Below are 46,974 nucleotides of genomic sequence, written 5' to 3' on the forward strand. Positions count from 1 at the left end.
TCCTGTACATGAGTTCTATGTCGGCTTCATAGCCAATATTTTCTGGCACTGCTGCTGGGCAGTGTCGGAGCAGTGCCGGCGATCCTAATCGAAAGCCATGAGATCAAGATGCTCAACCGCGGCGCCGAGGGCGTCAGAGATCGAGGGTGGCGCATGAGTGATTCTTCAATGCGCAAACGGTTCCGACGATTGTTGAGTAATTTGCGCGCAGGGTACTTCGACAGGATTCGTGAGCAAGCGCACTCAACGCTTGTTGACCGCTTAACAGACGATGTCTTGCGACCGTTACAGGAGTTGGTGAAAATGGCGGTGCCGCGCTCATTGCGCGAACGGCCAGTTGGACGCATTGAATGTCTACTGCGCGTAGGTGGCACCAGCGTGCGCTTCACCGCGCGTTTCACCGAAAGCATCATCGGGCTGGCAGCCGTTCCCTTTTTCAGGCTTGCCAGGGGGCGCCGTTTCACAGAGCAACGGTTGCATGACCCAGATACCCAGCAACTATTAGGCTTACTGTGCCTGCCTCGACGGCGGTACCGCATTATGCCCGTCGTAGTCTTACTTCCAGGTTCAGGTCCTCAGAATGCCGACTACACTATCGGATCCAGTCACATTTTTTCTGAGCTGGCCTGGGGGCTGGCGGGACGAGGCATCGGCTCGGTGCGCTTTGACAAAAGGATGCCAGCTAATGCGGTGACTAGCGGTACAGTCCATGAGGAATACGTCCTGCCCGTCATGGCGATCCTCCGCGTCTTGGCTCTAAATGTACCCGACAGTCCGGTTTTTCTCCTGGGGCATAGTCTGGGTGGCTATGTCGCGCCACTTATTGCTTGGCGGCAGACTCAAATAGGAGCACCACTCGCCGGCGTCTTTGCAATGGCAGCACCCTGGCGTACCTTGGAAGACCTTATCGCGGCACAAGCCAACGAACTGATGCCCTTGTTGAACGACAGCGAGGTGCAGGATCTGCAACAGGATCTTGAGCACTTGCGTGCAGTAGCCAGCGCAGCGCCTGGGTCAGACAGGCTTGCGTTTGGCATGTCTTCGACTTACTTGCAGAACTTACGCGAGCATCATCCTGTCGACTGGCTCAACATCGACACCCAGACGCCGCTGCTGCTGCTCCAGGGGCTGGCTGACGAGCAGATCTCTCCACGGCTCGACTTTGAGCAATGGGTGAGCGCCACCGGCCACCGCTCTGCTTGCCAATGGCGAGCGTACGAGGGCCTGGACCATCTGTTCAAACGTAGCCAGTCGGGGCGTCCCGTCCAGGATTACGTCCGCCGCAGGACCATCGCCGCTGCTGTCATTCGCGACCTGGCTCGCTGGCTACATGCGCCTCAAGTCGCGCTGACAGCAAAGCCAGCCAATCGCGGATGGAGCATTGACGGTAAGGCACCCAGACCGACTCCGTGCTGTTCTATCGCCCGGCAAGCGTGTCCGGCACCGGTGCGACCTCGCTGAGCCTGGGCGGAGAACTCTTCGTCAACGGTGGCCGTCTGACGCTTGGACAGGCCTCCGGCTCCATGGCGATCGGTAACGAGCGCACCCAGGCGGTCAGGGATGCTGCCGCTATCGGCCACGGTGCGCAGGCGTCTGGCGCCTTCGGCATGGCGGTTGGCTACGAAGCGAAAAACTCGGGAGTCAACAGCCATGCCTTCGCGGGTAAACCCGCTCCCACAGAGTTCGCGCCAGCCTGGGAAAAAGAGCAATGGCAGTGCTTTCGCAATGTCCGCTTTGGGTTGTTAGCAGCCATTCGCGACCGACCGCTATCGACCCAAAGCGGCCTGTCGCGAGGGGCAGCAATCGGCCAAAGCAGACGGTTGGGTAGCGCTTAGCAGGCCTCACTTGTGGCTTGGAGCCAAGCAAATCTTCTAAAAAGTAACTTGTACTGATAAAGCTACGTAACAGTAGATTTTATCATTTCAATGTAATTTCTTGGTATCAAGGAACCGGAGCGCAATTGCACTGACGCGTCCCATCAGGTGTCCACCGCCCATTACTTGGGGTGAAGTTCAGATGTTGTGCAGCCGTCTGGTATGGGGCTGTTTCTGCTGGTCGGCAGACAGTGCAAAAGCGGTTGGTTGTATTCAGGTAGGCGACCCCTGGACGCTGTCTATAACGTCCATCGCTGCGGGCCCAGACCAGAGATTGGGAATCCTGAAATGCCCGTGAAATGTGGCCGTACGCGCAATCGTTATCACTGGAGCCATGATGGGGGGCTGTGCAGATCGCGTTATTTAGCGCGATGGCGGAGAGGTCGATATCAGTCAGCTGGGAGTCTGCACAAAAAAGTACCCCAGGCATACTCTGGGCCGGTGGTGCCCACAGCACCAAGCTCTCCTTATTGACTACCGTCAACCCGATCACATCCATAACAGAGTTGTCCCGAGGTTTGTGAAATTGGATTTCACGTGCGTTTAGCGGAACCAGCACGTTCTCGATGCCACCACTGGGGTGAGTTGTGTCATATTCAAACCAACGTATTGGGATTTCGTGATATAGCGCCAATAATGCGACAAGCATGATGCGATCCAAGGCATCAATCAGCTCAATGAATAGCGTCGTTTGCTCTTCAGTCAGGGCTTGTATAAGATGTTTGAGGCTTGATCGCTTATTCGCGGAATAAATAGAGCGATACCGCATCTCTGGGGAATGGAGGTGACGATATGGAAGTTGGGCTTCATTTAAGTAGTCCTCAATCGTCATGTCAGCCAGTTGCTCTGGTGGCTGCTCCCTCTCCTGTGGTGGCACATGCGCCGCTTCGTACGTAGTCGCCTCTCCAGTTCGGAGATTTTCGATTTTTTCTAATGCACGCTTAATTGGAATCTCACGGATCTCCGTCAAGAGTTTTTCGGCTATTGACGGACCGCGCTTCAGCGCGTGACCTATAACTTCAATCCATTTGCCCGGCAGCCATATTTCATCGCAGGCACGCTCTTGACGCAGCAGGCCAATGATACCGTCCACATGATCAGCGTCATTATGTGTGCAGACGATAATATCAAGGGGCCGAGCGTCTATTTCGTTCAGCTTCTGCCGCATCCATCGTGTACTTCTGCCGCCATCCACAAGCACCGAAAAGTTATCACGCTCAAAATAGAACGCATCTCCTTGACCTACCGGAATTGCGGTAAAACGGGGCATCGAATAATCCTAAGCGTTGAGAGAGGCATTGATTTCGTGATGGCTCTAAGCCATGGCTAGTATACCTACTCTGATTTCTGGATCCAATGGAGGGCCGGTCCCGCAGATCACGTGGGCCACCGTCAATGGAGAAGGCTCTTGTAATGGCGTAGCATCTAGCACTTGGTTAAACCTACGGGCCTAGGTCGTGCGCGACAATGCGAGAACGACCATCAAGTAACGACTGACCGGCAGCTTCTGGCCGATCGCTGCCCTTCACGAGAGGCCGCTATGGGTCGAAAGCGGACGGTGCACATAGGAATGATGTCCTGGCTACATGAGTCTGTTTCTCCGAGCTGAACGACCAGGTTGCCCTGGTGGCTGATCCTAATGGGCGCGCAGCAGTCCTCAGCGAGAAGGCCTATGCCGCGCGCCGACGGCGGGAGGTTGATGATGGCGACTTGGTCAACATGCTGGAACTAATCGAGTCGGCTAGGCTGTGGGCGCTGATTGGGGATGAAGAGGCTGCCTGAATAGCAGTGGCTTGAGGGCAATCCTGCTTGCCATCGCGGTCTTGTTGATGGGAGCGATTTCCGATAACGTCCTGCGCCCGATCAACACATGGCAAGGACTGCATTGTGCAACAGAGATTTAAGATTGTATTTGTCGTCAGCGTATTGATGATGACGTCCTGCACTTCGTCCACCTCTACTACGACCACCACGGATCAGCCCCGCATTTCCTCACAAAGCGAGTCGGCCTATGACCTGGGCGTCGAGGCATACAAGCGCAAAGACTATCCTGAAGCGGTGCGGCAGTGGCGTCAGGCCGTGGCGCAAGGAAATCGGCTTGCGTTCAACAATCTGGGTTACCTGGCCTACCATGGTCTTGGCATGCAGGCCGCCCCCTCTTTAGCTGTCGATCTGTGGCGTAAAGGCGCAACGCTCGGGGTTTCGGAGGCTCAGTGGCATCTGGGGCTGGCCTACCAAGAGGGTAAAGGTGTTGCGCCAGACCTCGTTGAATCTTACTCGTGGGTGCGTTGCGCCATTGATACTGCTACACGCAATGCAGCGCACGCGCATGAGGAAACCGAGTTGATGATTGCGAGCGATGCCCGCGAGAGCCTGGTGGAGATCGTTGACAAAATTCCGCCAGAAAAGTTGGCAGATGCCCGGCAAAGCGCCTTGGCCTGTATACGCGCCTTTAAAACTCGTTGATTAGGTCCCTTGGGCTAGCCAATAAGGCGGGAACGTAGGCAGAGATGCTAACGATGGACAACCCAGGGAATTAAAAAATTGCGAACGCATACTGTTAACATGGCAATTAGGAGCGCTCTGAAAGTTGAGAGTTACCTTCAGATCGTTTTGTCTGATGGGCTGTTTTGTCTGTCTACAACCCGTTCCTGTGTGAAGGCGTGAGCTTTGCCGATCTCAAAGGTTGTACCCTCTGCGAAATCCGTGAAGATGAAGCGGCCAATGTGATCATATTGGTGTTGGACAAAGGCGCCCTCCGTGTCAATGTGCACCCTGACGCATGGACCGGACCTGAAGCAATGGCTCTTTACGAGCAAGGTCATTCGATTGTGATCCGGAGTGACCCTTACCAAGCTCCCATCAATAGCTGACTACTGCCCTTGTTTATAGTCGGTCTGATTGTGTCTAAACCCACAGCTCGTGATTGACCGCCGTCGACGCATAGCTGCCCTTCACCAAGCAAAGTTACTGGCCAGAAGCGGCCGGTCTACCTGATAAAAATCTGCCCCCATTTCGTCATTACTTGAATACGTTTAAGGCTGTGATGCCGAAATGGTTAAAAATGCTAGTTGTTATTGCAAAAACAAACAAAAACCAAGGTATCACATAGTCAGGGCTGTCCTCCTTCCCAAGAATAAATTTCACCAGCCTCCATGATTTAAAGCACAGCCAACGATACCGCTCGTAAAAAATTTTATAGTTTCTGAAGTATAGATCCCCATGCTGCCCTCTGTCATATTGAACTTGGTATTCAAGCCTCAATTGATTTCCTTCATACCCGAAACCTAACGGGGTAACGGAAAGGCACTCCTTATTGTAATTTTCTATTTTATGCTTTTGCGCGTAATCCTCACGTTCTTGCTGAAATGCTTCCCTATGTCGCATTGCGTAGTCGGCCTCAGCTTTTTTCTTTAACGCCTTGTATATACTGGAGGCCTGATTCGAAAAGTCACCAATGACTAAAGAGCTTATGAAACCATGTCTGATCTTGTTTTTTGAACTTAAATAGAATCGCCATGCAAAATAAGCTAAGGCGGCATGAGCTACCCAGAATAACGCTTTAGGATTTTGTATTTTATAGTTTATTATTGACAGCCTAATGGAATCATCTGCCGGACTTAAAGCTAGTACCCAGTACAAAACAAACATCAAGGATATTAGCTTTAGATTTCGCGAGTGATGGTTTGGCTCACTATACATATTTTTCCCACCTTGATTCAGCTTTCATTTTTACTGCGCGAACAAATTTAAGTCGTTTAACTATCGTCAGGACTGGGCGCTTCCAGTTAACGCTACCAACTTGCGTCCAGCATGTTCAGCGTCTGCTTCTGCTTCTGACCATTTGCTGCCGCCTGCCAGAGGCTGCTTGGGTCTAAGGCGGTTAGATGCGACCGTATGCTTCGACCCGACGAACTACCGGTAAAGGATGACATCTGTCAAAAGCGGGCCGTAATTTGCGCGCCAGTACGCAAACTTAACCTTTTACATTTTACGCGTTTCATTCGCCCTGTATTCCTAAATCCAAAACTCGCAGATCAAGAAACTAGTTCTTGCATCGTGAGGCCCATTACCCGCACCCCAAAAATGAATAGATGCTGGTCATGTCTGGTGCACAGTAAAATTTATGATGCTTCTGGCGCCTACAAGGCTTCGTCGTTACTATTGTTTTTATAGATTCTTTTTAGTACAGCATCAAACTCCGGCCATGGGATGTCGTGTTTTTTGTTTCCAGGCTTCTTATACCAGTCATCAAAACTCTTTCGCTCCTTTTTTGTCATGAGCTGATAAACTTCTTGCATTTCTGGAGTCATCGAAGCTGCTTGAATGGCCATTTTGGTTCTGACCGTGTCAATGAACTCACGAAACATTTCTGCTGTAATCGAAAGGACGCCAGGCGCTAATTCCCAAGCGAGCACCTCAAACTCATAACCATTCTCGGGTATTACGGACTTATTATGTAGGATGCAGTGCCTAATTTTACGCAGGTCCCCCATCAATGGTGCAATCAATGCGCCAGCATCAACCCCAGCTGCTTTGGCTATTCTATGTCTATATGTTTCATCCCATAAAGAATAAATAGTGCATAGTAACGATTTGCAAATCTCATTAACAAAATAACCATTTTTCTTTGATTTTTCGACAAACGTCGAAATATCCATTTTGGCATGGTACTTCGGGTCGGATTCCGTATCCGATGCTATCCAGAATTTCTGGCCAGGCTTCGCCTTTTCCTTGCCTACCAAGTCTCCAGTTGTTTCTATCCCCCTAGAGGCAAACATCAAGCAGAATAAATACTCTTCGCAAGTCGCCTGGAACTCTTCCACCACATCGTAAACTGCGTTTTTTTCTGGTTTTCTTTCCATTCCTGATCTCGGCTAACTATAATCATTTCTTCATCTAAGAGGGCATTAAGATATTGCGCAATCATGCATTGGTTAGGAAGGGCGATGGGTGTTGCAGGGCGCTATCTATCGCCTTCATACAATACTGACATCATCGGACAAAATTATAAAGCAACGAATGAAGAGCGTAGCTATGCCACGCTATGGGACGGATTGCAACCACGACGCACTGTGACAGAGCCACCCTTTTCCTCTCCCTCCATGGACCACAGCACATAACCCGTGTTGCCAGTCCGGCCTTATGCTTCGAAAAAATTAGTAGGCCCCAAGCCCTCGCCTCGTGCCAGAAAATCTGTGCCACCTTCAGTTAATGAGGAAGATACGGTTAGCCCGCTCTTCCCATCTTGGCTTTCGACTGCAAGCTACTTTCCTGTGACCTAACCGAGATTGCCTTATCGGGCGAAGCGCACTTAATGGTCGTTCGTAGGCGCCTTTGCGAACGGTAGATAATGAATGGTTGCTGCGGCAGCTAAGGATCGAGAGCGGACATCAGCAGGACGTACAATCCTCCACGCCCTTGCCTGTCAGTGAGTGGTTCCTCCACCACGGCCAAAGGCCCGCATTTGATAGTCAGTCACGGCTTGAAAGTGCGCCTCGGCAATCAGACGCAACCGTTCCACCTCAATTGCAGGCGCGCCGGTATCCAAACCTTCGTGGTACAGCCGCATTGCCTCTACTGCCTCGGTGTAGGCTTTGTGATCAGGTGGCAAAATCTTGGGTGGATTGGGCATCAGTGCCTCTACGTCAGTGAATCGATTCGGCCAGGCTGCCGGCTTCGAGTAGCTGAAAATCCGCCGCAGCCTGATACAGCGAGTCCGCCAGTAGTCTGAGGCGTTCCACCTCCTCGGGAGATGCCCCACCATCCTGAGCGTTACGATGCGCTCTTATCGCCTCAAGGGCTTCGCGCAACAGTGGCTCGCCAGCTTCGGCCATGCCTTCCAAGGTTCGTTTCATGCTCTACCCTCCGCACTGAGTAGAACGATTATAGGGCGCTAACGAAGGGAGGGATGACGCGAAGTACTGCCTGCAACGGCTGATATCGACCCATAGCGGGCAAGCGCGGCTCCCCCAGGTACAGCGCGGGCCTGAAGGATGGGGTTAGTCATGTGGTAGCCGGCCGGCGATGAGGCCGATACTGAATACAGATCCTTGGATCGGTTTCCACCATGTGTCGATTGCGGCCACGCGTGATGAGCGCCTCAATAGAACGAGGCCCGTCCAGTTACCAACCACCCGCAATAGCGCTGCACAGCTATAACGCTCGGATGTTGTAACAGCTAGGACTGTCCCCTTTAGACAAGCGCAAAATCACTCACGCAGCCCTTCCCATCGATCGCTACCGTGAGGATCTGCGGATCGCTCAATCCTAAGCCCGGCTCCGTGTATATGAACTGCCACAGTAGTAATTTCACATCACCTCGAGTCTCACATCGCTCGAATGGACCAAGAAGGCCTCGAGCAGCATCTTATGCTCGAGCGTGCTCATCAGCCGATCTGCATTCACTTGCATCTACTCAGTACTCCGCTTACCAGATCGTAGGTTTGTAGGACAATCGACATGCAGGCACGGATTTTACTGATGAAATGTACCAATTGGTACAAAAAGCCGATCAAGCGTCGTAGGGTTCATGAATCCCGTGTTTATCGGGCAAGGCGCCTAGTAACATCACCGGCCTTACTCGCTCGACTAGATAACCAGACGGCCCTTGTACCTGGGCCAGAGGTGTGCGTCACAGTCAATGCTCGCTCGCATAGATTCTGCGGTCCGTGTGCGCCCTATCCAGCATGCACAGATGCCAGCCCCAAAATGGCTACCTAAGATCCAGACCCCACCGCTATAGTGATGGCTAACAGGCATCACTCAATGGGATAGGCAGTGGAAGACCTAGCAACGAAGATTCTCCCTCTGGTACAGATGCTGATACCAGGCTTTATCACTACGATGATTTTTTACTGGCTGGCAGACGTAAAAAAGCCAGGTCAGTTCGAGCGCACGGTTCAGGCTCTGATTGGTACCGGCATCATCACCATCATCGTATCCGGAATCTCAAAAGTCCTTCTTTGGGTGGGTGAGCATTGGTTCGCGATAGGGTCATGGACTACCGACACAGAGGCCACCTGGGGGATCGCGCTCGCGGTATGCCTGGGCCTAGGTTTGTCGTACGCGTCCAATCATGACTATCTATACAGAATCGCAAGGAAGCTTGGATTCACGTCGCGAGCCTCGTATCCAGAATGGGTATTTGCGTTCCGCAGGGGGTCAGGGCAAACCGTGGTGTTGACATTGCTTGATGGACGTCGGCTGTTCGGGTATCCACAGGTGTGGCCAACAGATCCGGCATCAGGCCATTTCTTGATTACACAGCCTTGCTGGATAGATGAAGAGGGTCAGTGGGCCGAGATGCCGGGGGTTGAGAGCTATTTGATCTCAAATTCCGACGTTTTGATGGTTGAGTTCCTTGAGCAGCAGGAGACATCGAATGACCAATAAAAGTGACCAAAGCAAAAAGCATGTGGTGGTGCGCGTCGCCAACGATGGAATGAATGTCAGTCCTCCGGCGCCGGTAAACGTGCGCCCCGCTACTCCTCCGCCCTCCCCACCTAAACCGTCCAACAAGGATAGGTAACTGATGTACGAAGAAAGAGGGATATCGCCACAACCCCGCCGCCCCAGCGGTAGCGATTCACAACGGCCTGCCCCGGTTAGCCAACGGCCGCCGACGCCGCCAAAAGCTCCGCCGGCACCACCGCGCCGAAACGGATAGCCTCAGGGTGCAAAAATTGGCTTAGCCAAATAACCAGGGTTGTTCGCCAACCTCGCAACTTGAGGCAGGCCGCAGCCGACGACAGAATCAATCAAAGCAAGGAATTAGCATGTCCAATCCACCAAGAAGGCCACCTAACTCCGTCAACGGCGGAGGCAGCAAAGAAACAACAAGTCAGCGCCCTGCCACTCCGCCCAAGGCACCACCTCCGGCACCTAAAAAGAAGTAGGGATGCTTCTTAGGTCGCGTTGGTACAAAGCTGAGCGATGCGCGTGAATCAAGCAGTTTTGCTTGATTCCGCCACCTTGTCCTTACCAACCCTACCCTGACATCGCTCCTAACGTCGGTGTAGGCGGGAAGCCGTCCACTATTTTGACAATCCCATCAACGATAGTTTTAGCCAGCCGTTGAGACACAAACACGTCATCCCGAGAATGGACGATGCCGTTTCTGATATGAATCCACTCATGCAAGTCAGAGAGACATTCATCATCGATCACGCGCCGCTTGGCTGCGCTTTTGATCATCCCTAACAGGGACAAATGAGGCCTTGAGGCAACGTCCTCATCTCTGAATCGCATCACGCTTCGCAGCTCGCCTTCAAGATAGGTGACTGCCGAAACGATAGCTGCACGATACTCCTTCACCCTCAGAAGTCGTCGCGCCTCACCCAGCTGGGAATCACGGTCTGACGGGAGCACTTTTTCGAGGGTTGCGATCAGATCGATCGCAAAATCCTCTGATTGAGAAGTCAACAGATCTGGCCGATAAATCACCTTCACGCCTTCCAAGGCGGTGGGCAACTGCTGACCCTCTCGCATCACCACGATCAATTCGAGAGGCCTTCCCTCTCTTCTTCTTGACGCTGCACGGCTGATTGCCATTTTCAGTTCAACCATCGTCCAGTTGGACGACAGATCAATGACCATCGCGATGGAGCGGTCGATAAGCGCATCCAGCTTCGCAATTACCATATCCCCCGGGGAGATAATTCCATCAGCCGTAATCGGGACGAGGTTGATGTCCTCCAGGGCGGGAAAAACCTGGTCCTTATAGAACGGCAGAACCTCCAAGGGCAGCGAGAAGAAACAGAGCCGCGATGGCGCTGAACGCGGTAGCGACAGCTCTTGCATCGCCCGCTCTTCAGTCGGTTTCATCACAGTGAAGGCTTCGTCCCTCAGCAGCTCTCGAAGCTCATCGAACGCCGCAGCCAGGATCTCTCCGTACTTGTCCCGCGTACCTGGGAGGTTTATCACCTTCACTCCGCGACGCTCGAATCGGGAGATATCAGATTGATTAGCGCCGACGACGATGGTGTAGGCAAATCGTCTAGTACGTCCTAAGCGCTGCGAGACCACGTGCCAGATCTGCCGGAAATCCGGGTCATCTAGGCTGTAGCCGACCAATACCGCCGTCTTGGTGATCAGAAGATTGGCTAGGTAGGTTGCGAACAGCGGATAGTTCGCGAGGAAGCCATCATAGTCAGCCTCCGTGACCACCATCCTTCTTGGATGGTGAAGATCGCCATGTAGCTTGAGCAGGTTCACCCCGGCCTTGGATGAGTTCAGCGACAGCTGCTCCTCTTCAAGGATGGGATAAACGACGTTGGGCCCGAGCCGGTACTCCTGCTCCAGCAGAAAATCGAAGTTCGTTGTGCAGACGATATCGAACGGGATGGAGCAAAAGCTCTTGTGCGCCGCCCCAGGCTGGGCTTCGTGGATCAGCAGCACCTGCGTGAGCTTGTCCATCAACCTCGCGCGCCCTAGCTCATGCTCGTAAGCTGAGATCGCATCCAAAGCGCCACTGGAATTGAAGTCAATTAAGTCGTCTTCGAGGAGCTTACCAAGCTCTCCCCAGAGCGGTGGTCTCTGACCTGATGTGACGTGGGCATTCAGAGACATACCGGCGCCGATGATAGGCAGCCATCTGCCGTTGACGAGGTCGTCGAGGACAGGCTTGGGGAAGTATTTGAGGTAGGTTGTGGTCACTGCTAGATCCCTCTTGAGCAGCGCCGGACGATATCAGTAATGGCGTTTAGATGTCACGCCCCGACGCCTCCATAGGGTGCTTGAAACATGGCAGAGAAACTTGATCTCACAAGCCTTACATGAGCCTGAAATCCTGGCTGCGCTCAACGTCCGTACAGACGAAAGTGATGCACAAACGGAAGGGGTACAGATGTACTCTTACCTCACAACCATCGTTTAGATAAGGGCGCAGCACCAGCAGAATCGGAGCAAGCCCATGCTTATTGCACATAATGGCCGGGGCCTTTTCATAAAATCCACGGCCTGTGAAATCAGGCCCCGCACACATTAATTAGCGTTTGGTTTTCCGTAACCCAAGACACAAGCGACTATTCGCTCTTCCCAACGCCTCCGCAATTCGACACCCTGGAGTTTTTTCAAGAGTGCATCTACCTCAATGGGGCGAGGCTTGAGGCTGGGCTCAAGGTCGCGCAGTCGCATCATGGTAGTCCGCCGCCCTTTCTTCTGTAGGAGTTCAGCACTTCGAGGACGCACCAACTCAAGCCAAAGATCGGCCAAATGCCCCCAGTCAGGCGTGAGATCACCTGAACCCATCTCGAACATTTCCAGGAGCTGCTTGATCTGCTCGGCTTCATCCTCGGAGGATATCCAGTTCGGATCGCGTATCCACATCGCCACCGCCCAGTGGAACTGATCAATGGCGCGCTGCTTCTTTTTAGGCAGCAGCAGCTTTTCCATCTCGCTCAAGGTGGCTAGGAATTTTTGAAGCTCACCCATAGCTGCTCGGGTTGGGTTAAGGGTCTGAGCTTCGGCCGGCAGGCGCTCCCTAAGGTGCTTAACAATCTCGCGCAAATCCACAACCGGTTGCTCAGCTAAACCTGGAAGCAGAATCCATCTTGGTGCACGTGCGCGCTCGCCAGCCAAGCAAAGAAACACCCAAGGCTCTGCTGCACCAACAACACTCACCCTGGACAGCACCTTGCTTGTCTCACTCCGATACTGTTCATACAGGCTTGGGCTGATCAAAGCGTTTGGCCCGCTGACCAGACCCCGCACAGGCGCGAAGGCGTCTTCAATGCCGTCCCAATATCTCGACTCCCTAGCCCGCATCTCCTTTTCCAGTTCCTCCTGCGTAACAATCCGGTCCTCATGCGGGGTGCGCATGTCCTCAGGGAGCATCAAATTTCCCCCGATTAGACTGTCCACCTCATCTATGCGGCGGAAGAACGTCTCGTCTGACCTAAGGGCAAACTCAGGACTGTCTTTCGGCCACCAAGACTCGATCTCGATGTGACGACTATCCATCCGGTCAATACGCCCAACACGCTGCTCGGCTATGCGAACAACGCTCGGCATATCTAGGTGAACGAGGGTGGATGCCCGCTGGAGGTTGACGCCTTCAGATAGCGCATCGCTGCAAAGGACAATCAGGCGTCCTGCCGACTGGGCCTCAGGATCCAGAAGCGACTGAATGTGTTCATGACTTCGGCGGTCACCACCAATACCCAAGACCACCTCAAAAGCCCGAGAAACGGGAGTACGTTTGGTCAACAAGTGCTCGAAATATCTCAGCGTGAGCGGATAATGATCGAATGCCAAAATCTGCTCATGGCGTTCCAACATTTCTGCCAGCAGTTCAACCTTGCGCAACTCGCGATGACCGCTCATTCGTTTCAATCGTTCGAGAATCGCAGCATAGATCGAGCATTCTTCATCGCACACACGCGCATGCTCAAAAGCGTCGGTGAGCCATGAAGGCAACGCGATTCCAAGGTGGTTTTCCGGTATGGAACCCGACAGCCTTGCGGTACGGTCCAGCATATTGCCGGTTTCGTCATCCCCGACTTTCAAAGCGTCTTTATCCAAACCCATTCGACGCCAAGCTGCACGCTCTCCTTCGATATGTCGGTAAAGTGCCAGACTGGACGAGCGAAGGCTCGACATCACATGAAACAGGGCCAAGGACCGGGCGGCCTTCAAGCGGAAGCGTAAATACAGCTCTGGAGTGATGCCTATTTGCCTCAGGCTTTCTGAAAGCACCAGAGGTTTTTGAAAATGGGAAACCCCCTTGAGTTGCAACGCTAACAAGCGAATCTCACTTGCCAGCCTTCGGTCCTGCTCAGGTTCATCCAATGAGTAACTGGCAGAGATTTGCTTCGGATACCGGCATATCCGTCCACCCGGCATCTGGTAAGCCTCAGGCTCCAGATCGACCATAGCGTTGAGTTGCGCTTTTGTGCGGCGTAACGTGAAACTCGCGATTCCAGCCTGGAGCGCCGATAAATCTTCGTGGATATCGGCGACACCCAGACCGCCTTTGCTCAAGCGCTCAAATACCCCCAGTACCTCATCATCGAAATTATCCGCGCCGAGAATGTCGACTAAGCGAAGCAAATCCGCACGAGTACGATTGATGGGTGTCGCGGTGAAAAGCACGACCTGGTCAGCGAGGTTCAGCTTCAGGTACCGTGTTCGTTTGGATGTCTGGTTCAGGAAATTGTGGGCTTCGTCAACAGCGAGCGTCTGCGCCGTCGACAAATGAATGGCCAAGTTGGAGCTATCCTCCTCGCTCAGCCTGCTCAAAAGGCCGTGAGATACGGTGGCAATATTGAATCCACACATGGCGGTTTCTCTGTCCCAGTCTTTCCGTACAAGCGGCGGACAGATCAAGAGCATTGCGCCCTTACGGGCTCTTGCTAATGACCAGTTTCGGTCATGCATAGCCCTAATAAGATGCGCACCCAGCCTGGTTTTACCAGAGCCCGCAGCGTCCGCTACTAAAGCTGCCCCGACTGTATCTAGGAGATACAGCGCTTGCCCTATGCCTTGGCGCTGGGACGGCCACAGATCAACAGGATCGATCTCCAAAAGCGATTCCAGGTAATGATGGGCCCACTCGCTTTCCAGCAATTCGGCGCTTGCCCTGGCAAGGCCCTCCTGCCAAGTGACAAACTTCAATAATTGCTCAAGGAGCGCTACAAAGGCATCCTCGGCGTCCTTTCCTTGACTCCAGAAGCACTCAGCGACCTGTTTTGCCTCTAAGAAGCGCGCTCTGTCACCCGATGTGAAACGTACGTTCGCTTCCTGCTGAGTATGCAAGCCTGGCCAGGTGAAGTTGCTGGAGCCAAGGGTCACAGCCCCCGCTGAGCAGTACATTTTGGCGTGCAGCCGCCGGCAACCAGTTGGGTAGCGGATGCGGACGTGGCCAGCTTTTACAAGCTCAATACAGTGCAAAACCTGCCCGCATAACGCCAACGATATGCCCCGCTCAAGCCAGTACGCACGCATTTCTGCTGAGAAATCATAGTTTTTGAGGCTCAACCTTGGATTTCGAACCGTCACCGGATCAGAGCCAAGGATGATACGAATGGGGGTCTGCGCTTTCCCACGTGCCGTAATCAACTGAATGAGCTGCTCCAGACCGCTATAGCCCGTCACGATCAGCGCATCCCAGTCATTACAGAGGTCGCGGATGACAACGGAGTACACGTCGCGATCCCCCAGGTTCATCGGCATCCTTGACTGGTCAGGCAAATTTCCATCGAAGGGATTCTGCTCAGAACCGAATAGTGAGCTTTGCATAGCCACCTCGACATCAGTGTGGTTGACTGGTCTATGCTAGAAGGATGTGCGGAGACCGCGAATCGATGGGGATGGCCGTTTCGAGGTGTAAATTCGGCGAAAATGCTGCATTGAGCAATCCACTCATCCAGCCAGGAAAATTAGCCTGGTTTCACCCGCTCTACTTCCGCAGTTCAGGATGGCTTCGAGAAAAGCACACAGAGCGTCAAATTTTCCGCTGTGCTGGGCTAGGCAAGAATCCGTTGGTCGCCGCCCTTACTTCTGCCGACGATCGGCCGTAGATTGACGCCAGCTCTGGGTTAGTGCAGACAGGCCCCAACGTTAACTCAGGTCGAAGCCAAAACCCTGACGGGATAGCTTGCTCGCGATAGCCACGTAAGGAAGAGAGCGAAAGAAGACCGCGAGGTGATCACTACCCCCCACGGCCTCAGCTGATTGACGCTCACATGCAGAGCGTCGCATTAAGTTGGTCAAAACCACGCACGTCATACACGTAACCCACAGACGAGTTACGACCCACAATTCCCTCTGTTGTGACCGTAAGCTTTTCTGCGTGCTGAAGCTGATTAGCTAGCTGGCTACCGCTGGGTGCTTTTAGCTCAGCGTGTTGCCAATCTAGGGCCCACGTTTCTGTGAAAACTGCTTTGCTATCAATCTTGAAGGTCAGATCGAATGACTTGTTGCTACCATTCGCCAGCCCAAGCATATAAGGAAGCGCATCAATCCTCATCGAACGCTTACCTGCAAAGCAGTCTATGGTGAGCTTCAGTCGCCCCTGGTGTGGCACCCCCAAGGTACCAACCGCAGGCGTGGTGCCCGATACATATTTACCCTGCGTTTTGGTACTGGGCTGACTTGCTGTCTCCGGTTTCAGTCGTAGCCAGCTACCGAATATGACTGCTCCATTTTTCCCAGCACTTACTCGGCATGAATCAGAGCCACGACCTGCCAAGATATCGCAGAAATCTGCTTTTGCAATCATCGGGAGCAGTGCTAACACGAGCACGCCAAGATTCAAAGCCCTAACACTTAGCATATAAAAACTAACCTTTCATCAGGGCCTGTAGGATTCAACCATGTGCGCAGCATATTTCATTTTGTCAAACATGCTTATCAACATGATAACAATCGGCGTCAAAACAACACCGACAATGATTAAGATGAGCCCTAGAGATACAGGCAAAAAACACCACAAACTGTAATATGCGAACGAGTTGGTGTGGTCGTACGAAGCGTTAGTCGATAGGTTTTTGAGAGCATAACCTTCTAACTGCCCCTTTTTCATCTTCCCCACAACTACGACTTCATCTCCCTCTCGAATGCTTACGCCACCCTCATGCTTGAAAGACGCAGAGATCGCACCGATTCTAAAAGTAAATTGATCACTGCTGCTGATGCTGCCGGATACGTTACCTGTCAAAGCACCGGTTCTTACGCTGCCTGTAGTGTGAACACTGCTATTGACACTCGAGACTTTTCCGACAATTCGGACCAGCCCTTTTTTGATTATTTCCATCTATATAATTTCCTGAAAAACAAATGACGCAGTCAGATCTTCGTTTCCAAGATGACATTCCGATCAGCACCTATCAGCACAAGCTTTTGCGGCGAAATCAAAACTCGCCGCTCTTTCACAAGGGCCCCACCAACTTTATCACGCTGCACGCTATCGACGTACCCAAACACCTCGATCCTTAAACTGTCTTTTTCAGCCGCAATTTTTCTTGCCAGCTCAGGATCCTCGACCTTCAGACGAACATTGGAGCCTCCCACAAAACCTATTTTCAACTCAGTATTTGACGTACGGAAATAACAGCGTTCTTGATCGGCTCCTTTCAGATTTTGCGCGATACGTTGCTCATCTTTCGAGTACTGCAACTTATCGGAAAACAAGCAGTGGTCTATCTTGAAATTCTTTTCTTCAAAATTATATTTACTTAGTTTAAGAGCAGCTTGTTGGCCAGGCACGCTCAGAAACCTTACTAACCTGTTACCATCGACCTTGCTAGCCTCAACTTTGGTTTGCGCTAGGATTTGCTCGCTCAGGTCGCGTTTCTTAAATTCGTCTGTCGCATCGTCATATTCGCGCCCGAGTTTGAAAACCTCAGAGGATTCTGCCTCTCCTAGGACAGAGGTTTTCAGAAGCTCGGCGATATCCTGACCACTCTCCTCCCAATTGCGTAGATTATTGTACAAACCAAATCCTACAGCTGGGTTCAGGATATCCAAATAGGAGTCTGGCGCGCCCTGCCCTGGGTTCTCAAATTTTGCGGAAAAAGTCGAGTTCAACTCATCGAAAGCTAGTTCATCACTCTTGACACTGCTCTTAGCATTTGTATTCGCGGATGCGGGAACTGTGTTTTCGTCGTCTTTGCATCCGGACATAACTCCTAAACTAGCAATGGTAGCAACCACTGCAACGATGTTTACTAGGTTAGGTTTTTTGATGAACATCGAAACGTCCTTTTAATAAACGAGCGCAAATTGGAGTACGCCAAAAGGTAAACCTGTGGACGTAGGACCTAGCCGTGGCGGTCTTGAACACCTAGATCTTGACCGTCTAGGAGGCGGCGTCAGCCCCACCCTGAAGCACCTGCGGGCATCAAAAACACAAAATGGGTCGTAAATGCCGTGGTCGTGAATGCATCATACGTTGCAGATTTCGCCGATGGCAAGAATTTCGGCGGAATCAGATAAGCACGGGGACCTCGTTAAGCTCGGGATGTCCATACGTGTGCGTAGGAAAGCACTTGGACTTTCTCAAGAAGCCCTAGCTGACGCCGCCGAGGTGGACCGTGCGCACATGGGAAAAATCGAGCGCGGGGAAAGAAACGTGACGTTTCTGAACATCCTAAGGATCGCAGTGGCGATCAGATGCAAGCCTTCTGAGCTGCTACAGGATGCGGGTTTGTAGCCTTCCGAGGTGTGAACGGCAAACCCTAATCAATGCTGTGAGCCATGCACCTGGCCTGCAATTTGGCGAGCTTTCTCCGACGTGCGCGCGGAGACCCAATCCTCCTACTGCGCTGGTCTAGTTTCGCCCGCGGGCGAGTCACAGCTGCACAGCTCCTCTCAAAACCCAGCATTTCGCCTGAATATCACTAGCGAAGTAACGTATGCGAGAGAGGAAACGGAAATTTTAGCCACTAGTCAATCAATCGCTCATCGATGACCAGAGATGGATTTAGGGAAATCGAAAACCCGCCTATAGTCCCTAGATCAGTAAATACATCAAAACCTAACAGCGGGTATTTATGGCTTGCCACGTCAGCTATATACATGGTTCGGGAAGTAAACCTAGTTGCCATACAGATTTGGGCATACCCACCGATTGAGGAAAGCGAAGAGTCTTTGATTATTTGCTGCAATGCCACAATGGGAGCCCGCCCCTTCCAGTAGCGTTCCTCAGCACAAACCGCACTTTTACGCTCCACCTCTCTTAACACCTCTTCTTTTTTATCACCCAACACAACATAAGCGTCACCAGAGACATCCTTTTCCTCAAAGCCAACTAAAGCCGGATGCTCCGGTGCATTCTTAAGAACAAAGGCCTTTGTGCCATTATGCCTCTTACAAAATCCGAATACTATGATTTCACAGCGTGCGTTATTTGGATGAGATTGCCCCATAGCCAACAAATATTTTTGGGCTATTTTTTGAGCCAGCCTGGCAACCTCTTCAATGCTTGGCATTCGCTCTTCGAGACTCTTGGACACATCACCATCACCGTCGTAAAAATTCACCTCCGAGATATTATCCAAACACAGCGCCAAAATATCCTTCACACTAGTCCCGATAAGGGTGCTGCCCGCAAACCCGTAACAAACACTCAAAATCCTACGAGAATGTTCTCTAGTTATAGTACTCTCACCGCAGTACAAGCTAACCGGAAGCACAAATAGCTTCTGCATACTATCGGTCATTGATCCCGCACCACTTGAAACCCTAGAATCTGCAACCGCCCATAGTCCCGGATACCAATCTTCAGCCCTATTGTTCCAGCATATAATTGAAGTCATGCGAAACTCTTCCTTGTCTAGCCTCGACATCCCAACGACGCCACTCAGCCACTTAGAGCTAGCTTAGTCCAGAGATCTACTCAGCAGCTGTCCAGCAGTCCACATCTCAACCGTCACTCGTGAAGAGCAGAGTCGGACAGGCTTCGGCGGTCCCGCTCTAGGCGTGAGTCGACGTGCATGACGACCAGAATCCACATGCTTTGGCTGACTGGAAGAGAAGGGACGCTTCGATATGCTCGCAAAAAGCTGTGCCCTCAAGGTCTCGCTGACACGATCCATGCGGTATTTGCGACATCTCTTTTCGTAGATAGCCTGAAAAATCATCGGCCTCGTATGGCCCCGACTTAGGGCAACGAGCGTCCCTATACCAAGAGACTGGACGACGTAATCGGCGCGCTCCTGGCTGGAAACCTCTGGTTACCATTTGGCCTAGTGAGGCGGACGCAACTTATTTGCAGTATTTTCGAGCATGTGCCTTCTCAGTCAGACCGCAAAGCTGACGCACGCATGCAGGTTAGCGCTAAAATTTCGCCGATCCTCAAAAAAGCTTTTTGAGATGTATGTGCCAACAGCGAGTTTCGCGCTAATGCTTGAAAACAACGGCAGCTTAATTAAGTTCGAAACTTAATGGGTTCGGACGCCCCATTAGCAGGGGCACGCTTCAAACCAGGATAGCCATTACCGATGGTCTCGGTGATGGCTGTTTTTGTTGTATATTTATCTTCACGCGACCTAATCAGTGAGCGGAGTAGCCGACTCTGCTTTCAATACCATCTCGGTTTGCTTGAGGATAAACGCTGAACCGGCGCCGGCTAGGTGATTTATTAGCTGCGCTACCTCTACTCCGGGAGCGGCATAACCTTCGTTTTTTCCGTGAGCTGTACTGCTTGAGTTCCTGACAGTGCCGATGCCATGGAAAATTCCCTTAAGCCCTCCAAGCATTTGAAGAGCACCTGCATCAACCGCCTGCCCATCGTGCAGCTTATTTCCAACTCGGTTGATGAGCTTTACCAAAGGCTCAGTCTCGTATCCGACATCACCTAGCTGTTTGAGACAAGCCTTCAGGACTGTTTCCAGGTGTGAAGAACTACGAGCGATGGAATCCTCAGGGTCGCTTTCGACTACAGCTCTGGCTTTCTGCCATGATTCAAGAAGAGTTGGATGCTCTTCAAAATTCTCAGACAGATCAGCATCAATCTCTGCCTTCTCAGCTGCTACGAACTTTGTAAGCCATTCGTTCGCGCTGGAGAAAAGCGTGTGCTCCTCCTCCAGGGTGTCAGCAATGTCTGCGACAAGAGAGTCTAGGTATTCAGGTCCACTCAGAAGTGCCAGCCAGCTGAGTTCCACCGCGTCCAACTCGTAGTCATCCTGTTTGGTATCGTCGCAGTAGTCTGAGAAACTACTGGTTCTGACCATAAGCTTGGTGCCGTCGAAAAATAGCCAAGCTACGCGCCCTCCGCTAAAGCCACTCTCCTCGTGTTCCCAGGTAGAAACTGTCACATACTTACTGGAGCCCCGGCACCCGAGACCATCCATCAAGCCCAAAAGCTTTTCCTCGAATGCTTTTAGCCTCTCGAAGAGAAACCGCCGCTCGTTTTTTACCCTCGCAGACAGGGCTGCCAACCCCGCCATCCCATCGTGCTTCCCCATGCCTTCCCTGCCTCCATCCGAAAGCGATGTTGTACAGGAGCCCAGCGGAAATTTCGACTCAGCCGCGCCAGAACTAAACTGAAGGCATTCTTACACCACATACCCCTCTAGCCGTCAACGCGAAGCGCGCCTGGGGGTGATATAGAACCGGTTGCGTGATAGCACCTGCCCCTCGATACCGCAGAGGAGCCCCTCCCGTTATGATTGCTGCCGGGAAGTCTGATCTGTGAGGGAACGAAAATGACTGACGGAATGCTCGGTTTCATCGGAGGAATTTTAGCCGCTCTCGTAGGGGCAATCATTGCTGCGATCATCCAGCGAGCCAATGAGCATCGCAAAGAAAAAAATGCAGTGCGGCACGCTGTGTACATGCTATTGCTGGAGCTGCATCAGCAGTATTTTTGGGTGGCATCCGCTGAAGCGAGCGGCGACGAGACCCCTCAAGGAATGCTTGATGCTTGCCGGAAAACGTCCTGGACAATTGCTGACAAATTACGGTCCTTTGACCAAGTCGAGCACCTGGAAGAAACCCTCACCATTCTCTTCAGTTCGTCCATCCCAACCGCAAATGAACGAGCCAACCGCTTAGACGCCCTACTGAGCAGATACGGAGAACTGGTGAACCCCCAGTACGCTAGGGCCATCAGAAAAATCAGCACGGATAACGTGATTAGTCAGGCACAGCGGGGGACTATGAAGACAAATGCGCCAGGAGCCGCATTCCACCCGCGCTAGGGCTGGTTTTTTTGGCCAGTCAGACCCACCCTACCTCTAAAACAACGTAGACGCAGGTCGCTGAAGCTGGCAATGGTGGTCGCCGCAGGATTTTCTAGAACTCATCGACGCAATAGCCCCAATTCGCCATCAACTCGTCTACAGCCAAGGATATTCTCGACTCGGCCATCAATTCGGATGGCGTAAAACTGAGAGCTACTGCAACGGCCATCGCGAAATCATCCAGATCAGAAGGGGGATAGGGCCAAACCTGGATATTCATAACAGCCGAGTCGAAGGGCTGACAGCTTTCTACTTTTTCTACCACGCTGCGGATGCCAAGCCAGTCTTCCAAAGACAATGCGTACGTCTTCTGACTCCCATCCCCAATCATTGTGTGCGTACTCAGATAGGATTCACCAGCAACAGCCAAGCCTGGATGGCCAAAGCACTGCACACTGTAGGACATCAATCTAGGGGATGAGACCATGCTACGCACGAGCTTGAAATCAACCGCACCCTTTTGAAAATCATCATCGAGCAGTCTGCGCAGACGCCCTTCAAGCCCCTGTTCGTTCGCCATGACGATGTGAGATCGATTTAGAGATTTGAGCTTCACACCCCTACCCCGCCACCGAACCTTCTGATGAACACATAGATCTCCTCACATCCCTCACTCGATGCCAGAAGCTCAAAGGGGCGGCGACCACCAAGCCCCAGGCACTCTTGGTTCACCCAGCCGATGGAATGCTCCTTAAAGAACCAAAGCAGCAACGCTACGGTCTTGGCATAGCTGTCGATGTAGCCTTGTTTACTACCGGCAAGGTGATCCGCCGCATCTTGGTCTTGATGCAAGTGACAGCGCGTGCGAAGCCACCCTTGGCGCTCACTAACACTGCCCAGGCTACCGCAAATCTCACAAACACAGCCAGAGACCAGCTCTGCGATATCGAGCGCTCGATCTATCACTTCGTCGCCCCCGTGCTGATAGATACGTAGCAGCCCGAATTTTTCCTTAACGTCAACGACCTCTATCTCCAGTCGTTGCAGCTCGGCGTAGCGCTCCACGAGCTGTAGATTGGAGGCAATGAGGTCAAACCATCCATTCATGCACTCGAAGGTAAGAGCTTCTTCCTGATGGCCCTGCTTTCTGAAAAGGCTAGCGTGCCGAGACACCAACCCAACCTCCAATAGCCTATACATATCAGTGCTCCGCTTTAGACCAGAGCGTCTTGGCCGAAGCATTCGCGAACTCTTTCGGATAAATTTTTCCGTCACTCAGCTCATACAAGTATTTGGGACCGACTGACCGGATCTCCTTCAGATCCTCCATAAGCCAAGAGTCACTTCCGTTCATCCACGGCGGAGAAACCAGCTGGATACTTCGGATGAACGCATCCGGGGCATCTCTGGTCGCTAGCCCCAAGAGATAGGGTGCGATCGGAACCATGAGCTGCTGGAAGCTGACGACCTCCTCATCATCGGTAGTTTCGTAGGTGACGTAGAACCATTCATGGTTCGATGTCTGAGAAATGTAGGCCCATCGGTGGGTGCCCTCCTCAGGTACGAAATAGATGCTGGGCTGCAAACGGGCTTGGTCGTTAGTTTCGAACATATTATTAGCTACCTTATCGATGATCAGAATGATGCATCAGCGACCGGAGCCATCGCTGGGCCATCACCTGGCGTAGGTTGGAGCACCAAAAACGGCACGGAAACGCGAAAAAAGCAGGAACAGGAATTATAGTTCCTGTTCGTTCGCGAACGCAACGTGTTGAATACTCGCTTTTGGGCGATCACGAATGGACTACAACGAAGCTTTTGGAAGCGTTTTCCGCTCCCTGCGACTGCATAGAGGGCTCACCCAAGAGGCGTTCCAACCCATAGCAACCGATCGTTATATCCGTAACATTGAAAAGGCTAAGCAGACCCCAACCGTCGACATGGTACGTGCGCTATGCGACAAGCTAGGAGTCAGCCCTGTCACGTTGATGGCTCTGGCTGAGTCGAAACATAAAGAACAAAATCTAGAAGACTTGATGAAAAACGCGACTACAGAAGCTCGTGACATTAATAAAAATATTTCTTTATGAGTAAATTTTAGATTTTTATATGCTTTGAAAAAGTGATGCCCATTCAATGTGAAAATCGCCATGCATCCATTCCGTTCACCAGCCAGATTTAGAGGGCGCGTGGGGACGCAGCAACTTACAGGTCACTAGGGTCTAATCAACGAAATTAGCCGCTCTCATTGCATATACAATCAAATCAGCCAGAAAAAGTGTTCCTATAATAAAGAGAAATGGCCTGACGAAGCTCTACTCAATGCGTTCCAGCGACTCAGCAATGATGTGAGCGTCATCGATCGAGTCAACCAAGGCCTGCAACTGCTTGAACGTGCCATCGGTGCGGAGCGACACCTCGACATCTGGAAAGCACTGATCAGGCTGAAGGGTGCAGCATTCGATGCGGTGTTTGAGGGTCAGTGCCCCTAGGAAAGCGAAAACGTCGCCTAGGCATTCGGCTCTGAAGGTGTATGTGTTCATGATTTTCTTCCTGCAACAGGATGGTGGCTATGCTGATTTCTGACGATGCTGGGCCATTAGCGGCAGGCTGAGGCCGAGGAGCCTCATTTTGCCCATGGTCAAAATGGATTTAGGTGATTTCTCTATTTATGTCAGTCAGTTACGCTGGATTTGACCTTGGTAATCCCCACAAAAAAAGCTATCTCTTCTACTTCGTTCGCGTAGTCGAAGCCGGTGGCTTCGCCGCCGCCGGGCGCCAGCTGGGCATCCCCAAATCGCGTCTGTCGCGGCGCATCGCCGAACTGGAAGAGCGGTTGGGCACGCGGTTGCTGCAGCGCACCACGCGCCAACTGAAGCTCACCGCGGTGGGTGAACGCTATCTGCACCATTGCCAGGCCATGCTGCTGGAAGCCGAGGCCGCTGACGAGGCGGTGGCCAGCATGAGCAGCGAGCCGCGGGGGCGCTTGCGGGTGTCCTGCCCGGTAGCGTTGGCCCATGCGTTCCTGCCGGACGTCATCAGCCGATTTCTGGAGCTGTACCCCCAGGTGCAACTGGACATGGTGTTGCTCAATCGCCGTGTCGACCTGATTTCCGAAGGCATCGACGTTGCCCTGCGCGTGCGAGAGCTGGGCGACGAAGACCCGGCGCTGGTCACGCGCCGGCTGCGTCAGGCGCAGATGCAACTGGTGGCCGCTCCGGGCTTTGCCGATCATGTCCGTGAGCCGTCCGAGCTGGCCTCCTTACCGGTACTGGGCGCTGCTGAAGCAGACAGGCTGGTGCATTTGCGCCTGCTGGGGCCCAATGGTCGCCAACAGGAAATCGCCCTGGAGCCACGGTTGGCCATCGATGATTTTGTGGTGCGCAATGCCGCCGTACGTGCCGGGCTGGGATTTACTGCGTTGCCGAGCATGTTCTGCGAGCATGAACTCGAACGCGGGGAACTGGTGCGGCTGCTGCCGGACTGGTCGCTACCGGGGGGCTATCTGCAAGCGGTTTACCCGCATCGGCGAGGTTTGCTGCCTGCTGTACGGGTGTGGATCGATCATCTGGCAGCATCATTCGAAGCGTGTGGAGACCGCTATGTCTAGACAGACCATGACCGAGGAACAGGTGGCGGCGTTCTGCCTGGCGCTGCCCGGCGCACGAGAAGACTACAAGTGGGGCGGTATCCGGGTATTTTCGGTGGCCGGTAACAAGATGTTCGCAGTACTCGATCTGGCGGGGGCTGGCTTGTCGTTCAAGGTGGCCGATGAGCTGTTTCTGGGCTACTGCGACAGGCCAGGCGTGCGCCCGGCACCGTATCTGGCACGGGCGCGGTGGATCAGCATGGCGCCGCCCTACCCCATGGGCCGGGAAGAATTGTGTGACCTGCTGCAGCGCTCGCACCAGTTGGTGGTGCGGCGGCTGGCGAAGCGCTTGCAGGTGGGCCTGCTGATGTGAGGGCCCGCGAAAGGCAGTAAGAGGCCATCACCTCAGAGACAGTACATGCCCACCCAGAAACAGGTGATCAACCCAGAACACTTGATGCAGCAATACAATCGCCCAGAACACTATCTGGTAAGAGGCCTTGCGTGTCTTGTGCCGGTAAAGCTGCTGGGCGATCAGCGCACCTGGCCAGCCACCCAGCAGCTCACTGGCATGCAGCACCTTCTCTGGCGTGCGCCAGGCCTGGGTACGGGCCTGCTGCTTGTCCTGCCAATACAGCAGAACTGTAACCAGGCTTACAGCAGGGTAAATCGCCAACGGCAACCATGACTGCCCGCTCCAGGCCATCTGCGCCGCGCCCGCCAGCGGCAGCAGGCACAGCACCCCAAGCATCAGCAGCTTGAGGCGTACATTGCGTACGCCCTCTGCCTTGCGCGCAGCACGCCGTTCTGCCGTTTGTGTCCGAGCCATATCAGCCGTGCGCCGTCGACCAGTCGACCCAGCCGAACTGCCAGGTGGCCAGGATCAGCAAACCGAAAGCTATGCGATACCAGGCGAAGGCCGCATAACTGTGGTTGGCGATGAACTTGAGCAGGCCGCGCACTGCGATCATGGCGAAGATGAACGAAGTCACGAAGCCAATCGCGAACACTGGCAGATCGCTCGGCTGGAACAGGTCACGGTATTTGTAACCCGAGTACACGGCCGCACCGACCATGGTCGGCATTGCCAGGAAAAACGAGAACTCGGTGGCTGCCTTGCGCGACAGGCCGAACAGCAGGCCGCCGATGATGGTCGAGCCGGAGCGCGAGGTGCCCGGGATCATCGCCAGACACTGCACGAACCCGATCTTCAAGGCATGCGACCAGCGCATGTCATCGACGTGGTCGACCGCCACGCTGTGGGTGCGGCGCTCGGCCCAGAGCATGATCACACCGCCGATCACCAGCGCCGTCGCCACGGTGATCGGGTTGAACAGATATTCATGGATCAGGTCGGCGAACAGCACACCCAGCACCACCGCCGGCATGAACGCCAGCAGCAGGTTGGCGGTGAAACGCCGCGCCGCCGGCTGGCTTTTCAGCCCGAACACCACATCGAGGATCTTGCGCCGAAACTCCCATACCACCGCCAGGATGGCCGCCAACTGAATGATGATGTTGAAGGCCATGGCCCGTTCGCCACCAAAGCCGATCAGGTCAGCAACGATGATCTGGTGACCGGTACTGGAGATCGGCAAAAATTCTGTCAGTCCTTCGACCACGCCCAAGATGATTGCCTGAAAGGCAGTCCAAAAATCCATCATTCCCCCGGTTGGAGCGCTGCTGCTTGCAGGCCCCTTGTTCTTGATTTGCTTGTGATTGCCGCATGCGGCGCGGCCTTTTTACAGCGTCAGTTGGGACCCGTGCCAGTAGAAAAGTTCACGTGGCCTAAAGGTTTCATCTCGCGCGGCCGAAATCCTAGCAGAGCGGCTTTGCAAAGGCTTGCCCGGCATGCGGCATCACAGCCATTAACTAGCACTTAGCCATTAGTCGGGTTTGGCCAAGCGCCAAAGCATGCTTGGATGCACCTTCATAAAAAGAACAATGCGGGAGTGCCGTTCATGAAGACCTTGAGGTCAATGTCGATCAGCCGCCGTTTGTGGCTGATACTGCTGGTTGCAGTGGCAATGCTGGTGATGCTCGGCCTGCTGATGCTGCGTCAGATCCATGGCGACCTGTACCAGGCCAAGGCGGAAAAAACCCGCCATGTGGTGCAGACCGCTGCGGGCGTGCTGGCGTATTACCAAGGCCTGGAGGCCGCAGGCACGCTCAGCCGCGATGCGGCCCAGCAACAGGCCCTGCAGGTGGTACGTGCGCTGCGCTACGACCAGAACGACTACTTCTGGATCAACGACCTGGCGCCGAAAATGGTCATGCACCCGGCCAACCCCAAGCTCGACGGCCAGGACCTCTCCGCCATTCGCGATCCTGACGGTTTCGCCGTATTCAACGAAATGGCTGCCCTCGCCCGCAGCCAGGGCGCAGGCCCGGTCAATTACCGCTGGCCCAAGCCTGGTGCCAGCGAACCGGTGGCCAAGACTTCTTATATTCAGCTGTTCAAGCCATGGGGCTGGATCATCGGCTCTGGCGTGTACATCGATGATGTGCAGGCTGAATTCGCCCGCCAGTTGCGCCATGCCTCGCTGGTGGGCCTGGGTATCGCCCTGCTGATGGCTCTGGTGGTCATGCTCATCGCCCGCAGCATCGCGCGCCCGTTGCAGGAAGCGGTACAGGCGATGGGCAACATCGCCAGCGGCGAAAGCGACCTGACCCGACGCCTGGATACCCATGGCCGTGACGAAATCACCCACTTGGGCGAGCACTTCAACCGTTTCAACGGCAAGCTGCAGCGTGTGGTCGGCCAACTGCAGGGCGCGGCGCACTCGTTGGCGCAGTCCGCCGGGCATGTCGGTGACAATGCCGGTGCCGCGCAAAAACGCAGCGCACAGCAATCGATGCAGATGGACCAGGTGGCAACAGCGGTCAACGAGGTGACCTACGCGGTGCAGGACGTGGCCAAGACCGCGGAGCAGGCTGCAGGCGAAATGCGCGCAGCGCAGCAGCAGGTGGAGCACGGGCAGCAAGCGATCCATGGCAGCCTGCAGCAGATCGACCGGCTTTCGGCAACTATCGAGCAGGCGGTACAAGTGATCCGTGACCTCGCCGGGCACAGCACGAAGATCGGCGGGGTGCTGGAGGTGATACGCTCGATCGCCGAACAGACCAACCTGCTGGCCCTCAATGCGGCCATCGAAGCGGCCCGCGCCGGCGAGCAGGGCCGTGGCTTCGCGGTGGTGGCTGATGAGGTGCGGCTGCTGGCCCAGCGCAGCGCGCAATCGACGGCAGAGATACACACCATGATCGAGCACCTGCAAGGTCAATCGGACGCCGCGGTCAAGGCCATCGACACCAGCAGCGAAGCTTCGCGCCAGACAGTCGAGCAAGCCCGGGAGGCTGGCTCCAGCCTGGACGCCATCAGCCAGGCGCTGCACAACCTCACCGTGCTCAATGCCACCATTGCCAGCGCGACCTTGCAGCAGTCGCATGTGGTTGAGGAGATCAATCGTAATGTGCTGGACACCGCCGGGTTGTCGCAACAGACCGCCGATGCAGCGCGCCAGTCCAGTGATGCCGGCGTGGCGCTGGGGCGCCTGAGCGAAGAGTTGGAGCAACTGCTGCGCCAGTTCCGGGTATGAGGACACTCGTGGGAGCCGGCCCGTCGGTTCCCACTGGCATGCGCCAGCACGTGGTGCTGGCCTTCTACTCCTTCCTGCGCCCACACGCTACAATCGCGCCCCTTACCCTCTCCAAGGATCGCCGATGTCCGGCCTCGAACTCATCGCCGCCGTGCTTGGCGTCACTGCCGTCTGGCTCACCGTCAAACAGAACGCCTGGTGCTGGCCTATCGGCCTGGTGATGGTGCTCATTTATGGCTGGCTGTTCTTTGAGGTGAAGCTGTACTCAGGGATGCTGCTGCAACTGGCCTACGCCGGTTTGCAGTTGTACGGCTGGTGGCAATGGAAACGACCAGACCGGGTAGAGGACGCACGCGCAGTGTCGCGCCTGCCCGTGAAGGCTGTGTTCACCGGGCTGGCAGCGGGCCTGGTGCTCAGCGTTGCCCTTGGCGCAGCCATGGCCCACTGGACCGACGCCGCTCTGCCCTGGATGGACGCTACGCTGACTGGCTTCAGCTTGGTCGCGCAGCTGTGGATGGCGCAAAAGCGCCTGCAGTGCTGGCCACTTTGGTTGGTGGTCGACGTGGCCTATGTCGGACAGTACCTGCACCAGCAACTGTATTTCACGGCAGGCTTCTTCGCCGTGCTGACCCTCATCGCCGTGCGTGGCTGGCTGGAATGGGGCCGTGATCCGGCGTTGCAGCCAAGCAAGGTGCAACCATGAAGGTCCTGGTACTGTGTGGCCCGGAGTCCAGCGGCAAAAGCTGGCTTAGCGGCGAAATCCAGGCGCACTTTGGCGGTGTGGTGGTCAGCGAGTACGTGCGGCATTTCATCGACCAGCACTGCCGCGACACCTGCTACGCCGATATCACCCCCATCGCCCGCGGCCAGTTGGCCTGGGAAGACCAGGCCCGGGAGATGGCGCCGCCGTTGCTGATCCTCGATACCCACCTGCTCAGCAATATGCTCTGGAGCCAAGCGCTGTTCCAGGCTTGCCCACCCTGGCTTGAACAGGCCTTGCTTGCACGCCACTACGACCTGCATCTGCTGCTCAGTCCGCAAGGGGTTGACTGGGTTGCCGATGGCCAGCGCAGCCAGCCCGACCTGGCTGACCGCCAGGCATTCTTCGATGACAGCCTGCAATGGCTGCAACGCCATCGGCAAAGGCTGCAAATCATTGATGGCCACTGGCCCCAGCGTAGCGCCTCAGCATTACGTGCCGTGCAACAGCTGCTGCTGGGCTCAGCGCCACACTGCCCCACCGAGTGTTAAACCGGTGATACACCACGCTGGGCGTTGACCCCCGTATTTGCGCACTTCCCCACCAATTGCGGGGGGAGTGTCAAGCAGGTGAGACATTGTTGAAAAGAGCGCTGCGGGCAACGTGCATAGCGGGCAAAACGGCGAGCGGCGGCAAATCTGTCTCAGCGCTGATACAACAACTTCCAGCCGCTCCCAGCTAGATTCTGCAAACCACTGAATTCAAAGCCTTTTCCAAAAGCGGCACGCCTCCTGCTCTCCTCCTCGCAACGCTGAACTAGGCCAGCGCTCGAAGAAGGAATCGCCGTCGTGAGCACACTGGATAAAGGCATTACCCGCCTCCTGCTTGTCGGTTGCGTACTGGGGGCAGGCATGGCGCTGCCGGTCCAGGCCGACAACGGCATCATCGTCATCACCCGCGATGTACAACCTCGGATGGCGATACGTGCGCCACTGGCGCCTGACCCCAACCCCACTACCGCCAACGCCAACCCATCCGCATACGTGCTCAAACAGAGCAACGAATTGAGCGATGGCGACTTCGCCAACATCACCAGTGGCACGGGAATCTCTTCGCTGATCACCCAGCAGACCGACAACTTGGGCGGCAACATCAGCAACCAGAACCAGCTACCGAACCTGGCAGCAGGCCGTGGCACAGGCTCGGGCAACGGTATTTCCAACATGGTCAACTCAAGTGTTCAGCGTGGCCTCGCCCCTCTGCAGATCCTTACCGGAGGCAAATGAGATGAGGCAGACGCTGTCTATCATGGCCGTGTTGTTCAGTGCATCGGCCCTCGCCCAATCCCCCGTTCCTGTGCTCAACCATGCCACCATCGACAGCTCCGGCGCGCAATACCAAGGCAACTTCAGCGTAAACCAGGCCGCCGGCGACCGGCAGCAACAGGCCAATGCCCGGGCTTTTGCGATGGGCCACGGGGCAGATGCAACCACGCAGATTCGCCAACGCCAGCAGTCGATCGTCGACCCCAACATGGGAGCCACCGCCAGCATTCAGGGCGACGCCTTCAGCCATGGCAGCGGCGCTCTTGGCGTCAACCAGAGCGCAGGCGCCAGCACCCAGCAGGCCAATGCCCTGCGCATCAGCATCAGTACACAACCGCAAAGCATCGATGACAGCGTCCTGTTGCAGCAGAACGTGGCGCTGATCAACAGCTCCGATCCAACTGATACCTCACCCGGCTATCGCCAGGTCACTACCGGTGACCAGGCATTCACCGGTAGTCGCGGGGTCATCCAGCTGAATCAGAGCGCCGGGGTGGGCAACCAGACGGCAAACACCCTGAGCGTACGGGTCGCGAACTGACCCAAACAGGTGAGAACAACACTTAACCTAAAAAGACGGAGAAACACCATGAAACCCTCGATGGCAATCAAGCCTCTGGTTTTCGCAATTGCTGCGGTCATGGCTGTTGCTGCACAAGCGGATCAGAACGACAGACGTGGCAACGGCCACAACCACAACTACACACCACCGGCAAAAGCCGTGTACACCAGTGCCACTGCTGAAGCGACCGACATTCAGAGGAGCACTAACAACAGCATCCGCAACGAAGGCACCATCAACGAAGCCGAGATGAGCAGCTCCGGTACTGGCGCAAGTGGCAACGTGGGCGTCAACGTGGCAGCCGGTAACGGCAACCAGCAGGACAACGCCGCGGCCATCGCCAACACGTCGTCCGACAATGCCGACATCGACAACAGCTTCGTCTTCGGCACAGCCACCGCAACCGCCGATGTTGTCCAGCGCAGCAACAATAACACCGTCAACAACTGGTCGACCCAAAGCTCCGCGGTCATGAGCGGCTCGGCCGATGGCAGCAGCGGCAACATTGGTATCAACGTGGCTGGCGGCGACCTGAACCAGCAGAAAAATACCATGGCCATTGCCAACAACAGTGCCGGTATCGGTAACTCGACCGCCACCGCTTCGGCCGATCAGAATGGCCCTGGCCTGGAAGTCAACAACCGCGCCGACCGTACCTATACCGTCGATACGTTGACCTTCACCACCAGCAAGAGCGGGTCGTCCTCGCGTAGCGGCTCGTTCGATGCGAGCGTCGACAAGAGCTCCAGCTCGAGCTTCAGCGTGGCTGGCTCCAACAGCAGCAGCGCCAGCGGTTCGAAGAGCAGCAGCGCCAGCGGCTCTAGCAGCATGAGCGCCAGCGGCTCCAACAGCAGCAGCGCCAGTGGCACCAACAGCATGGCTGCCAGCGGCTCCAGCGGTTGGGATGCCAGTGGTTCGGCCAGCCGGGACCACAGCTCTTCGTCTAGCGCTTCGCTGAACGCCTCGCTCGATGCCAGCATTGAGGGCAGCGCCTCTTCCTCCGAAACGTTTGGTCGCTTCGAGCGTTCTCGCAGCTCCGACTTCGATGCATCGCTCAACGCATCGCTTGACGCCTCGGTGGACAAGTCGCATGACTCGGCCAGCAACTCGTCGTTCGACAAGTCCTACAACTCGTCCTTCGACAAGGCGTATGACTCTTCGTATGACCGTACCCGTGACTCGTCCTATGACAAGTCTCGCGATACCGCCTACGAGAAGGCACACGATTCGGCATGGGAAAAAGCGAGCGCTTCGGCCTACGAGAAAGCTGGCGAAAAAGCGTCGGAATCTTCGGACAGCATCTCGAAGAGCTTCAGCGAGTCTAGCGAGTTTGCGCTGAGCAACACCGTGTCGTTCCAAGTGCTGACCCCGACCGGCTGGGCCAACCCTGTGACCAACACCGCGACCCTGAGTGGTTCGGTCAATGGTGGCAGCGGCAACCTGGGCGTCAACGTGGCAGCAGGTGTGGGCAACCAGCAAAGCAACTCGCTGGCCATCTCCAACACCTCGATGTAACAACTGCGGCCTGGAGGCCCCCTTCGGGGGGCCTCTTTCTAACAAGAAAAAGCAGGGGGCGTCGAACATGCGCATGATCGCCTTGGCAGTGTTGCTGAGCATGGCCGGTGTCAGCGAAGCAGCCCAGATGCCATTGTCTGTGCTACCGGGTGGCGCGGTGATCTACAAACCCATCCAGAGCATCCGCGAGCGCAAGTTCGCTGACTTGGTACAGCAGAAAACCGACTTCAGTTGCGGCGCCGCATCTCTGGCAACCATCCTGCGCCAGGCCTACTGGCTTGACGTCGACGAACAACACGTGATCGAGGGGATGCTGGCACACGCTGACCAGGATCTGGTCCGCACCCAAGGCTTCTCGATGCTCGACATGAAGCGCTACGTGGAAAGCCTGGGCATGCGTGCCCGCGGCTACCGGGTAGCCCCGGACACCTTGCACAGTATCCGCATACCGGTAGTCGTGCTGCTGGACATCCGCGGCTACAAGCACTTCGTGGTGATGCAGAAAGTCGATAAAGGCTGGGTATACGTCGGCGACCCGGTACTAGGGCACAAGCGCTTCAAGATCGATGACTTCGTCAAAGGCTGGAACGGCATCATCTTCGCCGTCATCGGCCAAGGGTACGACAAGAACAATATCCTGCTCGATCCGCCGCTGCCGCTGAGCGCCAAGAACCGTGTCAGCAACTTCACCCCGGTGCAGGACGCCGAGCTGATGGACTTCGGCTTCATCCAAAGCGATTTCTTCTAATGACAATGGGCAAGACGCTCCGGGAGCATCCCATGAAGACTTCAATCTGGCTGGCCGCCATTTGCCTGGCCGCCAGCCTTCCGACACAGGCAGAAACGTTCAAACCGATCGAGCTGAAGGATCAGGAACTGGCCAACCTGCGCGGGCGCTACGTTATGCCTGGGCGCATCGTCAGCTTTGGCATCGTCATGACCAGTACCTGGCAGAACGCCAACGGTGAAGTGATTGGTGCAACCTCCGCGATGCAGATCCAGCAGTCGACCATCAAGCCGCAGTTCTATGTGTCGATGATCAATGAAAAAGGTACAGGCAGGCCGCAATCGGGCAGCGCCGGCACCGGTACCGTCACCGGCGGCGGTGGCCTGAACAGCACTGAAGGCGTAACCCAGGTCGTGCGTGCTGCCGGCGATTACAACACCGCCCATAACGATGTCGACATCAATGTCACCAAGGCCAACGAAGCGTCAGCGACACAACCCCAAGGCCAGGCCCTGGCCGCAGGTACCACGCTGGTCGGCGCCAATGGCGCAGGCTCGCTGAGCGTTACCTCCAGTGGCCGCGGCGTGCAGCTGAACATCATCGCCAGCAACAACCAGGGCAACACCGTGCAGCGCCTGGGCCAGGGTGGCCTTATGCAGAACACTACCCTGCTCGGCACCAGCAACCGCGTCAGCAACCTGACGTCGCTCAATGTGGTGCTGCGTGACGCGCCCACAGCCGGATCGATGGCCCCAAACCTTGATCAGCTCAAAGGCCTTCGCAATCTCGGATACTGATCTACGCTCAGTCTCATCGTATGTAGTCAGAAGGGACGGCTAACCCATGCACCGTTTGTTGACGTTCAGAGTTATCGTTTGTTTGACAACCTTGGCCCCGGCCACTCTGCTACAGGCGGCAACCGACCCACAGGTCGAAACTCTCAAACAGGAACTGATGGCGCTCAAAGAGCGCTATGAAGCCCAACAGAACGCACTGATGGTACTGGAACAACGCCTGCGCCAGGTGGAGGAGGCGCCGCGAGCGCCAGCGCCCAAACGCCTGACAAGGTCCCCCGCCGAAGGCGTCAAGGGTGGGCAAACCGTGGCATCGGGCGCTCCCGGGACCACCGGCAGTTCCTATGGCCAATCGCTGCAGGATGATTCGGAACCTGCGCAAAGTGTGTCCAACCTGTACGACGAAGCCAGCGGTTTCTTCGGCGGCGGCAAGTTCAGTGTCGAAACCGGGCTGACCTACACCCACTACGACACGCGCGCCTTGACCCTTAACGGCTTCCTCGCCCTCGATTCGATCTTCCTCGGCAACATCAACATCGACCGCATCAAGGCAGACAACTGGACGCTGGACCTGACGGCACGCTACAACGTCGATCAGCGCTGGCAGTTCGACATAAACGTTCCCATTGTCTACCGCGAATCGACCTACTCTTCCGGCGGTGCGGGGGGTGCTGCCGGTGTCAGCTCCGATGGTACCGTTACCCGCGACCCCGCCCTCGGTGATATCAACGTCGGCGTGGCCTACAAGTTCCTGGATGAGTCGGAGAACTGGCCCGACGCAGTCGCCACATTACGCATCAAGGCGCCCACCGGCGACGACCCCTATGGCATCAAACTCATCCCGGTCGCCGGTAATGACAACCTGGCTGTCCCTGAGGACCTGCCGACCGGCAACGGTGTCTGGGCGATCACGCCCGGCATCTCGCTGGTCAAGACCTTCGACCCGGCCGTGCTGTTCGCCAGCCTGTCCTACACCTACAACATGGAGGACTCGTTCAGCGACATCAGCCCCACGGTCAACACCAAGGTGCCTGGTGACGTGAAACTGGGAGACTCTTGGCAGATCGGCGGCGGTATTGCGTTTGCCTTGAACGAGAAAATGAGCATGTCGTTCTCGGTCACCGATCAGTTCTCGAGCAAGAGCAAGATCAAACCCGACGGCGGTGACTGGCAGTCAATCACCAACAGCGACTACAACGCGGCGAACTTCAACATCGGCATGACCTTCGCGGCCTCCAACAACCTGACCATCGTCCCGAACCTTGCCATCGGCCTGACCGATGATGCCCCTGACTTTTCCTTCAGCCTGAAGTTCCCTTACTACTTCTGACGTCACTGTAACCGGGCTCCCGGCGGGCCCGGCTTTTGGTAACCAACCCTTAAGTCAGCCGCTTTCATGACCCCACCCTGCTATGATTGCCCATACATTTGTGACGTTTTAACGGCAATCAAGGAAAGTTTTCGTGAAAAACCCGCACGGCCATCCGCATACCCGGCTCGTAGCCCTTGCGACCCTGGTAATAGTGATACCCCTGGCTGCGCGCACCCTGCTGGGTTGGTCCAACCCGCTTGGCTATCTTTCGGACCTTGCCTTGGGCAGCCTGCTGGTGCTGCTGTTGTACCGCAGGCCCTGGTGGCTGGCCACGCCCGTGCTGCTGGCGTGGGCTGCATTGTGGGTCGCTTCGGCAGAGCTGGTCAGTGCAGTGGGCCGGCTGCCTACCAGTGCCGACCTGAGTTACCTGTTCGATACACAGTTCATGGAAAACTCCACCGACGGCGGGCTTGCCCATGCCTGGCTGCCGTGGGTCATGGGCGCTGGCTTGCTGGTTTGGGCGCGCTCTGCCTGGCGCAGCCGCACAACGCCTGACGCACCGCTGGGCCCCAAGGCGCTGGCCATACCGTTGACGTTGTTTGGTTTGCACTGGGGCGCTCAGCATCTGGCGCCGTCCGACGCCGATCAGTGGCGCCAGTACAACCTTCCCCATCAGCTCCTTTCCGTCGGCGTCGGTACGCTGCAGCACAAGGCACTGAGCTGGGCCGGGCAAACGCAACCGATCACCCCCCTTCCCACTGCCGGCCTGACCCAGTCAGACCTGAACGGCCAGAAGTTGCCAAGCGGGCGTGCCCGCAACCTGCTGGTGATCACCCTCGAAGGCATCCCCGGCGCCTACGTGCGGCCCAACCGTCAGGCCCTGCACAGCCGTTTTGATGAAAACCTGATGCCCAACCTCAGCCGCTGGGCAGAGCGTGGGATGAACACGCCAGACTACGTATTGCATACCCACCAGACCATTCGTGGCCTGTATGCGATGCTTTGCGGTGATTACGACAAGCTGGCCAACGGTACGCCAAAAGGTATGGAACTGCTCACCCAGCATCAGCGCAACCAGGCTTGCCTGCCAGCCCAGCTGCGCCAGGCCGGCTTCACCACGCATTACCTGCAAGGCGCTGGCCTGCGCTTCATGGCCAAGGACCGCATCATGCCGCACATCGGTTTCGACTCGGTGCACGGCCTGGAATGGTTCAGCAACGAGAACTACCTGCAATTCCCCTGGGGCAAGGATGACCGCGCGTTCTTCGAGGGCGCGCTAGACTACGTGGGCCAGCTCAGGCAACAAGACCGCCCCTGGATGCTTACCCTGCTGACCGTGGGTACCCACCAGCCATACTCGGCGCCCGCTCAATACCTGGAGCGGCATGACACAGCCAAGCAGGCTGCGGTGGCTTATCTGGATGACGCAATCGGTGCATTTCTCGACAACCTCGAACGCCAAGGCGTGCTTAAAGATACGCTGGTCGTAATAACCTCCGACGAGTCCCACGGTATCGACGGCGTGCGCCTTGCCTCCTCCTGGGGCTTCAACCTGACCTTGGCCCCGGAGCAGGCGCAGCTACCCCATATCAAACATGGCACCTATGGCCATATCGATCTGGCAACGTCCTTGCTCGATTATTTCGCCCTGCCAATACCTGCCGCCTTGGGCGGCCGCTCGCTTTACCGCGATTACGATACGGGTCGCGAGATGATTTCCTACACCAACGGCATGTTGCGCTACCACGATGGCCGGGGTGTATTCACCGAATGCGACTTCCAGCAGCGCTGCCGCCGCTATGCCAGCGAGGGCTTCATTGCCGAAAAGGCCAAGTACCTCGGCGCTGGTGACAGCCGACTCGGTGCTCAACTCGGCGCCCTGGCCGGCGTGCTGGATCAGTCCTTGCTGCAGACGCCGCTCAACCTGCGCTATCAGTTCGGCGGCCCCTCGCCCATCCAGTTGCAAGCGCGAATTCGCGATGACTGGGCCGATAACCTGATTGGCGCCCAGTACCTGGAGATGCCTGGGGGGTCACGCACACGAGTACGGGTCAAGGTACGCGCACTCGATCCACAGCATGCCGCCTATATTCAACTCAAGGCCAAGGAACTGGAGCAGGATGTGCCATTGGGGCTGCCTGACGAAATTCGTGTGACTGCCGCCGAGCCGCTGGAGATGGAGTTCGGCTTCGACAACCCGACGCAGCGCAAGGCGTTTTCGTTCCACCTGCTGGGGTATGGCGCAGGGGAAGTCGAAGTCAGCGATTTCAGTGTGATCACGGCACTGCCAGGCGAAGAGGAGACGGCCGAAGAGGGTTCGGACGGGCATATCGCTCAGTCGAGCTGATCGGCTCTCTGTGGGAGGCGGCTCCCAAGGTAGGCGCCGCTACAAAAAAATTCAGCGAATCTGGTGCTTGTGCAATAGCCGATAGAACGTAGGCCGTGATATTCCGAGCACCTTTGCGGCAAAGCTCAGGTTGTTGCTGTGCCTGTTGAGCACATCACACAAGGCCTGACGTTCTGCCCGATGCTTGTAGTCTTCCAGGGTACCCAACGGCAGATCTTCCTGTTCCAGTACATGCAGGCCAAGGTCTTGAGCCTCGATCTGTCGCCCTTCTGCCAGCACCAGCCCCCGACGCACCCGGTTGGCCAGCTCGCGCACATTGCCCGGCCAATTATGGCGGCCCATTGCAGCCAAAGCGTGGTCACTGAATGTGCGCGGCCTGCGGCCTGTTTCCAGGCTGTAGAAATGGGAAAAATGGTTGGCCAGCATCGACAGGTCACCATGCCGGTCTCGCAGAGGCGCTGTCACTACCTGCAAGACATTGAGCCGGTAGTACAGGTCTTCGCGAAAGCGGCCTTGTTCGATGGCACGCTCCAGGTCCACGTGCGTCGCCGCCAGCACCCGCACATCGACCGGTATCGGCTGGTTTCCACCTACCCGCTCGATGTGCTTTTCCTGCAAAAACCGCAGCAGGTTAGCCTGTAGTTCCAACGGCAGGTCGCCAATTTCGTCGAGGAACAAGGTGCCGCCATGGGCTGCTTCGATACGGCCGACCTTGCGCTGGTGGGCGCCAGTAAAAGCGCCCTTCTCATGCCCGAACAGCTCCGACTGGATCAGGTGCTCGGGTATCGCACCGCAATTGATGGCGATAAACGGCATTTCGCAGCGCTGCGACTGCCGATGCAGGGTGCGAGCGACCAGTTCCTTGCCTGTACCGCTTTCCCCGCGTATCAGCACGGGTGATTCGGTTGGGGCCAGCTTGCCCAGCAGTTTGCGCAACTCGAGAATCGGCCGGCTGTCGCCGAGCAGCTCGTCCTTGAGGCCATCGATCGGCACGGTGCCCTTGCCCCGCAAGCGGGCCATGCCAAACGCGCGCCCCAAGGTCACCAGAACCCGAGACACATCGAACGGCAAGGTATGGAAGTCGAAGAACCACTCGCAAACGAAGTCACCCACATTCTGAATTCGCAGTTGTTCGGCGTTGAGCACCGCGATCCATTCGGTGTTGCTGCGCTTGATCATGTCCTTGACTGCATCCGGGTGTCGCAAATGCGAATCCTGCAAGCGCAGCAGGCCAATATCGCAACGGTGCTCCAGCGCCAGGTCAAGGCTACAGCTGTGAACATCCCAACCGGCGTTTTCAAGACCGGGCAACAGGCGGTGGCAATCGTCGCAGGGGTCGACGATGAGCAAGCGACGAAGGGATGCGGTTTCGTGCATGACCGTTCCTTGGCGCCAGATTATGGTTTTTTACGAGAAAACAGTAAGTTGCGGCGCCCATTTAACAGTAGCAACGAACTTGACGCTGCCCACTACCGTCTGTCCGCCCATTTCTGACGGTTTTCGGGCATTCGGGAATTTTTCGTAATAAACGGCGTCACAGGCGGCGCAGGAAACAAAAAATGTGTGCGTCGTAAAAAAATTTACAACCACTGTGTGACTTCACCCCTAACTTGGAGCATCAGTACAAATAACCCCGCGCTGCGGATCGCGACAACCTGAAGCGATAGCAGTTACGCGGACTTGAATTTCGATGTTTGGGACCATAGAGAGACCGAACCATGAATGCCCCGCTCCGTGTCAACGAAGCACTGCTGATCGCCGACCACGCCTTCGAACCCTTCCAGTGCGTCGCCTGGGATGCACCCAACGGTACTGGTGAGCTGAGCCTGGCAGTGATCGACCGGACCAGCACCCGTATCGGCAGCAAGCAAGTGTCTTCGCGCATCTATTCCGACCCGGCCCAGTGGGCCAGCCTGATCGAAGAAGTGCGCGCCGAACTGTGCCAGAAAGGCTATGCCCTGCAACCTTGGTCGATGCCCAAGTAATATCAGAGTTTGCGTGCAAGTGCGTGTTCTACACGCACTTGTGCAACTTTCCAGTGCCACTCAGGCAACTTGCACAACTGCGACAAAGTGTCGCCCCACCCTCGCGCAGTGCATCACTCTTTTAGCCTGAATTGCTCGATATGCTGATAGTGTGCTTGTAATTGCGTGGCAAGTTGCCGTGCCCGCCCCAGACGAACCGGCGCCATTTCCATGTCCACCAATAGTGTGGCACAGGGCATCGGCTGCAGATCATTTGAGCGCTGCAGACGTCCATCGGTGAATACCAGGCAGCGCTGCTGCTCCTGTGGGTGGGCTTTTTGCCTTGCCTGCAGCCAGCGTCTGCCCTGCTCCAGGGCTGCGATCAGCGGCGTACCGCCGCCAGCACCCAATGCGTTCAACCAGGGTTGCAGTGACGCCGAGGCTTTCAGGCCATGACGCTGCCACTGCGGTGCACCGCCGCTGGCGGTCAGCAAGGCTAGTCGCGCACGCTGGCGGTAAGCCTGGTCAAACAACTCTGCCAGCAGCCCTTTACTCTGTGCCAGTGCCTGGTGCCGGCGGGTGGAGGCCGAAGCATCGACGATCACCAGCCACAGCTGGGCAGCACTGCCTTGGCGCTGTTGCCAGCAAAGGTCCTGGCGCACGCGTGGTCGCCCTTTCAGCAAAGTAGACAGCCAGGCCACGCGGCCCTTCCCCGCTGCACGCACGCGGCCACGGCTGGCACCGCTCAGCTTACCGACCCGGGGCAAGGCATCCGCCACATTAGTGCCTGGCGGGCGGATGCTCAGGGCTTTTTTGCCCAGTTCGGCACCTCACGCCGGGCACCGTTGGCCACAGGCTGCGCAGGCAGTGCGCCCCAATCACCCTGCCCGCCCTGGCTATGCCCATCGCGACCGCCTGCCTCGGGGGGCGTGGAAGGTGGTGCCACCTCTGGCGGTACGCGGCGTCGATGGCGCAATGCGAATTCCGCGACCGCATCGACATCAAGCTCCTCGATCGCCTCGCCACCGCGCCAGGCACAATGGGCGCGGGCGGCACGTAGCCAGACCAGGTCTGCACGCAGGCCGTCGACCCCAGCGGCGAAACAGCGCTCGGTGATCCAGGCCAAGGCCTGATCGTCCAGCGCTATCGCTGCCAGCCCCTGACGCGCCGCATGACAGCGTTCGCGCAACTGTGCCTGAGCAGCGGCCCACTGTTCACAGAACGCCAGGGGGTCGGTGTCGAATGCCAAGCGACGACGAATGATCTGCTGGCGCGCCTGTGGCGCGGGCAAGCCATCGAGCACCACATTCAGACCGAAGCGGTCGAGCAGTTGCGGACGCAACTCGCCTTCTTCGGGGTTCATGGTGCCAATCAGAACGAAACGGGCACTGTGGCGGTGGGAAATGCCGTCACGCTCTATACGGTTGGTGCCGCTGGCAGCCACATCGAGCAAAAGATCGACCAAGGTGTCGGGTAGCAGGTTGACCTCATCGACGTACAGCACGCCGCCATCAGCCTGGGCCAGCACCCCTGGCGAAAATTGCGCCTTGCCCTGCCCCAGTGCCGCATCGAGGTCGAGCGTGCCGACCAGCCGTTCCTCACTGGCGCCCAGCGGCAGGGTGACGAACGGCCCCTCACCGAGCAGGTCGGCCAAGCCGCGAGCCAAGGTACTTTTGGCCATGCCACGCGGGCCCTCGATCAGCACGCCGCCGATTTTCGGGTCGATTGCGGTCAGGCACAGCGCCAGCTTCAGGTCGTCTGCACCGACCACGGCCGCCAGGGGAAATTGCACGGGTTCACTCATTTCAAGCTTGTTCCTCGCCGTCGAGCAACTGCTCCTCAAGGGCTTCGCGGTATTCACCAGGCGCTTCCCAGAGCCCGCGCTGCTGGGCCTCCAGCAATCGCTCGGTGAGGTCTCGCAAAGCCTCGGGGTTATGCTCACGCATGAAGTCGCGGGTCGCCGGGTCGAGCACATAGGCATCGGCCAGCGACTGATAATGATGGTCATCGATCAGGTGTGTGGTGGCATCGAAAGCGAACAGGTTGTCGACCGTCGCCGCCAGTTCGAAGGCCCCCTTGTAGCCGTGCCGCTTGGCCCCGTCGATCCATTTGGTGTTGAGGGCTCGGGCGCGAATGACCCTGTTCAGTTCCTCCTTGAGGGTGCGGATACGCGGCCGATCGACCTGGCTGTGGTCGCCGTGATAACTGGCCACCACCGCGCCGCTCAAGGTTTCGGACGCCGCCAGCATGCCACCTTGAAACTGGTAATAGTCGTTGGAATCGAGCAGGTCGTGCTCATGATTGTCCTGGTTCTGCAGCACCGCCTGGACCTGGCCCAGCCGCCTGGCGAACTGAACACGCGCCGGGGTACCTTCGTCACTGCCACCGTAAGCGTAGCCGCCATGGTTGAGGTACACCTCGGCCAGATCGTCCCGGCTATGCCACAGGCGGCCATCGATTGCATTCTGCACCCCGGCCCCGTAGGCGCCGGGCTTGGCGCCGAATACCCGCCAACCGGCCTGGCGTGCAGCCTGTTCGGCCTCCACCCCTTCAGCCTGCAGCGCCGCTCGCTCGGCACGCACCCGCGCCGCCAGGGGGTTGAGGTCATCCGGTTCGTCCAGCGCCGCTACCGCCTGTACCGCGGCATCGAACAGGCGGATCAGGTTGCCGAAGGCATCGCGGAAAAAGCCCGAGACACGCAGGGTCACATCCACCCGTGGGCGATCGAGCAGGCTCAACGGCAGGATCTCGAAATCGTCGACACGCTGGCTACCGGTAGCCCATACCGGGCGCACGCCCATCAGCGCCATGGCCTGGGCAATATCGTCACCGCCGGTGCGCATGGTTGCAGTGCCCCACACCGAAAGGCCAAGCTGGCGCAAATGGTCGCCGTGGTCCTGCAAATGGCGCTCGAGGACCAGGTTCGCTGAGGCGAAACCCAGGCGCCAGGCAGTCGTGGTGGGCAGGTTGCGTACATCCACCGTATAGAAGTTGCGGCCCGTGGGCAGTACATCCAGGCGACCGCGGCTGGGTGCTCCGCTGGGGCCGGCTGGTACGAAGCGCCCCGCCAATGCTGCGAGAAGGCCATTGATCTCGGCCGGCCCGCAGGCATCCAGGTCTGGAGCTACCTGCTCCTGTAAGGCCTGCACCACCTGACGTACCGGCTGCCATTGCGCCTCGTCGGGCAATTGCAGAGCGCCGCCCAAAGCTTGCTCGATCACCTGCAGAGCCAGCAGTTCAAGGCGTTCCCGGCTGTCGCCAAAGGTACGCCACGGTGCTTCGCTTACGGCCTGCAGTAGCGCCGGGCGCGGTCCCGCCCAGTTTTGCCCCAGGTCACAGTCCAATGGGTCGAAGCCCAGCACCAAAGCCTTGGCGAGTGTGCGCAACAAACTGGCGTTACCACCCCGACCATCACCGCGCTCGACCCGAAGCAAAGCCAGCAAGGTGTCGATCCGCAGGCGGGCTTGCGGAGACTGGCCAAATACGTGCAGGCCATCACGAATCTGTGACTCCTTGAGGTCGCACAGGTAGGTATCCAGGCGTGGCAGCCACACGGCGGCGTCGTCCAGTTGCCCTTCTAGCTGCAGCTCGCGGTCGATGTGGTTGGCCTTGACCAGCTCGAGGATGTCGCGCTGCAGTTCACGGGCGCGGCGCGGGTCGAGCATCTGCGCTTCGTAGAACTCGTCAGCCAGCTGTTCAAGATGGCGCAACGGGCCGTAGGTTTCGGCTCGGGTCAACGGTGGCATCAGGTGGTCGATGATCACTGCCTGCGTGCGGCGCTTGGCCTGGGCACCCTCGCCCGGGTCGTTGACGATAAACGGGTAGATGTTCGGCAGCGGGCCGAGTAGCGCATCCGGCCAGCACTGGTCAGACAGGCCGACGCCTTTGCCGGGCAGCCACTCCAGGTTGCCATGTTTGCCCACATGGATGACCGCATCGGCGGCAAAGGCGTGGCGCAGCCAGAAATGGAATGCCAGGTAGCCATGCGGCGGAACCAGATCCGGGTCGTGGTACACCGCACTGGGGTCGACCTGGTAACCGCGTGCCGGCTGGATGCCGACGAACGTCATGCCATAGCGCAGCCCGGCCACCATCAGGCGGCCGCTGCGGTACATCGGGTCCTGCTCGGGCGCCCCCCAGCGTTCCAGCACAGCCTTGCGGTTGGCTTCGGGCAGGCGCTCGAAAGCGGCCTGGTAATCTGCCAGGCTCAGGCTCTGGGCGCAGGGGCGCTGGTCGAGGTGATCGAGATCGTTGGTGACGCCGCCGAGCAACTGGTGAATCAATTGGGTGCCGCTGTCCGGCAGTTCGCCCAGCGGGTAGCCTTCAGCCTGCAGCGCCTTGAGAATGTTAAGCGCCGCCGCAGGGGTATCGAGCCCAACACCATTGCCGATGCGCCCGTCCCGGGTCGGGTAGTTGGCCAGCACCAGCGCAATGCGCTTTTGCCCATTGGGCAGGCGCGCCAGCGCCACCCAGCGCCTGGCCAGCTCGGCGACAAAATCCATACGCTCCGGATGGGCGCGATAGCACACCACGTCAGACTGGCTGCGCTCGCTGCGCCAGGCCATGTCCTTGAAGCTCACCGGCCGGGTAATGATGCGCCCGTCCAGCTCGGGCAAGGCAATGTGCATGGCCAGGTCGCGAGCGCCCAGGCCTTGCTCGCTGGCTTCCCAACCGGGTTGGTTGTCTTGCGCACAGATGGCCTGCAGCACCGGTATGTCCCGGCGAAACGGCCGCAGGCTGGGACGCTCCGGACTGGACATGGCAAAGCCCGTGGTATTGATCAGGACCTCGGCGCCCGCTTCGTCCAGCCAGTTTTCGACCTGTTCCAGGCAGGCGCTTTCCTTGAGGCTGGCAACGGCGATCGGCAGCGGATTGAGGCCGGCCGCCTGCAGGCGCTGGCAAAACACGTCGATGAACGCGGTATTGGCTGCCTGCAGGTGCGAGCGGTAGAACAGTAGCGGCGCTACCGGGTGCTCCGGGTGCCACTGGGCGTACCAGTCCTGGAGCGTGGCATTGGGAGTACCCGGGTGATACACCGAGGTGCGTGGCAACGGTTGCGGTGCATCCCAGCTGTAATCGCGGCCCAGCCACTGGCTGGCCAGGTACTTGAACAGATTGACGGCGTTGGCCTTGCCGCCCTGACGCAGGTAGTGCCAAAGGCGCTCGGCTGGCTCTCCAGTGACGGTGCCAAGCCCGGTCAATTCCGGATCGGGGCGGTCGTCACCGGGCACCAGGATCAATTGCACGCCGCGTGAAGCCAGTTCGACCAGTTGTTCCACCCCATAGCGCCAGTAGCCGACGCCACCGTGCAACGACACCAGGATCACCTTGGCGTGGCGCAGCACCTCGTCGACATACAGGTCGACGGAGGCATGGTTCTGCACCTGCATGGGGTTGACCAGGCGCAGGCTGGGGTAGTCGTCCGGCAGTTGCTCGGCGGTTTCGGCGAGCAACGCCAAATGCGAGTCGCCGCTGCAGAGGATCACCAGCTCGGCGGGTGTCTGGCCGAGGTCGGCGATGCTGTCGTCCGGCACGAAGCCGCCGGGCTGGGTCCGCAGCAGGTGCATGGGTCAGGCGCCCAGTGCCTGGCGCAGACGCGCTTGCAGATGCGCGGCATCAAGGTCTTGGCCGATCAGCACCAGGCGGGTGATGCGCGGCTCATCGGCACGCCAGGCGCGGTCGAAGTGCTTGTCGAAACGGGTGCCTACACCCTGCACCAGCAGGCGCATCGGCTTACCGGGAATGGCCGCGAAGCCCTTGGCACGGAGGATGCCGAACTCCACCACCAGTTGGGTCAGGGCATCGAGCAGCAGCGCTTCGTCGGCCTCTGGCAGGTCGATGGAGATGGAGTCGAAGGCATCGTGATCGTGATCATCGTGGCCTTCACCGTCGTGATGCGAATCATGGTGAGTGCGGCGGCCATCGATGTGCGCCTCGGACTCTGCCCCGACGCCCAGCAGCACGTTCAGCGGCAGGCGGCCGCTGCTGGCCTCGATCACCTTGACCGCAGGCGGCAATTCTTCGGCCACTTCGGCGCGCACTTTGGCCAGGCCTTCGGCGTCGATCAGGTCAGCTTTGTTCAGTACCACCAGATCGGCACTGGCCAGTTGATCGGCGAACAATTCGTGCAGCGGCGACTCATGGTCCAGGTTGGGGTCGAGCTTGCGTTGGGCGTCGACCTGGTCCGGGTAGGCGGCGAAGGTACCGGCGGCGACAGCTGGGCTGTCGACCACGGTGATAACCGCGTCGACGGTGCAGGCGTTGCGGATTTCCGGCCACTGGAAGGCTTGCACGAGCGGTTTTGGCAGTGCGAGGCCGCTGGTTTCGATGAGGATGTGGTCGAGGTCGCCACGGCGCGCCACCAGTTCACGCATGACCGGGAAGAATTCTTCTTGCACGGTGCAGCAGAGGCAGCCGTTGGCCAGTTCGTAGACGCGGCCGCTGGCCTCTTCTTCGGTGCAGCCGATGCTGCACTGCTTGAGGATTTCACCATCGATGCCGAGTTCGCCGAACTCGTTGACGATGACTGCGATGCGGCGGCCTTGGGCGTTGTCGAGCATGTGCCGGAGCAAAGTGGTCTTGCCCGAGCCGAGAAAGCCGGTGACGATGGTGACGGGGAGTTTGGCCAGTGTTTTCATGTCGCGTTGCCCTTGGCAGGATGGCGCGGGCATGCGGGACGAAAGCCGCGGCCAGGCCGGCCGGGCTCGTTCGCCACCGGATCACCCCGCCCGGTTGATAGTCGAAAACGTTGCGAGGCAGGTCTCCTGGCTTGCACCGTTGCGGCCCTTTCGATCACGGGGCTGGCGGGATGACGCCTTCCCGCGCTTGGGCGCAGTGGCTGTGTCGATCCGTTACCGGTGCTTACAGTTGCGGGGGCAGCCGCGGCTTGTACCGCGTTCCCGTCTTAGCTTCGGCCTGGCCGAAGAACCTCGAAGCGGCAAGGCTACGCGGGGGGTGGCAGGTGGTCAACTGTTGGCGTGCACCACCCACGCCCCTCTCCAATTAACCCTGCTCTTGCTCTTGCTGTTGCTGTTGCTGTTGCTG

General features: G+C 57.0%; 43 protein-coding genes and 1 riboswitch. Of the genes, 20 read left to right on the plus strand and 23 right to left on the minus strand.

Annotation, left to right across the window (positions count from 1 at the left end; translation table 11 throughout):
* Nucleotides 1–153 precede the first annotated feature (153 nt).
* Together EGJ09_RS25050 and EGJ09_RS25055 are read left to right on the plus strand one after the other, a co-directional pair.
* Entirely contained in the window at nucleotides 154–1,461 is a 1,308-nt protein-coding gene (locus EGJ09_RS25050; RefSeq protein WP_158621144.1) for a S9 family peptidase, read from the plus strand.
* Nucleotides 1,410–1,835: a hypothetical protein gene (locus EGJ09_RS25055; protein WP_125925051.1), complete on the plus strand. Its 426-nt coding sequence runs from the start codon at nucleotides 1,410–1,412 to the stop codon at nucleotides 1,833–1,835. The genes EGJ09_RS25050 and EGJ09_RS25055 overlap by 52 nt, the downstream gene beginning before the upstream one ends.
* 106 nt (nucleotides 1,836–1,941) lie before the next feature.
* Here EGJ09_RS25055 and EGJ09_RS25060 read toward each other — a convergent pair whose 3' ends face one another.
* Entirely contained in the window at nucleotides 1,942–3,144 is a 1,203-nt protein-coding gene (locus tag EGJ09_RS25060) for an MBL fold metallo-hydrolase (protein WP_125925052.1), read from the minus strand.
* Nucleotides 3,145–3,761: 617 nt separating this feature from the next.
* Here EGJ09_RS25060 and EGJ09_RS25065 point away from each other — a divergent pair.
* On the plus strand, nucleotides 3,762–4,340 hold the full coding sequence (locus EGJ09_RS25065) for a tetratricopeptide repeat protein (RefSeq protein WP_125925053.1): 579 nt from the start codon (nucleotides 3,762–3,764) through the stop codon (nucleotides 4,338–4,340).
* A gap of 555 nt (nucleotides 4,341–4,895) precedes the next feature.
* On the opposite strand, the gene EGJ09_RS25070 is transcribed toward EGJ09_RS25065, so the two are convergent.
* From EGJ09_RS25070 to EGJ09_RS25085, 4 genes are all read right to left on the minus strand, one after another.
* Nucleotides 4,896–5,576 (minus strand): hypothetical protein, encoded by a 681-nt coding sequence (locus EGJ09_RS25070; protein ID WP_125925054.1) that lies wholly within the window; start codon nucleotides 5,574–5,576, stop codon nucleotides 4,896–4,898.
* A 440-nt stretch (nucleotides 5,577–6,016) separates the two neighbouring features.
* A complete protein-coding gene (locus EGJ09_RS25075; protein WP_125925055.1) occupies nucleotides 6,017–6,739 on the minus strand; it encodes a hypothetical protein in 723 nt (240 codons plus the stop codon).
* Nucleotides 6,740–7,302: 563 nt separating this feature from the next.
* Nucleotides 7,303–7,509, minus strand: coding sequence for a hypothetical protein (locus tag EGJ09_RS25080; protein ID WP_125925056.1), 207 nt, complete (start codon nucleotides 7,507–7,509; stop codon nucleotides 7,303–7,305).
* A 13-nt stretch (nucleotides 7,510–7,522) separates the two neighbouring features.
* Nucleotides 7,523–7,732 carry a hypothetical protein gene (locus EGJ09_RS25085; RefSeq protein WP_125925057.1) on the minus strand — a complete coding sequence of 70 codons (210 nt, stop codon included), beginning with the start codon at nucleotides 7,730–7,732 and terminating at the stop codon, nucleotides 7,523–7,525.
* Nucleotides 7,733–8,654: 922 nt separating this feature from the next.
* Here EGJ09_RS25085 and EGJ09_RS25090 point away from each other — a divergent pair.
* On the plus strand, nucleotides 8,655–9,269 hold the full coding sequence (locus tag EGJ09_RS25090) for a DUF6338 family protein (RefSeq protein ID WP_177433181.1): 615 nt from the start codon (nucleotides 8,655–8,657) through the stop codon (nucleotides 9,267–9,269).
* A gap of 594 nt (nucleotides 9,270–9,863) precedes the next feature.
* Here the strand turns inward: EGJ09_RS25090 and EGJ09_RS25095 are convergent.
* The 5 genes from EGJ09_RS25095 to EGJ09_RS25115 all read right to left on the minus strand — a co-directional run bounded on the left by EGJ09_RS25095 (nucleotide 9,864) and on the right by EGJ09_RS25115 (nucleotide 17,567).
* Entirely contained in the window at nucleotides 9,864–11,531 is a 1,668-nt protein-coding gene (locus EGJ09_RS25095; protein ID WP_125925058.1) for an SIR2 family protein, read from the minus strand.
* Nucleotides 11,532–11,858: 327 nt separating this feature from the next.
* On the minus strand, nucleotides 11,859–15,113 hold the full coding sequence (locus tag EGJ09_RS25100; RefSeq protein WP_256658462.1) for an SNF2-related protein: 3,255 nt from the start codon (nucleotides 15,111–15,113) through the stop codon (nucleotides 11,859–11,861).
* A 442-nt stretch (nucleotides 15,114–15,555) separates the two neighbouring features.
* Nucleotides 15,556–16,113 carry a hypothetical protein gene (locus EGJ09_RS25105; protein ID WP_125925059.1) on the minus strand — a complete coding sequence of 186 codons (558 nt, stop codon included), beginning with the start codon at nucleotides 16,111–16,113 and terminating at the stop codon, nucleotides 15,556–15,558.
* 54 nt (nucleotides 16,114–16,167) lie between these two features.
* Nucleotides 16,168–16,629, minus strand: a complete 462-nt coding sequence (locus EGJ09_RS25110; protein WP_125925060.1) for a hypothetical protein — start codon at nucleotides 16,627–16,629, stop codon at nucleotides 16,168–16,170.
* 32 nt (nucleotides 16,630–16,661) lie between these two features.
* Nucleotides 16,662–17,567, minus strand: a complete 906-nt coding sequence (locus tag EGJ09_RS25115; RefSeq protein WP_125925061.1) for a hypothetical protein — start codon at nucleotides 17,565–17,567, stop codon at nucleotides 16,662–16,664.
* Between the two features lie 214 nt (nucleotides 17,568–17,781).
* On the opposite strand from EGJ09_RS25115, the gene EGJ09_RS25120 reads away from it, so the two are divergent.
* Nucleotides 17,782–18,027, plus strand: a complete 246-nt coding sequence (locus tag EGJ09_RS25120) for a helix-turn-helix domain-containing protein (protein WP_125925083.1) — start codon at nucleotides 17,782–17,784, stop codon at nucleotides 18,025–18,027.
* Nucleotides 18,028–18,259: 232 nt separating this feature from the next.
* Here EGJ09_RS25120 and EGJ09_RS25125 read toward each other — a convergent pair whose 3' ends face one another.
* Both EGJ09_RS25125 and EGJ09_RS25130 read right to left on the minus strand, forming a co-directional pair.
* Complete coding sequence (locus EGJ09_RS25125) at nucleotides 18,260–19,132, minus strand: hypothetical protein (RefSeq protein WP_125925062.1); 873 nt, start codon at nucleotides 19,130–19,132, stop codon at nucleotides 18,260–18,262.
* Between the two features lie 732 nt (nucleotides 19,133–19,864).
* Nucleotides 19,865–20,782 carry an abortive infection family protein gene (locus EGJ09_RS25130; protein ID WP_125925063.1) on the minus strand — a complete coding sequence of 306 codons (918 nt, stop codon included), beginning with the start codon at nucleotides 20,780–20,782 and terminating at the stop codon, nucleotides 19,865–19,867.
* A 240-nt stretch (nucleotides 20,783–21,022) separates the two neighbouring features.
* Between EGJ09_RS25130 and EGJ09_RS25135 the strand changes: the two genes are divergently transcribed.
* Entirely contained in the window at nucleotides 21,023–21,517 is a 495-nt protein-coding gene (locus EGJ09_RS25135; protein ID WP_125925064.1) for a hypothetical protein, read from the plus strand.
* Between the two features lie 94 nt (nucleotides 21,518–21,611).
* Here EGJ09_RS25135 and EGJ09_RS25140 read toward each other — a convergent pair whose 3' ends face one another.
* The 3 genes from EGJ09_RS25140 to EGJ09_RS25150 are packed head-to-tail and all read right to left on the minus strand — an operon-like array spanning nucleotide 21,612 to nucleotide 23,111.
* Nucleotides 21,612–22,115 (minus strand): hypothetical protein, encoded by a 504-nt coding sequence (locus tag EGJ09_RS25140; protein ID WP_125925065.1) that lies wholly within the window; start codon nucleotides 22,113–22,115, stop codon nucleotides 21,612–21,614.
* Nucleotides 22,112–22,699 (minus strand): hypothetical protein, encoded by a 588-nt coding sequence (locus EGJ09_RS25145; RefSeq protein WP_125925066.1) that lies wholly within the window; start codon nucleotides 22,697–22,699, stop codon nucleotides 22,112–22,114. The genes EGJ09_RS25140 and EGJ09_RS25145 overlap by 4 nt, the downstream gene beginning before the upstream one ends.
* Before the next feature lies 1 nt (nucleotide 22,700).
* On the minus strand, nucleotides 22,701–23,111 hold the full coding sequence (locus tag EGJ09_RS25150; protein WP_125925067.1) for a hypothetical protein: 411 nt from the start codon (nucleotides 23,109–23,111) through the stop codon (nucleotides 22,701–22,703).
* A gap of 187 nt (nucleotides 23,112–23,298) precedes the next feature.
* On the opposite strand from EGJ09_RS25150, the gene EGJ09_RS25155 reads away from it, so the two are divergent.
* Nucleotides 23,299–23,589 (plus strand): helix-turn-helix domain-containing protein, encoded by a 291-nt coding sequence (locus EGJ09_RS25155; protein ID WP_256658463.1) that lies wholly within the window; start codon nucleotides 23,299–23,301, stop codon nucleotides 23,587–23,589.
* Between the two features lie 225 nt (nucleotides 23,590–23,814).
* Here the strand turns inward: EGJ09_RS25155 and EGJ09_RS25160 are convergent, their stop codons facing one another.
* A complete protein-coding gene (locus EGJ09_RS25160) occupies nucleotides 23,815–24,042 on the minus strand; it encodes a hypothetical protein (RefSeq protein WP_014861405.1) in 228 nt (75 codons plus the stop codon).
* Nucleotides 24,043–24,170: 128 nt separating this feature from the next.
* On the opposite strand from EGJ09_RS25160, the gene EGJ09_RS25165 reads away from it, so the two are divergent.
* A complete protein-coding gene (locus tag EGJ09_RS25165) occupies nucleotides 24,171–25,109 on the plus strand; it encodes a LysR substrate-binding domain-containing protein (RefSeq protein WP_125925069.1) in 939 nt (312 codons plus the stop codon).
* Nucleotides 25,110–25,116: 7 nt separating this feature from the next.
* A complete protein-coding gene (locus EGJ09_RS25170) occupies nucleotides 25,117–25,461 on the plus strand; it encodes an MmcQ/YjbR family DNA-binding protein (protein WP_371316860.1) in 345 nt (114 codons plus the stop codon).
* 27 nt (nucleotides 25,462–25,488) lie between these two features.
* Here EGJ09_RS25170 and EGJ09_RS25175 read toward each other — a convergent pair whose 3' ends face one another.
* Nucleotides 25,489–25,917, minus strand: coding sequence for a DUF1294 domain-containing protein (locus EGJ09_RS25175; protein ID WP_125925071.1), 429 nt, complete (start codon nucleotides 25,915–25,917; stop codon nucleotides 25,489–25,491).
* A gap of 1 nt (nucleotide 25,918) precedes the next feature.
* Nucleotides 25,919–26,749, minus strand: coding sequence for an undecaprenyl-diphosphate phosphatase (locus tag EGJ09_RS25180; RefSeq protein WP_012314606.1), 831 nt, complete (start codon nucleotides 26,747–26,749; stop codon nucleotides 25,919–25,921).
* Nucleotides 26,750–27,049: 300 nt separating this feature from the next.
* On the opposite strand from EGJ09_RS25180, the gene EGJ09_RS25185 reads away from it, so the two are divergent.
* The 10 genes from EGJ09_RS25185 to EGJ09_RS25230 all read left to right on the plus strand — a co-directional run bounded on the left by EGJ09_RS25185 (nucleotide 27,050) and on the right by EGJ09_RS25230 (nucleotide 37,966).
* Complete coding sequence (locus tag EGJ09_RS25185; protein ID WP_125925072.1) at nucleotides 27,050–28,684, plus strand: methyl-accepting chemotaxis protein; 1,635 nt, start codon at nucleotides 27,050–27,052, stop codon at nucleotides 28,682–28,684.
* Between the two features lie 124 nt (nucleotides 28,685–28,808).
* Nucleotides 28,809–29,387, plus strand: a complete 579-nt coding sequence (gene pnuC / locus EGJ09_RS25190; RefSeq protein ID WP_125925073.1) for a nicotinamide riboside transporter PnuC — start codon at nucleotides 28,809–28,811, stop codon at nucleotides 29,385–29,387.
* Complete coding sequence (locus EGJ09_RS25195; protein WP_125925074.1) at nucleotides 29,384–29,935, plus strand: AAA family ATPase; 552 nt, start codon at nucleotides 29,384–29,386, stop codon at nucleotides 29,933–29,935. The genes pnuC and EGJ09_RS25195 overlap by 4 nt, the downstream gene beginning before the upstream one ends.
* Before the next feature lie 297 nt (nucleotides 29,936–30,232).
* Nucleotides 30,233–30,670 carry a hypothetical protein gene (locus EGJ09_RS25200; protein WP_115274707.1) on the plus strand — a complete coding sequence of 146 codons (438 nt, stop codon included), beginning with the start codon at nucleotides 30,233–30,235 and terminating at the stop codon, nucleotides 30,668–30,670.
* A gap of 1 nt (nucleotide 30,671) precedes the next feature.
* Nucleotides 30,672–31,250 (plus strand): adhesin, encoded by a 579-nt coding sequence (locus EGJ09_RS25205; protein WP_115274706.1) that lies wholly within the window; start codon nucleotides 30,672–30,674, stop codon nucleotides 31,248–31,250.
* 48 nt (nucleotides 31,251–31,298) lie between these two features.
* The gene (locus EGJ09_RS25210; protein ID WP_125925075.1) at nucleotides 31,299–32,786 is read left to right on the plus strand and encodes a heme utilization protein; all 1,488 of its coding nucleotides are present in this window, start codon (nucleotides 31,299–31,301) and stop codon (nucleotides 32,784–32,786) included.
* Between the two features lie 67 nt (nucleotides 32,787–32,853).
* Nucleotides 32,854–33,534 carry a C39 family peptidase gene (locus tag EGJ09_RS25215; RefSeq protein ID WP_115274704.1) on the plus strand — a complete coding sequence of 227 codons (681 nt, stop codon included), beginning with the start codon at nucleotides 32,854–32,856 and terminating at the stop codon, nucleotides 33,532–33,534.
* Between the two features lie 32 nt (nucleotides 33,535–33,566).
* Nucleotides 33,567–34,310: a hypothetical protein gene (locus EGJ09_RS25220; RefSeq protein WP_125925076.1), complete on the plus strand. Its 744-nt coding sequence runs from the start codon at nucleotides 33,567–33,569 to the stop codon at nucleotides 34,308–34,310.
* Nucleotides 34,311–34,356: 46 nt separating this feature from the next.
* On the plus strand, nucleotides 34,357–35,637 hold the full coding sequence (locus EGJ09_RS25225; RefSeq protein ID WP_125925077.1) for a transporter: 1,281 nt from the start codon (nucleotides 34,357–34,359) through the stop codon (nucleotides 35,635–35,637).
* Nucleotides 35,638–35,770: 133 nt separating this feature from the next.
* Entirely contained in the window at nucleotides 35,771–37,966 is a 2,196-nt protein-coding gene (locus tag EGJ09_RS25230; protein ID WP_125925078.1) for an LTA synthase family protein, read from the plus strand.
* A gap of 51 nt (nucleotides 37,967–38,017) precedes the next feature.
* Here the strand turns inward: EGJ09_RS25230 and EGJ09_RS25235 are convergent, their stop codons facing one another.
* A complete protein-coding gene (locus tag EGJ09_RS25235) occupies nucleotides 38,018–39,343 on the minus strand; it encodes a sigma-54 dependent transcriptional regulator (protein WP_125925079.1) in 1,326 nt (441 codons plus the stop codon).
* 341 nt (nucleotides 39,344–39,684) lie between these two features.
* Between EGJ09_RS25235 and EGJ09_RS25240 the strand changes: the two genes are divergently transcribed.
* Entirely contained in the window at nucleotides 39,685–39,951 is a 267-nt protein-coding gene (locus tag EGJ09_RS25240) for a hypothetical protein (RefSeq protein WP_012314620.1), read from the plus strand.
* Nucleotides 39,952–40,064: 113 nt separating this feature from the next.
* On the opposite strand, the gene EGJ09_RS25245 is transcribed toward EGJ09_RS25240, so the two are convergent.
* The 4 genes from EGJ09_RS25245 to cobW form a co-directional block, all read right to left on the minus strand.
* Nucleotides 40,065–40,655 carry a VWA domain-containing protein gene (locus EGJ09_RS25245; RefSeq protein WP_125925084.1) on the minus strand — a complete coding sequence of 197 codons (591 nt, stop codon included), beginning with the start codon at nucleotides 40,653–40,655 and terminating at the stop codon, nucleotides 40,065–40,067.
* Nucleotides 40,656–40,732: 77 nt separating this feature from the next.
* Nucleotides 40,733–41,734 carry an ATP-binding protein gene (locus tag EGJ09_RS25250; protein ID WP_125925080.1) on the minus strand — a complete coding sequence of 334 codons (1,002 nt, stop codon included), beginning with the start codon at nucleotides 41,732–41,734 and terminating at the stop codon, nucleotides 40,733–40,735.
* A gap of 1 nt (nucleotide 41,735) precedes the next feature.
* Entirely contained in the window at nucleotides 41,736–45,497 is a 3,762-nt protein-coding gene (gene cobN, locus EGJ09_RS25255; RefSeq protein WP_125925081.1) for a cobaltochelatase subunit CobN, read from the minus strand.
* Nucleotides 45,498–45,500: 3 nt separating this feature from the next.
* Complete coding sequence (gene cobW, locus EGJ09_RS25260) at nucleotides 45,501–46,568, minus strand: cobalamin biosynthesis protein CobW (protein WP_046786111.1); 1,068 nt, start codon at nucleotides 46,566–46,568, stop codon at nucleotides 45,501–45,503.
* Nucleotides 46,569–46,666: 98 nt separating this feature from the next.
* A riboswitch (cobalamin riboswitch) is annotated at nucleotides 46,667–46,877 on the minus strand.
* Between the last annotated feature and the right edge of the window lie 97 nt (nucleotides 46,878–46,974).

Origin of the sequence: Pseudomonas sp. p106, assembly GCF_003936645.1 — a bacterium.
GTDB lineage: Bacteria > Pseudomonadota > Gammaproteobacteria > Pseudomonadales > Pseudomonadaceae > Aquipseudomonas > Aquipseudomonas putida_E.

What these genes read in the sequence shown, in the direction of transcription:
- EGJ09_RS25210 (WP_125925075.1), top strand. Translation starts at nt 31,299, where the DNA reads ATGAAACCCTCGATGGCAATCAAGCCTCTGGTTTTCGCAATTGCTGCG.
- EGJ09_RS25120 (WP_125925083.1), top strand. Translation starts at nt 17,782, where the DNA reads ATGGCAAGAATTTCGGCGGAATCAGATAAGCACGGGGACCTCGTTAAG.
- EGJ09_RS25100 (WP_256658462.1), bottom strand. Translation starts at nt 15,113, where the DNA reads ATGCAAAGCTCACTATTCGGTTCTGAGCAGAATCCCTTCGATGGAAAT.
- EGJ09_RS25080 (WP_125925056.1), bottom strand. Translation starts at nt 7,509, where the DNA reads ATGCCCAATCCACCCAAGATTTTGCCACCTGATCACAAAGCCTACACC.
- EGJ09_RS25085 (WP_125925057.1), bottom strand. Translation starts at nt 7,732, where the DNA reads ATGAAACGAACCTTGGAAGGCATGGCCGAAGCTGGCGAGCCACTGTTG.
- EGJ09_RS25130 (WP_125925063.1), bottom strand. Translation starts at nt 20,782, where the DNA reads ATGGGGAAGCACGATGGGATGGCGGGGTTGGCAGCCCTGTCTGCGAGG.
- EGJ09_RS25150 (WP_125925067.1), bottom strand. Translation starts at nt 23,111, where the DNA reads ATGTTCGAAACTAACGACCAAGCCCGTTTGCAGCCCAGCATCTATTTC.
- EGJ09_RS25050 (WP_158621144.1), top strand. Translation starts at nt 154, where the DNA reads ATGAGTGATTCTTCAATGCGCAAACGGTTCCGACGATTGTTGAGTAAT.
- EGJ09_RS25165 (WP_125925069.1), top strand. Translation starts at nt 24,171, where the DNA reads ATGTCAGTCAGTTACGCTGGATTTGACCTTGGTAATCCCCACAAAAAA.
- EGJ09_RS25225 (WP_125925077.1), top strand. Translation starts at nt 34,357, where the DNA reads ATGCACCGTTTGTTGACGTTCAGAGTTATCGTTTGTTTGACAACCTTG.
- EGJ09_RS25240 (WP_012314620.1), top strand. Translation starts at nt 39,685, where the DNA reads ATGAATGCCCCGCTCCGTGTCAACGAAGCACTGCTGATCGCCGACCAC.
- EGJ09_RS25175 (WP_125925071.1), bottom strand. Translation starts at nt 25,917, where the DNA reads ATGGCTCGGACACAAACGGCAGAACGGCGTGCTGCGCGCAAGGCAGAG.
- cobW (WP_046786111.1), bottom strand. Translation starts at nt 46,568, where the DNA reads ATGAAAACACTGGCCAAACTCCCCGTCACCATCGTCACCGGCTTTCTC.
- EGJ09_RS25125 (WP_125925062.1), bottom strand. Translation starts at nt 19,132, where the DNA reads ATGACTTCAATTATATGCTGGAACAATAGGGCTGAAGATTGGTATCCG.
- EGJ09_RS25215 (WP_115274704.1), top strand. Translation starts at nt 32,854, where the DNA reads ATGCGCATGATCGCCTTGGCAGTGTTGCTGAGCATGGCCGGTGTCAGC.
- EGJ09_RS25235 (WP_125925079.1), bottom strand. Translation starts at nt 39,343, where the DNA reads ATGCACGAAACCGCATCCCTTCGTCGCTTGCTCATCGTCGACCCCTGC.
- EGJ09_RS25110 (WP_125925060.1), bottom strand. Translation starts at nt 16,629, where the DNA reads ATGGAAATAATCAAAAAAGGGCTGGTCCGAATTGTCGGAAAAGTCTCG.
- EGJ09_RS25195 (WP_125925074.1), top strand. Translation starts at nt 29,384, where the DNA reads ATGAAGGTCCTGGTACTGTGTGGCCCGGAGTCCAGCGGCAAAAGCTGG.
- EGJ09_RS25160 (WP_014861405.1), bottom strand. Translation starts at nt 24,042, where the DNA reads ATGAACACATACACCTTCAGAGCCGAATGCCTAGGCGACGTTTTCGCT.
- EGJ09_RS25220 (WP_125925076.1), top strand. Translation starts at nt 33,567, where the DNA reads ATGAAGACTTCAATCTGGCTGGCCGCCATTTGCCTGGCCGCCAGCCTT.
- EGJ09_RS25145 (WP_125925066.1), bottom strand. Translation starts at nt 22,699, where the DNA reads ATGTATAGGCTATTGGAGGTTGGGTTGGTGTCTCGGCACGCTAGCCTT.
- cobN (WP_125925081.1), bottom strand. Translation starts at nt 45,497, where the DNA reads ATGCACCTGCTGCGGACCCAGCCCGGCGGCTTCGTGCCGGACGACAGC.
- EGJ09_RS25060 (WP_125925052.1), bottom strand. Translation starts at nt 3,144, where the DNA reads ATGCCCCGTTTTACCGCAATTCCGGTAGGTCAAGGAGATGCGTTCTAT.
- EGJ09_RS25075 (WP_125925055.1), bottom strand. Translation starts at nt 6,739, where the DNA reads ATGGAAAGAAAACCAGAAAAAAACGCAGTTTACGATGTGGTGGAAGAG.
- EGJ09_RS25180 (WP_012314606.1), bottom strand. Translation starts at nt 26,749, where the DNA reads ATGGATTTTTGGACTGCCTTTCAGGCAATCATCTTGGGCGTGGTCGAA.
- EGJ09_RS25070 (WP_125925054.1), bottom strand. Translation starts at nt 5,576, where the DNA reads ATGTATAGTGAGCCAAACCATCACTCGCGAAATCTAAAGCTAATATCC.
- EGJ09_RS25250 (WP_125925080.1), bottom strand. Translation starts at nt 41,734, where the DNA reads ATGAGTGAACCCGTGCAATTTCCCCTGGCGGCCGTGGTCGGTGCAGAC.
- EGJ09_RS25185 (WP_125925072.1), top strand. Translation starts at nt 27,050, where the DNA reads ATGAAGACCTTGAGGTCAATGTCGATCAGCCGCCGTTTGTGGCTGATA.
- EGJ09_RS25155 (WP_256658463.1), top strand. Translation starts at nt 23,299, where the DNA reads ATGGACTACAACGAAGCTTTTGGAAGCGTTTTCCGCTCCCTGCGACTG.
- EGJ09_RS25205 (WP_115274706.1), top strand. Translation starts at nt 30,672, where the DNA reads ATGAGGCAGACGCTGTCTATCATGGCCGTGTTGTTCAGTGCATCGGCC.
- EGJ09_RS25170 (WP_371316860.1), top strand. Translation starts at nt 25,117, where the DNA reads ATGACCGAGGAACAGGTGGCGGCGTTCTGCCTGGCGCTGCCCGGCGCA.
- EGJ09_RS25115 (WP_125925061.1), bottom strand. Translation starts at nt 17,567, where the DNA reads ATGTTCATCAAAAAACCTAACCTAGTAAACATCGTTGCAGTGGTTGCT.
- pnuC (WP_125925073.1), top strand. Translation starts at nt 28,809, where the DNA reads ATGTCCGGCCTCGAACTCATCGCCGCCGTGCTTGGCGTCACTGCCGTC.
- EGJ09_RS25135 (WP_125925064.1), top strand. Translation starts at nt 21,023, where the DNA reads ATGACTGACGGAATGCTCGGTTTCATCGGAGGAATTTTAGCCGCTCTC.